The sequence below is a fragment of the Sphingobium sp. Ant17 genome, from assembly GCF_000588875.1.
GTDB lineage: Bacteria > Pseudomonadota > Alphaproteobacteria > Sphingomonadales > Sphingomonadaceae > Sphingobium.
This window is the reverse complement of record NZ_JEMV01000032.1, coordinates 1-57,671: the sequence shown is the minus strand read 5'-3', so window position 1 is coordinate 57,671 and position 57,671 is coordinate 1. Positions and strand designations below refer to the sequence as shown.

Here is a 57,671-nt window from a genome sequence, read left to right as displayed (position 1 = left end):
CCAATGGATCCAGGCGAACGGACCGTAAGCCCCCCCTGGGCCGCAACAGCCGTCTGAAAAGAATCGGTCCCGTTCCTCCTCGAGCCCTGCCCCGGAATCGGCGGGATTATGGTGCTGCCGATCTCGAACGCGACCGGATGTGAGGTTGTACAGGCGAGGCGTGTTCGCCGGTACTCGTAACTCGGCTCAGCTGGATATCATTGGCAATTGGACGGACTGCTAAAATGCTTTGTCACCCCATTGACCGGAGAAACATCATGTGAGGGGGCTTTGCAACCCAGCTGGCAAAGATCAAAGCCGCTCTCCCGCGGGTCGTGTCCCGGCGCGTTCTCTAATCGCCACTGTCAACAGCTGACCTCTTTGCGGTTCGTCACGCGCGCTGGGCTCCAGGGTTCTCTCCGCGGTCGTCGCGCTGGACGCCGCATGTTAGCGTTCAAAGTAGGGTGAATCTAAGTGGTGTGCGCGGTCCGTGCCGCACTCGCGGGAACGATCTCACCCTCGCTAAGCGTCCCAGCGGGACGCGTTCTGTCGCGCTTGAGTTCAGCGTATTGCTTCGGATTTGGATCAGCCATGGCCGCCTCCCGGAAGGTCGTGTTGGTACGCCACATTGCGTGCAATGTTACCGCCAGCTTCCTGGCCAGGGCGACTTTCGCTTTGCGAGGCCCGGTTCGGCCTGCGATCGCCTGTGCCCACTCACGCAGGCGAGGGACGCCAAGCTTTCGAGACAAGATCGCATTTGCTGCTTCGTACAGGCATTTTCGAGCGAACCTGTCACCGCTTTTCGAGATGCGCCCGTTCCGGCTGATTTCGCCAGATTCGTAGCGCCTTGGCGTCAGACCGAGATAAGCGCCCGCGCTGGAAGATCGGTTGAAGCGTTCGGCGTCGTCGAATGCTGCAGTTACCGCCATCGCGGTGATCGGTCCGACTCCCGGCGCTGTCATCAAAAGACGTACCGTACCATGCTGTTTGGCTACCGCCCGGATTTTGCCATCGAGAGCGGCAATACGGGCTAGAATTTCACTCCGGGCGTGCATCAACGCTTCAAAGATAGGTATGAGCTCCGGTGCGACTGCCAGCTCGCCTGTGATGATCTCCGTCGCACGGCGTTTGAAGCCCCCAACCCGTTTTCCGAACATCACGCCAAACGTTTTTCAGCAACCCTCTGATCTCATTTTCAAGCTTCACACGCATGCCAACCAGCGTATCGCGCGCTGTCAGCATCGCCCGGTTAACATAGGCCTCATGACTCTTTATCCGGGCAGCCTTGAACCAACCTGTGCGGACAATCTGAGCCAAGCCGCGAGCATCATGTCTGTCGGTTTTATTTGGCATCATTTTGAGGACCGCATTAGCGTGACGCGCATCCAGGCAAATGATCGGGACACGCCGCTTCGTCAGCGCGTTCCAGAGCCAGACGGCAAGGGGACCTGTCTCCATTCCCACCCGTTCGACATCCGCGGCGCGCTTCGCTAGCCAGTCGGCTATCGCGTCAGGGCAGGTCGGCACCTTCGCCTCCGCGAGAATCTCACCTTCCGCCCCAACCAGGCAAATCGCCGTCTCCTCCTGTGACACATCCAGTGCTGCAAAAACTCCCATAACGTCCTCCACGTTCGACTCCGGCCGAGCGCCGAAGCGGCAATGACATCCTACCGCAACAAAGCGGAGGTCGAGTGTGGCGATTACGTTAAGTGGTGTAGGTTTTGAGGGTAGCGAAGCTGACCGGACGCGCGCTCATCGATAAAGCGCTGTAGCGGCCGGTCAGTTTCGCGGGTGGTCACCGGCGAACTTCGGATAAGTTTGGGTTGCAAGACTCAACTTACGGAGACCWCCGATGACCAATGACAAGATGGACCTGCACGCYCTGGTTGGGAAGACAGCCGACGGCGATTTTCTACGCGAYATGATCGGCTTTGCCGCGCAGCGGCTGATGGARCTGGAAGTGGGCGRYSTKACSGGCGCKGCCTATGGYGATAARGATCCYGAGCGCCTCGCGCAGCGCAACGGCTATCGGGATCGGGACTGGGAGACGCGAGCAGGBACGGTCGAGCTGCGGATCCCCCACTGCGCAAGGGAACATATTTTCCAGGGTTTCTGGAGCCCCGCCGTATGGCAGAGAAGGCACTGACGGCCGTCATCCAGGAAGCTTATATCCAGGGGATCTCGACCCGCTCTGTGGACGATCTGGTCAAAGCCATGGGCATGAGTGGGATCTCAAAGAGCCAGGTCAGCCGACTGTGCGTGGAGATCGACGAGCGGGTGAAGGCCTTTCTCGATCGTCCGATCGAAGGCGACTGGCCCTATCTCTGGATGGACGCGACCTACATCAAAGTGCGGCGAGCCGGTCGCATCGTCTCTGTCGCGGTCATCATTGCCGTTGGCGTTAACAGCGATGGCCGGCGCGAAGTGCTCGGCATGGCGATCGGTCATTCCGAAGCGGAGGTCTTCTGGACCGAGTTTCTACGCAGCCTTGCYCGTCGCGGTCTGCGCGGCGTGAAGCTGGTGATCTCAGATTCCCATGAAGGCATAAAAGCCTCCGTCGCCAAAGTGTTCAGCGCCACCTGGCAGCGATGCCGGGTTCATTTTATGCGCAATGCGCTGGCCCATGCCGGCAAGAGCGGACGCCGGGTCGTGTCGGCATTCATCGCCACCGCTTTCGCCCAGGAAACTCCAGAGGCCGCAAAGGCCCAATGGCGTAGCGTCGCCGATCAATTGCGCCCTACCGTGCCAAAACTCGCTGCCCTGATGGACAGCGCCGAGGAGGATGTGCTGGCCTACATGACCTTCCCAGCCCAACACCGCACGAAGTTGCACAGCAACAATCCGATCGAGCGGCTCAATGGCGAGATCAAGCGGCGTACTGATGTTGTCGGCATCTTCCCCAACGAAGAGGCGATTACCCGTCTCGTCGGCGCTATCCTTCTGGAACAGAACGACGAATGGGCCGTCCAACGCTGCCGCTACATGACACTTGAGAGCGTCTCAGGTTTAAGCGATAATCCCATCATCACGTTGCCTGCCATGGCAGCATGATCAATCCGGCTTAGCCGGAGGTCGCTGTGGCTATCCCAGCGAACCTACACCACGCTGTGGGACACGATCGTGTGGTCGAAGCGCTGAACCTGCCAGACTGCTGGATCGGAGCGGGCTTTGTGAGAAACGCGGTATGGGATCACCTTCATCAGCGTTCTATCGCGCCGCCGGATGCAGACGTTGATGTGATCTGGTATGACCCGCATCGCACCGACGCGGCCGAAGATCAGAAATTCGAGGCCCAGTTGCAGGCTCTGGAGCCTTCGATCACCTGGTCAGTAAAGAATCAAGCTCGGATGCACGGTCGGAACGGTGATGCTCCCTACACTTCCGCCACCGACGCCATGCGCTACTGGCCGGAAACCGCGACGGCGGTTGCTGCCCGGCGACGCGGATCGGATGGTTGCGATATCGCAGCCCCTTTCGGATCGGACGATCTGCTTAATCTTGTTTTACGCCCAACCTCGCGCTTTCGCGTCGAAAGGCGCACGATTTATGAGGATCGGATACGCACCAAAGGATGGTTTGGCTCTTGGCCGCTTCTCACAAGGGCCGAGGGCTAATTCCGCAATCCACTAGATATCGCCGCTACGGCATACCGAACACCCGAAATGATGTGATTGTCAATCAAACAGAAGGTGGCGGTCGCGGGGCGTTTCGGTGTTTTCAGACGACTGAACGGCGATCAAAAATTGCCATACACTCTCGCATTTCTCTTCATGTTTGGTAATATGGCGACCCGCTACCCAACAACTGCTGAGAAGAGAGTGAGTAGACCAAGCTACCGTGCAGCGATTAAGGATTTAAGCATTCTTACGGCGCTTTCTCATTATGACCCTCACGTTGCAGGAACACTGCCTTTGGGCCTCGATGTTTCAACCAGCGATATAGACATCCTCTGTTACGCGCCTGACCCCAACCTCTTCACTTCGCACGTATGGGCAGCTTTCAGTTCATTTCATGATTTTCGCATTTGGCAATGGTGTGAGGGCGACCAAACCGTGATCGCCGCTTTCACAGCGCAAGGATGGCAATTTGAACTTTTCGGCCAAGCTAAGCCTGTTAAGCAACAGAGAGGCTGGCGTCATTTTCTCGTGGAGCAGCGTCTGATCACATTGGGCGGCGAGGGCTTTGTCAAAGCCGTGATGGCGCTTCGGAGAGACGGTATGAAAACCGAACCGGCTTTTGCTGTCGCACTGGATATACAGGGCGACCCTTATGAATCCTTGCTCGATATTGGGTCATTGGATGAACACGCTCTCGTCGGCCTTCTCCATGAGGCAGGCTACAGGTGATATATGGACGAAGCCCGGACATTTGATTTTCAGAATGCGCGGGCTGCTTCTCCCATGTCCGCTATCTGCGCTCGATGCCTGACAATCAGGTGTTTCTCAGGCTCTTTGTGAGAAAAGATGATCGAAAAGGAGCGGATTTCGTCCCGTGAGGTTCCGACTCATACCATCAAACCCCACAGAAAATGTGGGAACAGTTGTGGTATCAGTTTCAGTGTTCTCTCAAATTATTACGCCAAATCAAAACGATAAATCGCTTGACTGGTGACCCCTACGTGTATCCGGCAGTCATGGCTACGCATTGATTTTGCATCGTAAATTACATTACACATGATTAGCATGTCGTTCCCTCGCTCGAGCGCCTTGTCGTGCGATTGGATTTCTTCGTGCAGGAGCCGCCAAGGCTCGTAAGGCGGTTTTGGCCGATGCCATCGTCGAGGTCATTGCGCCGGGCCTGAATGCAGCAATGTATCGGATCAGCGCGTTTTTCCGCTTATCTGATCGAGCGTGTCGTGCAGCGCTGCCGGTGCGATGATGATCAGGGTTTCCATCGTCACCATGGCCTGCGACCTGCATTTGACCACTGTGCCGCGTGCGATTTTGAGATGTCGCATCATCGACCTGCATGATCGCGTTCGAGTGCAATCGCTATAGCGTTCCTGCCTCCTCTGCGAATCCTCGGCTACGGATTCGATCGCGTAACTGCCTCGCTATTTCACGCCAGTGGTACTCGTATCAGGATATGCGATACCCAACTGCTCAAGGTAGCTGCCATATTTTGCGGGGTCGTAATAATATTGCTCCATCTTAGGGCGCAACTGCTCCATCACTTCCTTGTTCAGATGGATGGCGGGTTTGTCCTGCGCGGTGACGACGGGATCATATTTCATATCCTTGGTCTGAACATTGGTGAAATAGGCCTTTGCCGCGCTGACCAGCGTGGGCGTGGTCATGATGTCCAGCACAGTCATGGCCACCGCTTTTGCGCCTGCGACAGCGCCCTTATGCGCAATAGGGGTCGCCATCGCCATGGCAGCGGTCACATGATGTCCGATCGTATTGGGAATGTTGGATGGATAGCCAATGGTGATGGTGGGTACTGTCCACATGATGTCGCCGATATCGTCGGACCCACCAAAGCTCGCACCGCCGCGTGTTTCAGGGGTCGACAGGGGGGCGACCTTGCTGTCCAGGGGCTTGGGCGTGAAGCCGTTAGCCTGTTGTACCGCGTTCGCGAAGGCTGATCAGCTTCGCTCCACTGGGGCATCCCCACCATTTCGATATTGGCATAGGCGGCTTCGGCCAGCGGCTTGTTACCGAAATTGGGCGCGGCATAGCCCAGCAGGCGGCGGGTGACGGTGGTGCCGGTTGCCTTGGCCGCAGCCTCCGAAATCTCGTTGCCGGTTTCGTACAGCGTGCGGACTGAAGCGAAATCCTTGTCACGGAAATAATACCAGACGCTCGCTTCGCCCGGCACGATGTTGGGCTGGCCCCCGCCGTTGGTGATTACATGATGCGACCGCTGGGTTAGCGGCAGATGCTCGCGCCGGAAATTCCATGCAGCGTTCATCCATTCGACCCCATCGAGCGCGCTGCGGCCATTCCATGGCGCGGCACCATGGGCCGTCTTGCCATGGAAATCATATTGAACCGAAACCATGCCGGTCAGGCCCAGATCGCCCCAACCGGTGCCGAAGCCCGCATTGACATGCGTGAAGATGGAGGCGTCGACATCCTTGAACAGCCCTTCGCGTACATAGAAGGCCTTGGTCGCCAACAATTCCTCCGCAACTCCGGGCCACAGCATCAGCCGTCCCTTTATCCCGTACTTTTCCATCACATTCTTGGTGGCGATGGCGGCGGCGATGATGAGCGGCATACCCGAATTATGCCCTTCGCCATGTCCCGGTGCGCCTGCAACCATCGGCTTGATGACCGGCGAACCAGGTGTCTGGGACAGTCCAAGCAGCCCGTCAATGTCCGATCCCAGTGCCACCAGCGGGCCGCCCGTCCCCCAGGTTGCGGTCCACGCCGTCGGAATGCCCGCGACGCCGCGCGTAACATTGAAACCGTTCCGTTCGAGGATGGCGGTCAAATATGCCGAAGTCTTCACCTCCTGAAAGCCCGGTTCGGCGAAGCTGAAGACGCTATCGACCATTTCCTGCACTAGCTTGGCCTCCCCGTCGATCGCTGTCGCCACCTCTGTTTTCAGCGCGCCGGGCGCCTTGGCTAGCGCCGGAATGCTCAGGGACAGGCTGGATGCGGCAAGCAACTGGCTGATCGTGGACATGATATTATGACGTGATGGGGCGGGCATGGGCGCTCCGAAGATGAGGATGGACGCAGGGTTTCAGGCAGGGCAGCTATCTCGTGACGCCAATATCCGTATGGGGATAGGCGATGCCCAACTGTTCCAGATAGCTGCTATATTTTGCGGGATCATAATAATATTTCTCCAGCTCCGGCCGCATCCGATCCATGATCTCCTTGTTCAGATGGATAGCCGGCTTGTCGTCTGCGGTCAGCACCGGGTCATATTTCTGGTCCTTGGTCTGGACATTGGTGAAATAGGCCTTGGCCTCGCTGACCAGTGCGGGGGTTGTCATGATGTCGAGGACGGTCATGGCTACCGCCTTGGCCCCCGCGACCGCGCCCTTGTGCGCGATCGGCGTCGCCATCGCGATCGCCGACGTGACATTATGGCCGATCATACTGGGAATGTTGGACGGAAAGCGGATGGTGATGGTCGGCACCGTCCACATGATATCGCCAATGTCATCGGACCCGCCGCCGTTCGACTTGCCCCGCGACTCGGGGGTGGAAAGTGCGCTGACCTTGTCCTCCAGCGGCTTGATCTCCAACTTGTTGGCCTGCTGCGCCGCCTTGGCGAAGGCTTGGTCCTGCGCGGTCCATTTGGGCATCCCGACCATCTGGATGTTGGCATAGGCCGCCTCGGCCAAAGGCTTGTTGCCGAAATTGGGCGCGGCATAGCCGAGAATGCGGCGGGTGACGGTGGTGCCGGTCGCCTTGGCCGCCGCGTCCGCGATCTCGCTGCCGGTTTCGTAGAGCTTGTGGATCGAATCGAAGGTCTGTTCGCGGAAATAATACCATACGGTCGCTTCGCCCGGCACGATGTTGGGCTGGCCGCCGCCATTGGTGATGACATAGTGCGACCGCTGAGTGATGGGCAGGTGTTCGCGGCGCATGTTCCATGCGATGTCCATCAGTTCCACGCCGTCCAGTGCGCTGCGCCCGGCCCAGGGTGCGCCGGCGGCGTGCGATGTCTTTCCGTGGAAATTATACTCCACCGACACCATCCCGTTATTGCCCATTTCGCCATAGCCGGTGCCAAATCCCGAACCGACATGCGTGAAGATCGATGCGTCGACATCCTTGAACAGGCCGGCGCGTACATAGAATGCCTTGGTCGCCAGCAATTCTTCTGCAACGCCCGGCCACAGCATCAGGCGGCCCTTCATCCCCCGCTTTTCCATGACATTCTTGGTCGCGATGGCGGCGGCCACGATCAGCGGCATACCCGAATTATGCCCTTCGCCATGCCCCGGTGCGCCTGCGACCATAGGCTTTAGCGTGGGCGATCCGGGATATTGGGACAGGCCCAGCAGCCCGTCCACGTCCGAACCGAGCGCGACAAGCGGGCCGCCCGTGCCCCATGTCGCGGTCCATGCGGTCGGTATGCCCGCAACGCCCCTGGTGATGGTGAAACCATTTTTCTCCAAAATGCCGGTCAGATAATCGGCAGTCTTGAATTCCTGAAAACCCGGTTCGGCGAAGCTGAAAAGGCTGTCGACCATTTCCTGCACCAGCTTGGCCTCGCCGTCGATCGCGGTTGCTACCTCCTGCTTCAACGCGGCGGGCGCCTTGGCAGCGGCGGGAAGCGGGACAGTGGCGAACGTGGTCGAAACCAGCAACAGGGCGGCAAGCGACTTGCCAGGCAGCGATCGGGCGGATTTCAGCATCACGAATGTCTCCAGAACGGACGAATCACGGATAGGGAGCGGGTCGGCGACACGGGTCGCCGACCGCCAAAGTCAGGTCAGATGGACAGGCGCACGCCCATGCGGAATACGCGGCCCAGAACGTCGTAGAGGGCGCGGTTGGTCTGCGGATAAGCGGGCGTGTTGTTGCCCGTCGGGCCAATGCCGACCAGCACCGGATCCTTGTCGAATATGTTGCGGACCGAAAGGAACAATTGTGTCTTCGATCCGCCCATGTCGAAATTATAGCTTGCGTTGAGGTCGAAGTAGAACGCGCCCTTGATCTTGTTCAGGTTGATCGTGCGATTGTCGGCGGTCGAAAGCGGGCAGGCGGTGTCGCAGACGATATAATTATTGTTGTAGACGCCGCTGGACACGCCGCGCGCTACGCCCTGGATGCTAAAGCCTGCGTCCATGTCGTATCCGGCGGTGAAGCGATAGGTCCAGTCGGGCAGGCCGCCGGTATTCTGGCCGGCCGCATCGGTCGTGGCGGTGACGCCATTGTCCAGTTTCAGTTCGAACGCCTTGCTGACCAGCGCGCGCAGCGTCATGTTGCCGGGACCGACCTGCCTGCGATAGCTGGCTTCGATGTCGATGCCGCTGGTCTTCTCGGTCACGAAGTTGGTCGGCTTGATTTCGATGCTGGTGATGGCCAGCCCCGGCGTGACGATGCCACGGCCGCCGCTGGTAGATATGGCGGTACAGGCCAGCGCGATATTTTGCAGATAGCATTGATCGACCAGCGTCTGCGCCGCCAGGGATGAGATCGACCCGTCGATTTTGATATTATAATAATCCACCGACATGGCGAAGCCCGGCAGGAAGGTGGGCGTCAATACAACGCCCGCGCCATAGGTCTTGGCGATTTCGGGTTGCAGGGTCGGGTTGCCCACGGTGGATTCGTTGAACTGGTCCGCGCGCACCGTCGCGCCACTGGGGACGTTGACGGTGTTGGTACGCCCGGTGCCTGGCGCGAACAATTCGCTCAGGTTCGGCGCGCGGATGTCGCGGGACACGGTGCCCCGGAACTTGATGTCGTCCATCGCCTGCCAGGTCAGGCCAGCCTTCCAGGTGTTGACGCTGCCCGATGTCGAATAGTCGGTCACGCGGAACGCGCCATTGAAATCCATACCCCGGAAGATCGGGACGATCGTTTCGAGATAGGCTTCCTTCACATTATAGCGACCGATGGTGGGCAGATAGTTGCCATAGATCCAGGTGCCGGTCGTGACCCCGTTGGCGACGATCGGCCGGAACAGGCTGTCGACCGATCCGGTCACCGATTCCTTGCGATATTCGCCGCCGAACGCGATCGAGATCGGTCCGGCCCACAGGTCGAACAGATTATTGGTCGAAAAATTGATCGCTGCCACTTCCTGCTTGAGGTCCTGCTTACGCAGCGGCTGGAGACCATTGTACAGTACATAGCCGATCGCCGCCGCCGATGCGCCGTTGGTGCCGATGCGGTTCAGCGGAACGCAGCTTCGATCGTTGTTATTGGGGTTGGCATCCACATTGATGCGGCAGACGATCGTTCCGGGGGCATAGCCGCCGACATTGCCCGCAGCCGCGACGACCGCGTCGGTGGCACTTGCCATGCGCGAAATATTCCATGCGTTTGTCAGCAGTTCGCTCGTCTTGGTCTTGCCGAGCTGATAATAGGCGTCCCACGTCCAGTCGCTCGATGCGACTGAAAATTCGCCGCGTCCGCCCGCGACATAGCGGAACACCTGCCGCGTATTGTCGCTGCCCTGCGGCGGCAGGAAGATGTTGCTGGTGCCGATCTGGACCGACGTCAGGTTGTTGGCGACCATCGCCGCCCGTACGCTGTCGGGCAGGAAGGCATTGTCGCGCTGGATCGTGACGCCCACTGTCGGGGTCTGCTGATAAAAGCTTTGGCCGTTATAACGGCTGTAGGAAAACTGGCCGAATATCTCGATCAACGGCGAAAATTCATAGCTCAGGCGGCCAAAGGCGCTCTGACGCTTTTCCGAAGGCAGCAGGGTCGCGCTGCCGCGATGTCCCTTGGTAGTGATGTCGGTGTCGCCGCCGATCATCCACTGGCCGTTGGTCGCGCCGAAATTGAGCTGGTTGACCGATGCCTTGCCGGTTGCCGGATTGATCGACCCGAAATAGGTGCCGCGCAACGAGCCGGTGCTGATGAGGCCGCCCGGCGTGAACTGGCCGGTGCCGATGCCCGCCTGGACGATATATTCGGGGACGCAGGGTGTATTGAGCGATGCTGCGTCGGTGCAGCGGGCCGCGCTGTAGGCCGGGTTGTTGGCCAGGAAATAGCCGCTGTCGTTCCAGTCGCGGTCGATCGACTGGATACCCGCCTGCGTGAAATATTCGCCTGATACCAGGATATGACCCTTGCCATCGGCAAAGGATTTCCCGCCGGTCGCATTGAACTTGTAGTTTTTGCCGTCGTCGCGAGTGGTGACGCCATATTCATATTCGGTCTTGAAGCCGGTAAAGTCACGGTCGAGGATGAAGTTGACCACGCCCGACACGGCGTCCGAACCATAAGCGGACGAAGCGCCGCCGGTCACCACCTCGACCCGTTCGATCAGCGCCTGCGGAAAGGTGTTGACGTCGACCTGGCCGGTCGTGGTGGAGGTGACGGAGCGCTGGCCGTCGAACAGCACCAGCGTGCGGTTGGCGCCCAGGTTGCGCAGGTTGACGCTGTTGATACCTGCCGCGCCGTTGCTGAGCGAACCGTTGGAGGACGCCGCCGTGCCGCTGCCGCGAACCGCCGGCAGGGTGTTGACGAAGTCGGAAATATTGGCCGGCGCTTCCGCCTTCAACTCCTTGGTGCTGATGATGCTGACGGGCGTCGGCGCGTCATATCCGTCGCGGACGATGCGCGACCCGGTGACTGTGATGTCGCTCGAACTGTCGGGCGCGGTCGCCTGCTCGTCGGGCAGGGACGCGACGGTCTGCGCCGTGGCGATTGCCGACGCTGCGCACAGGGCCGCAGCGCAGGCCGTTCCCAGCAGCCGGTGCGCGCGTCGGCTGGATGCGTGACCGATATGGTCGGATTGCGTGATGTTCATGTGTGACCCCCTGTTGCTACTGCTCCCAGGCCTCCACGCACCCCTCTACATACTATTGTTTTTATTATATTTTATCCGTCTTCATTACCTCATTTGCGACCCGGAGACCCTTGTTCGTAATCCCTCGCAGACCGAAACGAAGCGGGTTTTGCCAATCCGCTATCGCCCCTTCGCCCACCTCTTGCGTAGGAACGAGACTAACAGAAATTCTGTTGCGATTTCTGCTAATTTGCCGCAATTTCTACTGATATAATTTTAATATTCATCAAAACGGGAACGATTCTTGATGTATTCCAACAATCTTTCCCTCGATGCCGTTGATTATCGAATCCTCAAGGCGCTGTCGGAAGATGGGCGGGCGTCCGATGTGTCGGTGGGTGAACAGATCAACCTGTCCAGCACGGCGGTCGCGCGGCGGCGACGAATCATGGAGGATGCTGGGGTGATTGATGGCTATACCGCCCGCCTCAACTTGCGCGCGCTGGGTTTCAGCGGGGTGGTGATGGTGATGATCGAATTGGTGTCGCAGGCCGAAAATGTCCTGAACGAATTTGAAAAGGAGGTGGTCAAATGTCCCTCCGTCTCCTTTTGCGGCTTCGTGTCGGGGGACACAGATTTCATGCTGATGATTCATGTCAGCTCGCTCGACGAATATGATTCCATCTATCGCAAGGAATTGTCGATCTTGCCCCATGTCGCAAAGATCAGGAGCAGCATCATCCTGCGGGAAGTTGCGCGCCGCGCCAATGTGCCGATCCTGTTCGAACGGCCCACGGCAGGATCGCGATAGCGGATTGCCGCGCGTCGCGCGTTTGACGGGTGCGGGGGATCATACCGGTCGCCCATCGCGGGGAGTCGCACATGGCTGAACGGGGTCCATATTCAGTTTCACGCGCACGTCGCCGGGCAGTCCATGCCGCGACCGGGGCGCTGGCGCTGATCGCGCTTGGTGACATGGCGGGCGCGGCACCGGCTGGACCGGCGTTGGCGGGCAGCGCCGCCGCGACAACCCGGATGGACGGCTTCATTCCGCTGCGCTGGGACGCGGCGAAGGGTCGGGTGTTGATGGAAATTCCCGCCTTCGACCAGGATATTCTCTATTATGTCTCGGCGGCGACGGGCGGCGGATCGGTCGAACTGCCGCTGGACCGGGGCGTCATGTACAGCGCGGTCATCCGTTTCCAGCAGGCCGGAGCGAAGGTGCTCGTGACGGAAATCAATCAGGATTACCGCTCGCTGGGCGGCGATGGCGCGCACGCGCAGGGCGTTGCGGACTCCTTCCCCACCTCGGTACTGGCGGCGTTGCCGATCGAATCCAACGCGGGTGGCAAGGTGGTGGTGGACGCCACAGCCCTATTCATGCGTGACGCGGCCAATATCGAATCTACGCTCAAGCGCGCCAATCAGGGGACATATAAGTTCGACGCCGCGCGCAGCAGCTTCTACCCCGCCCGGATCAAGGCTTTCCCCGACAATAGCGAGATCGAGACGGTCTCCACCTTCGCTGGCGACGCCCCCGGCGCGCTGGTCCGCAACACCACGCCCGATCCGCGCGCCATGACGATGCGGATACATCACAGCTTCCTGCGCGCGCCGGTCGGCTATACCCCGCGCGCGGGCGATCCGCGCATCGGCGTCAGCACGATGAAGTTCCACGATTATTCCAGGCCGTTCAGCGAAGGCCCGGAAACCGAATGGATCACGCGCTGGCGACTGGAAAAGAAGCATCCGTCCGCCGCGATGAGCGAGCCGGTCAAGCCCATCACCTTCTATTTCGACCCTGCCATTCCCGGCCCGATCCGCCATGCGATGAAGGCTGGCCTGCTATGGTGGAACAAGGCGTTCGAAGCGGCAGGGTTCGTTAATGCGATCCGTGCGGAGGATGCGCCGGTCGACATGGACCCGATGGACATACGCTATGCCTATGTCCTGTGGATCAACCGTGACGAGCGGGGTTTCTCGAGCGGCGGCACCTATCGCGATCCACGCACGGGAGAGATCATCGGGTCAAAAACGCGGATGGACACGCACCGCATCCGCACGATAGGCAATTATTGGGACGCCTATATGGGCGGATTGCCCGCCGACGGCAGCGGCGTGACGGTGGCCGATCCCAGCCTGCTGACGCCCGGCGCCATGGCCGACATGCCTGCGGGACAACGTGACATGGTGCTGCTGCGCCAGGCGCTGCTGACCGCGCATGAATTGGGGCACGCATTCGGTTTCGGGCATAATTTCGCCTCCAGCCTGAACGACCGGGCGTCGGTGATGGAATATCCCACGCCCCGCGTGAAGGTCGTGGACGGCAGGCTGGACCTCAGCGAATCCTTCCAGAAGCAGATCGGCGCCTATGACATGGCGATGGCGCGCTATGCCTACAGCGTCTTTCCGGCAGCGCAGGAAAAGGCGGGCCTGAACGGCGTGATCGCGGACATGCGCGGTCAGGGGCTTCTCTATGTGCCGGATACTGATCCGCGCTGGACCTGGTATGACGACCGGGCGACGCCGACCGAAAATCTGGCCGAAGCGATGGCGGCGCGCAAGATAATGATCGACCATTATGGTCCCGACATGCTGCTGCCCGGCGAACCGATCGGGTCGCTGCGCAACACGCGGCTGTGGATGGCCTATCTGCACCATCGCTATGCGATCGAATCCGGTCTCAAATATGTCGGCGGCCTGTATGAGAATATCGTCGTGAAGGGCGAGACGATCCCGCCGACGGAGTTCGTGCCCGCAACCCTGCAGCGCGATGTGCTGGCTTTGCTGATGGACGCGATCGAACCGGCCAACATGACCCTGCCCGAAACGCTGCTGGCGCAATTGACGCCCGATCCGGGCAATAATCTGGAAGACCTGTCCAGCGACGACGCCTTCGACCAGCTCAAGGCCGCCCGGATATTGTCGGCGCTGGTGCTGGAACCTCTGTTCGAAGGCAAGCGGGCGACGCGGATGATTGCCTTGGCCGCGCGCACGCCCGACACACTGACGCTGCCCGAAATGGTGGATGCGGTGATGGCGCATAGCTGGCGTGCGCCGCGCGACGCCGATGCGCAGGGACGGGCGTTTCGTCGGGTGACGCAGCGGGTGGCGCTGGAATCGATGATGATCCTGAGTGCAGACACGACCGCTTCGGCCGAGGCACGCGCCTATATTACCGAACGACTTGTCCAGCTTGCGGACGACCTAAAGACGCGCAAGGATACTGACCCGATCACGACGGCCCATTACCGGCAAGCCGCCCGCGACATCGGGCTTTATCTGGAAGACCCGGTCGCCCATACGCCCAAATCCTCTTCCTCGCCCTGGGGCAAGGGGCCGCGCTCGCGCTTCCCGATGCCGCCAGGCCCCCCGCTCGGCGGCTGAGGCTCAGGTCGCGCGGGCAGTTGCGATGCGTTTGTCCAGATCGCTTCGGGCGCTGTCCATCGCTGGATCGTAGCACGCCTTATAGTCGCGTTTTTTCGTAGAGTTCGCGCGCGCTGTTGATCTCACAAACCTGCTTGAGAGCATAGCGTATGCGGCTCGCGGCGCGGTCCACGGCGCGATCGTGACGCAGGTTCAGGTCCGCTAGCGCTACGGTGACGCTGCGCGTTACGCCGCGATATTCGCCCGTCACCAGCATGACGTTGCCGCCTGACCGCGCAGGTGCGGCCATTGGCAGCAGGAGCGCGACCAGAGCCGCGCCCATCAGGGGTTTCTTCAACATCCTCTCATCCTCTTTTGATCGCCTCTTCGGGCCTCATTTAGATAGGCTTTCCGGTGAACAAAGGGAAGGAGTAAACCCCGAAAGTAGAGGATTCTGCCTAGCGTTCGAACCGACTGACCGTGAAGAGGCCAATCGACCAGACTTGGCCGTACCCATCCTGGCTATCCGGCTTCCTTAGCGGCGATGGCTTTCAAAGGATGCGTGCCGACCTTCGCAAAAACTGCGATGAAATATGGGTGGTTGATTATTCCCCCTACGGTCGCCAGCCATGTTTCATTGGATCAGATCGCAATTGCCAGTGAGTTACAACATTGCTGGTCCCGTGAAGGCGGGAGAGGGCTAAGGGGGGCGGCGCTCGATAGTTTTCCGATCGCCCACGCCGCCGCCTCCGCCACCACGGGATCATCATCCGCGACCAGCGCTTCCAGCCGCCCTCGCAACCGCGCGTCCCCGCTATTGCCCGCTGCGATGGCGGCGTTGCGGACCAGGCGGTTGCGGCCGATGCGTTTGATGGGGGAGCCGGAGAAGAGTTCGCGGAAGTCGGCATCGTCGAGCGCGAGCAGATCGGCGAGTTCGGGCGCGGCGAGTTCGGCGCGGCCGAGGAAGGCGCGGTTGGCGGCGGCGGCGTCGGCGAATTTGTTCCAGGGGCAGACCGCCAGGCAATCGTCGCAGCCATAGATGCGGTTGCCCATCCCGGCGCGCAGATCGTGCGGAATCGGCCCTTTATGTTCGATCGTCAGATAGGAGATGCAGCGGCGCGCATCGACGACATAGGGCGAGGGGAAGGCGTCGGTCGGACAGGCGGTCAGGCAGGCGGTGCAACTGCCGCAATGGTCGCGTTCCGCGCTGTCGGGAGCCAGCGTAAGTTCGGTGTAGATGGCGCCCAGGAACAGCCAACTGCCATGGTCGCGGCTGACGAGATTGCTATGCTTGCCCTGCCAGCCGAGCCCTGCGCCCTGGGCCAGCGGCTTTTCCATGACCGGCGCTGTATCCACGAACACCTTGAGGGCGCCTGGCTGTTGATCGACCAGCCAGCGGGCCAACGCTTTCAGCGCCTTTTTGACGACGTCGTGATAATCCTTGCCCTGCGCATAGACCGAAATGCGGGCGCGGTCGGGCACATCGGCGAGCGCCAGCGGATCGCGCCCCGGCGCATAGCTCATGCCCAGCATGATGACGCTGCGCACGTCCGGCCACAGCCCCTGGGGCGAGCCGCGTTGTTCGGCCCGTTCCTCCATCCACAACATGTCGCCATGATGGCCAGCGTCGAGCCATTGGCGCAGCCGCTCGGCACTTTGCGGGGCGGCATCGGCGGGCGCTATGCGGCAGATGGCGAAGCCCAATTGCGCGGCCTGACCCTTTAGCCGGTCTTCCAAGGTTTCGGTTTGCACGGCCACGGGTCCAGACTATCACAAGGGCATGAACGGCGACACTCCGGGCCTTGCTCCCGCTCCAGCCTATGCCCTGGAAGGCCATGGCCTTGTCAAGACATTCGGCAGCTTCCGCGCGGTCGACGGGGTCGACATCGCCGTGCCTGCGGGCACCATCTATGGCGTGCTTGGCCCCAATGGCGCGGGCAAGACGACGCTGTTGCGCACCTTGCTCGGCATCATCGATCCCGATGAGGGGCATCGTCGCCTGCTGGGCGCGGACCAGCCACTGCGCATGGCGCGGCAGGTCGGCTATCTGCCCGAAGAACGCGGGCTCTATCCCTCGATGAAGGCCTATGAGGCGATCGCCTTCATGGGGGCGCTGCGCGGGCTGCCGTTGCGGCAGGGGCGGGTGCGGGCGCGCGATATGCTGGAGGGTCATGGCATGGGCGCGGCGATCAACAAGCCGATCCGGCAATTGTCCAAGGGGATGGCGCAGACGGTGCAATTGTTCGGCACCATCATCCACGAGCCGCGGCTGATCGTGCTGGACGAGCCCTTTTCCGGGCTGGATGCGATCAACCAGGAGAAGTTGGAGCGGCTGATCCGGGAGCAGGCGCAGCAGGGTGTCACCGTGCTGTTTTCCACCCATGTCATCGCCCATGCCGAACGATTGTGCGAGCGGGTTGCGATCGTCGCGGGCGGGCGCATCCGGTTCGAGGGCACGGTGGACGATGCGCGCGCGCAGTTGCGGTCGCAGGTGCGGTTGCGCACGCGGGCGCGCGAAGGCGCGTGGCGGGCGGCATTGCCCGGCGATGCGACTCAGGAGGAAGGGGCGTGGCATTTCGCGCTGCCCGATGGCGGGATCGAGCCGTTGCTCCGCGCGCTGCTGGATGGCGATGCAGGCATCGAGAGCCTGTCGATCGAACGGCCGGGGCTGCATGATGCGTTCGTGGCGATTGCGGGTGCGGCGGCGGCGCAACAGATGCGCGATGATGCCGAGCGGGAGGCTTTAGTATGAAGAAGGTTGGGGCATGAGGGAGATGTGGCGCGCTGCTCTGGTGATCGCGCGGCGGGATTTCACCGCTGTCGTCCTGTCCCGCACCTTCATCCTGTTTCTGTTGGGACCGTTGCTGCCGATCCTGATCGGCATGGTGTTTGCCGGGTTCACCGACAAGATTTCGAGTACCGATTTGCGTCCTGTGGTCGGCATTGCCATGCCCGCGAGCGAGGCGGCGCGGCTGGAACGCGCGCATGATCGGCTGACCGAGCGGATGGGGGATCAGGCGCTGGTGCGGGTGCGGCGGGTGCCGATGACGCCTGCGCCGCGCGTGCAACTGGCGCGGGCGGATTCGGCGGTGGTGGCGATCCTGTCGGGCACGGTCGCGCGGCCGGTGCTGACCGGCAAGGCGGAAGATCTGGACCGGTTGCAGGGCGACCTCAGCCTGATCGCGAGTGCGGCGCAGGCGGAAAATACGCTGCGCATGGTGCAGGTGCAGCGCGAGGAAGTCGCCACGAGCAATGGCGCGCAGGCGCAGGGGCGGTTGCAGATCGGCCGCGTGGCGCAGATCGTGATGTTTTTCCTGACGATCCTGCTGGCGGGGATGATCCTGTCCAATCTGGTCGAGGAAAAGACCAACAAGATCATCGAGATATTGGCGGCGGCCGTGCCGATCGACGCGATTTTCTTAGGGAAGCTGATGGCGATGCTGGCGATGAGCTTCGTCGGTATCGCCTTCTGGGGCGGGACGGCCTTTGCGATCTTCCTCGCGCTGGGCGGCAATGGCGCCGCGGTGCCGGTGCCGGCGGTCGGCTGGCCGGTGTTCCTGGCTCTGGCGGTCATTTATTTCGCGATGGCCTATACGCTGCTCGGCTCGCTGTTCTTAGGCATCGGTGCGCAGGCGGCGACGGTGCGCGAGGTGCAGACGCTCAACATGCCCGTCACCATGGGGCAGATGATGATCTTCTTCTTCGCCAGCTACGCCATCGACCATATGGGCAAGGCACCGGAAATTGCCGCCGCGATTTTCCCGTTCAGCTCCCCCTTCACCATGATCGCGCGCGCGGCGCAGGATGATGCGCTGTGGCCGCATCTGTTGGCGATCGTCTGGCAGGCCCTGTTCGTAGCGCTGATCATCCGGGTCGGCGTGCTGCTGTTCCGCCGCCATGTGATGCAGTCGGGCGGGCGCTGGTGGAAACAGTTGTTCAGCTTCGACAGGCTAGGGTGGATAGGATTGCGGGATGAACAGACGACATCTTCTTGCCGGAATGGCGACCGGCGCGGTGGCCTTGGGCTTTTGGCGATTGGGCCTTGATGAGGCCGAAGCGGCCTATCCCTTTGCGCTGACCGATGCGCAATGGCGCCAGCGCCTGTCGCCTCTCGCCTATAATGTCCTGCGCAAACAGGCGACGGAGCACCCCTTCACCAGTCCGTTGGACAAGGAAAAGCGCGCGGGCGTCTTTGCCTGTGCGGGTTGCGACCAGAAACTGTTCAGTTCCAAGACTAAGTTCGACAGCCGCACGGGCTGGCCGAGCTTCTACGCGCCCCTGCCCAAGGCGGTGGGCACGAGTCGCGACTTCGACTTGGGCTATCCGCGCACCGAGGTTCATTGCGCGCGCTGCGGCGGGCATCTGGGCCATGTGTTCGATGACGGGCCAAGGCCGACGGGCAAACGTTATTGCATGAACGGCGTGGCGATGCGCTTCATTCCGGCCTGATGCGGTAGAGGCGCACCGGTCCGGTCATGGGGATCGGTTCCAGCCAGGCGGGCGGCGCGTCCTTTGCCAGCAGGGCGGCGAGGCCTGCAGGGTTCGTCCTGGCATAGACCCGAAATTCGCTCAGGCTTTCACAGGCGATCAGATAGGTGGCGCGGGTGCGGGTTATGATCGCGCGGGCCTGATCGGGCGGATCGACGAAACCTGCAATGACGGTGGTGATCCCGACGGCATTGCGATGATGCGCGGTGCCGATGACGCTGTGGCCGGTCCGGGCGAGAATGTCCGGGCCAAGGTCGAGCGGCGCGAACAGGGTGGCTGGCGGCAGCGCGCGGAGGGGAAGGAGACTGGCGGCGGCGCGGCAATCGGCACCCGCCGTCTCGGGCGGCTTGGGGCTGGACGCGACGCTGGCCCACAAGGCAGACAGGCCTGCGGGGGTCAACACCACCAGCGCCACCGATCCGGCGACGCGCGCCAGCATGTGGCGCGAAGCCTGGATGCGCCGGAGCAGGGCGATCAACAGCCAGGCAATGCCGGGCAGGGCAAAGACATGGGCGACCGACAAGGCGCGCATCACGAGCATCGCGACGCCCATCGTGCCGAGCAATAGCAAGGCGAGGGTGAACCAGCGCATCCGCGCTTCGCCCTGCGCCGCGCGCGCCGCCAGCAGCGCGGCACCGACGCCGAGCAGAGGGGGGAGCAGGATGACGCCGCCCATCGACAGGCTCTGTTCCCAGATCGGGCGGCCCTCCATCACCTGAAGATACCATAGCTTATAGGCGAGCGGCCCGAGCGCCGCGAAGGGATCGCCCGACAGGCAGGGGCCGCCGGTCAGGGCAAAGGTCGCCAGCGCCGCGCCGCCGCCGATCGCAGCGATGGCGAAGCGGCGGGGCGCGGTGGCCGCGCCGATCAGCCGGGCGGCCGCGAGCGTGGTGATCGCCAGCGCGACCAGTGGCCAGACATAGACGGAGGACAGCGCGTCGCAATGGCGGGCGAAAGCGGCGTTCGGCCCGCGTAACAGGCCTAGCAGGGGCAGCGCTGCGAAGCCCAGGGTGAGGGCGAAGGCGAAGAAGCGGGGCGCCTGATCGCGGGCGATCCAGTGGCGCAGTGCGAAGGTGGCACCGAACAGCGCGACATAGGGGAGGCTTTCGCTCGAAATCTGGAGCCAGAGCGCCAGCGCCAGAGCGGCGATGATGCCGCCGCGCATGGGCCTGTCATCGACCGCGCCGCACAGGGCGAGCGTGGCGAGCAGGATCTGCCAACCATGATGGTCGATCCGCAAGGGGCTGAACTGCACCAATATGCTGGGCGCGGTCAGCAGCAGGGCGACGGCGAGCAGGGCGGGAATGACCCCGGCCATCCGCCGCGTCGCGACGAATGTCGCTGCGGTCAAGCCACCGAGCAGCAACAGCGGCACGATGGCGCAGGCCCATATTTCCGCCTGAAGGGTGCCGAAAAGGGGCGTGAAGAGCAGGATCAGCGCGGCGACCGGCAGATCGACGATGCGCGACCAGTGCATCGGGCCGCCGAGCGGCGGGTTCACCCGATGCTGGGACACGTCCCAAAAGGCCTGCCCGCCGATCCAGTCGCGGATCTGCACCAGCCGCATGGCATCGTCGGGATCGCGGAAGCCGAGCGTGGCGATGTTGCTGCGGTACAGCCACAGCATCGCCGCGCTGCACAGCAGCCAGCCGAGCAACGCCAGCAGCGCCGCCCGGTGGCGATCAGGCGCGGCCGAAGACGGCATAGCTGCGGATCGCATAGACGGTGAGGAAGCTGACCGGGATGGAAACGAGCTTGGCGAGCGCCGGGGCGAGGCCGAGCGCGCTGAGGCCACCGACAAGGAGCAGGGTGAGGCCCATGCCGAGCAGCGCGCTCGCGACGAAGCCTGCGCGCTGGGCATGGGTCGGCCCCGTGCCGGTGTCGAAGACGAAGCGGATGCTGATGATCCAGTGGACCAGCAGCCCCCCGGCATAGCCGCCAAAGGCCGCGAACAAAGGCGGTGCCCCCCAGTGGTCCAGCGCCAGGAACAGCACCATGTCGCTCGCCAGCGCGCAGATACTGGCGAGCAGATAGCGGGCAAAGGTGACGCGCGCGACCAGCAGGGCCAAGGCGCGCAGCCGGTCGATCACGGAATCAGGCGGCCTTGAGCCGTGATGGTACGGCGCGGGTGCTGGCGAGTGCGGCCTGCGCGTCCGCATCAGCTCCACCGATCTGGCCCTCATCGCCCGCCTCATGATATTCGGCGTCTTCATTGACCGACCAGACGTCATGGACGCGCGCGCCCGCGACGATATTGCGGACGGTGAGCATCGCCGTCATCATCGCATGATCCTGATTATTATAGCGGTGCATGCCGTTGCGGCCGACCATGTGCAGCGTGGGATAGCGCGTTTCGAGTTCGCTGCGCATCGCCAGCACATTGGCGGCATAGGCGTCGTCATAGACGGGATAGGCCTTTTCCTGCCGCACCACCGCGCCGCCCACGACATCGTCGGGGTTACAAAGGCCCAGCAGCGCCATTTCCTTTGTCGCCAGCGCGATCAGATCGGTGTCGGTCGAGGACCACAGGCCGTCGCCTTCGAAACAGAAATATTCAAGGCCGACGCAGGCGAGCGTCGGGTCGGGCACCATTTCCGGCGACCAGCTGCGGAAATTCTGGATGCGGCCGACCTGCACCTTGCTGTCGTGGATGTAGATCCAGTTGTCGGGGAAGATATCCTCGCCCTTCACCATCAAAGCGACGGTCAGGAAATCGCGATATTTGAGGTCCATCGCTTGCGGTAGCGTCGCGGGCAGCGGATGGATGCGGGCCGCCAGTTCGCGCATCGGTGCGGAGGAAATGACATGGGCGGCGGTGATGACGACATCGCCCTGCGGCCCTTCGGCCACCAGTCGCCAGCCGTCGGTGCCCGGTTCCTGTTCCAGCCGCTTGAAGCTGTGCGCCATCAACACCTGATTGCCGCCTTTGACCACACGGTCGCGCGCGGCGTCCCACATCATGCCGGGGCCAAGGCGCGGATAGCGGAAGGTTTCGAGCAGCGTCTTGGTCGCCATGCCGTCATTGGGCTTTTTGTTGAGGCCGAGCGAGCGTTTGAGGCCATCGACCACCGCGCCCCACAGCGACAGGCCCTTGATGCGTTGCGCCGCCCAGTCGGCCGACATTTCGTCGCACGGCATGCCCCATACTTTTTCGGTGTAGGTCTTGAAGAAGATGGAGAAGAGCTTGTGGCCAAAGGCGTTGACGGTCCAATCCTGAAAGGAGCGGACGTTGCGGTTGGGGAAGAGCCGCGCCTTGGCGAAGCTCGCCATGCACAGGGTCGATCGCCAGATGCCCAGATTCCACAGCGCCTCGAACGCGCGGAGCGGATAGCTGTAGAATTTGCCCTCATAATAGATGCGGCTCATCCGGGGACGCTGGATGAAGTCGTCGGGCAATATCTCGTTCCACAGGTCGACCACCTGCTGCGATTTGGAAAAGAAGCGATGGCCGCCAATGTCGAAGCGGAAGCCGTCCAGTTCGACCGTGCGGCTGATGCCGCCGACATAGACGGGGTCTTTTTCGATCACCGTCACGCTATAGCCCTGCTTGGTCAGCAGATAGGCGGCGGTCAGGCCCGCCGGGCCAGCGCCGATGATGGCGACGTCCACGCTTTGGTCGATACGCGGCATGACAGGCAATTCCCCCGATGGTCTTTCGTCGTATCGGGAGTGAAGGAAATCCTCTAAGGACTGGTTAACAGGCGGTAATCATCGCACCGGGATGATGGCCTCATGACAAAGGGCCGCCCCGCTGGTGCGGAACGGCCCTTTGCAGTCCCCTTCGTGCGGGGGGAAGCGACAAGCGGCACTCAGATCTGGCGCTGGGCCATGTTGCTGAGGTCGCTGCGCGCACCGTCCATGGCCTGGCCAAAGCAGGTGCGATAATCGTCGGTCACGGGCAGGATCGACCCGTTCACGAAGCCGCACACCTGCTTGGCCGCGCGGGTCACCCGCGAATCGGCACGACGCATGTCGCGGCTCTTGGCCAGATTGAGATCCGCCACCGATACGGCTACCGAACGGGTTTCCGTGCCCGCATGGCCGTCGACGATCACATCCATGTCGTTGCTGCCCGCGCTGGCCACACCGGGCAGCGCAAGGGCGATCGTGGCGGCGAATGCCACCAGTGTTTTCTTATTCATCCTAATCTCCTGTCGAACATTATTTTTTCAGCCCCACATCTGCATGGATATAGGGTCACGCTGTAAATAAGCCTCGCCGGTGCGGTTGAAAAGGGGCCAGTTGACAAAAAGTGGCGGAAAACCGTTATTTTGCGGGTGCGAAGGCTTTGTCTTCGCACCCGTGTCATGGCTTTGTGAACAGGCTTCGCCTATTCGTGCATTTTTCGACGCTTAATGCCGGAAGTGGCGCATGCCGGTGAAGACCATGGCGAGGCCCGCTTCGTTGGCGGCGGCGATGACCTCGTCGTCGCGGATCGATCCGCCCGGCTGGATGACGGCGGTCGCCCCCGCCTCGACCGCGGCCAGCAGGCCATCGGCGAAGGGGAAGAAGGCGTCGGACGCCACCGCCGAGCCGATCGTGCGCGCTTCGGCCCAGCCTGCCTTTTCGGCGGCATCCCGGGCCTTCCAGGCGGCGATACGCGCGGATTCGAGGCGGTTCATCTGGCCAGCGCCGACGCCTGCGGTGCTGCCGTCCTTGGCATAGACGATGGCGTTGGACTTCACATGCTTGGCCACGGTCCAGGCGAACAGGCAGTCGGCCAGTTCCTGGTCGGTCGGGGCGCGCTTGGTCACGACCTTGAGCGCGTCGCGCGTCACCTGGCCATTATCGCGGCTCTGCACCAACAGGCCGCCCGCGATGCTCTTGAGCTGCAGGCCCGGCCGCGCCGGATCGGGCAGGTCGCCGGTCAGCAGCAAGCGCAGGTTCTTCTTCTTGGCGAAGATCGCGCGCGCGGCATCATCGGCATCGGGCGCGGCGACGACTTCAGTGAAGATGCCGCTGATCGCTTCGGCGGTGGGGCCATCGAGCGGGCGGTTGACGGCGATGATGCCGCCAAAGGCCGACACGCTGTCGCAGGCCAGCGCCGCTTCATAGGCTTCGATCAGGGTCGCGCCGGTGGCGACGCCGCAGGGGTTGGCATGCTTGACGATGACCACGGTCGGCGGGCCGTCGCGAAATTCGCTGACCAGCTCCAGCGCGGCGTCGGCGTCGTTATAATTATTGTAGGACAGTTCCTTGCCCTGAATCTGGGTCGCCTGGGCAATGCCGTTCGCCGATGGGCTGGTCGGCAGATAGAGGGCGGCGGACTGGTGCGGGTTTTCGCCGTAGCGCAGCGTGGTGCCAAGCGTGCTGGCAACAGCGAGTGTTTCGGGGAAAGTGACGCCCTGATCGGCGAAGGCGAACCAGCTGGCGATCATCGAATCATAGGCCGCAGTTGCGGCATAGGCCTTGGCCGCCAGCATACGGCGGAAATCATAGCTGGTCGCGCCGCCCTTTTCGTCCATTTCGGTGATCAGGCGGGCATAGTCGGCGGGATCAGTGACGATCGCCACGCTTTCATGATTCTTCGCGGCGGAGCGGACCATCGAGGGGCCGCCAATGTCGATATTCTCGATGATCTCATCGCGCGCGGCCCCCTTGGCCACGGTCGCGGCGAAGGGGTAGAGATTGACGACGACGAGGTCGATCGCACCGATTGCATGTTCGTCCATCGACGCGACATGCTCTGGATTGTTGCGCACCGCGAGCAGGCCGCCATGCACCTTGGGGTGCAGCGTCTTGACGCGGCCGTCCATCATTTCGGGAAAGCCGGTCAGGTCGGAAATGTCCATGACGGTCAGGCCCGCGTCGCGCAGCGCCTTGGCGGTGCCGCCGGTCGACACCAGCTCGACGCCATGCTTGCCCAGCGCCTGCCCCAGTTCGATGAGCCCCGCTTTGTCCGATACGGACAGGAGGGCGCGCTTGATGGGATAGTCGGTCATGGCGGGGCTTTCTGGGTTGCGGGTCGGACGGATGCGTTCGGGCAGGCCTTTAGGCGCGTAGGCCACAAAAATACAGGGCTTAGTCGGCGGTCAGGGCCCGCACCCGATCGCCGATCATCGCCAGGTCCGCGACGAAGCGCGCTTGCTCTTCCGCCCGTCGGTCTTCGTCGGGCAGGCGCAGCACATAGCTGGGGTGGACCGTCACCCAGCCTTCCGCGCCGTCTTCCAGCGGGATGGCGGCACCGCGCGTCCCGCTGATCGTCACTGCCTTGCCCAGCATCGCGCGCGCGGCGGTCGCGCCCAGCGCGACGATGATGCGGGGGCGCAGGATTGCGCGCTCCTGATCCAGCCACCAGCGGCAGGCCTGCACCTCGCCCGCGACCGGGGTCTGGTGGATGCGGCGCTTGCCGCGCTGTTCATATTTGAAATGTTTGACGGCATTGGTGACATAGGCCTGGGCGCGATCGACGCCCGCCTGTGCCAGCGCATCATCGAACAATTGCCCGGCGGGGCCGACGAAGGGGCGACCGGCCAGATCCTCCTGATCGCCCGGCTGTTCGCCGATGAACATCAGCGGCGCGGTGAGCGGGCCTTCGCCGAATACCGTCTGGGTCGCATGTTGATGCAACGGGCAGCGAGTGCAGGCCATGGCTTCGGCGCGCAAGGCATCCCAAGCGGTCGCGCTGTTGCTTGCGCGCTTGGGCGGGGTCGGGACGGTGGCGATCATCGCGGCCTCGCGCTGCTGCGCCCCGGCGATCAGGTCGGGAATCAGCGCGGCTTCGGGCAGGTTGCGCCAATATTTCTTGGGCATTTCCGACAGCATCGCGCCGGTCTTCAGCCGGGCCGGGTTGAAGATGGCGGCATAATAGCCCTTCCACAGCGCCTCGACCGGGTCGCCCTGCGGCGCGTCGGCGCGGCTGGCGCCGGGGCCTTCGCGCAATGTCGTGCCGTCCCAATGAATGCTGACATCGGGCGTCAGGATCGACCAGTGCATGGTGGCGAAGCGGCGCATGAAGAAACCGGCATTGGCGCGCACGATATGATGATCCGGCTCGAACCAGGCGACGAAGCGGGGGCCGTCGGCATCCGCCATCTCGCGGAAGCGGACGAAGGCGCGCATCTTGTGAATGTCGCGCCGCACCGACTTGGCGAGTGCCTGCACCCGCCCCAGCATCGGGTCGGCGCTGTCCTCCATCGTCCCCGGCCGCGCGCGCACGCGGCACAGCAGGGCGTAGAGAAAGGCGAAGCGGCTGGGGTCGCTGTGCAGGATCGCGCTCTCGGCCAGCGAGACGAAGCTGCGCGGGACGGAAAAAGCGCTGCTTTTGTTGTCGGGCGGGAGCGGGGCGTCGCCGAACAGGTCGCCCGGCGCATCCCCGACCTGCCACACGACATCGGCGGGATCGACGCCCGCCATCGCCAGCCGCCGCGCCGCCGACCGCCAACCGTCCATATCATCGGGCGCGGTCAGGGCGACGCGGTGCATGGTGTCTCGCTTATTCCTCTGCCTGGGCGCGTTCCAGTTCGGCGGGCTTGCGCTTGGCGAACAGCGCGCCGAGCTTCTCTTCCTCTTCCGCCGTCAGATCCTTGGCGGCGGTCGGGAACATCTCTTCCTCTTCCTCCTCGATATGATGGAGGTAGCGCTTCTTCATGTCGCGAATGTCTTGCGCCAGGCTTCGCCGTTGAATTTCAGCCCGTCCAGTTCTTCGAGATAATCGTCGATTTCCTTATGTTCGGACACGCTATGCTGCGCATCTTCGCGCAGGTCCGGGCGCGACAACATGGTGGCGTAGAGGGTTTCTTCCTCGGCCGCAGCGTGGGCGGTCACTTCGACGGCAAATTGCGCGAATAATTTTTCGAGCTGGTCGTCGCTCTCCGCCTTGGCCATCTTCTCGAAAAGCTGGCGATGCGCGTCATGATCCTGTTTCAGGCGATCGAAAATATTGGTGTCGGCCATGCTGATTCCTCCCTGGTTCGAAGGATCACAACGACGCGAACGGCAATTGGCTCCCGCCGATCCGCCTTCAGCCGAACAGGGCGCGGAAAATGATGGCGACGGGCACCCACAAAGCGGCACCGACAAGGCTGGCGGCCCATAATTGCATCACATCGCGGCGAAAGCGGAGGGCAAGGCCGCTGCGCGACAGGCTGCTGTGGTCGAGCATCTGCCAGCGCCGCTCCAGCCCGCGCGCGGCGATCGCATAGCCGCCGATCGCGATGATGACGCCCAGGTGCAGGACGAGCGACCCGCCCATCTTCGCGACGATGAAAATCTGCAACAGGCAGAAGACCACCAGCGCCGCCGCCAGATGGCTGCTGATCCGCTTCGCAAAGCCGCCGCTGCGGCCCATTGCCTGATTGTCGAACATCGTCGCCAAGACCCGACCCCCTGAATGACGGAAAGCTGAAGAATTCCACGATCGCGACTCGGAAGCAACCGGAAAAGTCGCGGTTAGACAAAGAGTTCGAGCTGGCTGGCGGGTGGCGTCATGCGGGCGCGCAGATCGGCGCGGTCAATGAGCGCCACCGGACGCCAATCCGCCGTCACCAGAAAGGGCCGCAGCTTCTTGATCGAGGTCGTCATCCGCGCAACATCATCAAGCCGCAGGCGGCGATGGCGGCGGCTGGCGAGGATGCGATCGACCGCCTTGACCCCCAGCCCCGGCACCCGCAGCAGCGCCTCACGCGGGGCGCGATTAACATCGACCGGAAAGATGGCGCGATGGTTGAGCGCCCAGGCGAGCTTGGGATCGATGTCGAGCGGCAGGCAACCGGTTGCCGCGTCGGTCGCCGCCGCCACTTCGCTCGCGTCATAGCCATAGAAGCGCATCATCCAGTCGGACTGGTAGAGCCGATGTTCGCGCATCAGCGGCGGGCGTTTGAGCGGCAGCACGGCGCTGGGCGAGGGGATGGGCGAAAAGGCGCTATAATAGACGCGGCGCAACCGGTGGCGGTCATAGAGGCTGCTCGCCCGCGTGATGATCGCCCGATCGTCGGCGGCGTCCGCGCCGACGATCATCTGGGTGGACTGGCCCGCAGGCGCGAAGCGCGGGGCATGGCGATATTTGCGGCGCGCGTCGCCGCTGTCCTCCATTTCGGTGCGCATCTGGCCCATCGCGCCTTCGATCCGGGCACCGTCCTTTTCCGGCGCAAGCCGCTTGAGCCCGCTTTCGGTCGGCAGCTCGACATTGATCGACAGCCGGTCGGCATGCAGCCCCGCCTGCCGCATCAAGCCGGGGTCGGCATCGGGGATGGTCTTCAAATGGATATAGCCGCGAAAATCATGATCCTCGCGCAGCGATCGGGCCACCTCGACCATCTGCTCCATCGTATAGTCGGACGAGCGGATGATGCCGGAGGAGAGGAACAGCCCCTCGATATAATTGCGGCGGTAGAAGCTGAGCGTCAGGTCCACCACCTCCTTGGCGGTGAAGCGGGCGCGGCGCACATCGCTCGACTTGCGGTTGATGCAATAATGGCAGTCGAAGATGCAGCTGTTGGTCAGCAATATCTTGAGCAGCGAGATGCAGCGGCCATCGGGCGCATAGGCGTGGCAAATGCCCATGCCCTCGGTCGAGCCGATGCCCTTGCCCCCGCGCGAATCCCGTTTCGATGTGCCGGACGAGGCGCAGGAGGCGTCATATTTGGCCGCGTCGGCGAGGATTTCGAGCTTCTGACGGGTGGACATCTGGACCATAGTGTTCGTGCTATGTTCCTTTTAGGGACAAGTCCAGCGTTTCAGAGGCTTATGCCCTTTAGACCAAGCCCAGCTTCGCCAGTTCGTGCAGCATTGCAGGGGGCATGGCATCGCGGGCATCGACTTCGCCATCGGCCAAGTCCGGCGGCGCGTCCTTGTCCTCCAGATAGCGCCAGCCTGATGCGCGCGTTTGGGGGCGGCGCGCACCGGGATCAGCCGGGGTTCGAGCCGGACCCAGTGGCGACCCTGTCCCGTTTCCTCGAAGCCCAGGATCGGGCTGCGGCCGACGAGCATATGCGCGTGGATCCAGTAGAGCGATCCGCCCGCCATTTCCTCGACCCGCTTGGGCAGATAGCGGGTGGTGATCCGCGCTTCGCCGGGCTGGCTTTCCAGCCAGGCGCGCAAGGTAGCGGGGCTTTCGCTGCGAAAAGCGATCTTGGTGATGTGCAGCGGCATGGTCGCGATCTGGGGACGGTGCGCCGCGGCGTCAACGCAGGAAGAGCGTGGCGAGCCCAAGGAAGGTGAAAAAGCCCAGCGAATCCGTCATCATCGTCACGAACACGGCGGAGGATACCGCCGGATCGACATTGTTGCGTTCCAGCGTGACCGGCACCAGCACGCCGGCAAGCCCCGCGACCATATTGTTAGTCAGGATCGCCGCGCCGAAGACGAGCGACAGGTCGAGCCGTCCATAAATCACATAGGAGCCGATCGCGATCAGCGTGCCGAGCGTCGCGCCATTGGTGGCGGCAATGCGGAATTCCCGGCCGATCATGCGCGCGGTGTTGGAACTGGTCAGCTGATTGGTGGCGAGTGCGCGGACGACCACGGCCAGCGTCTGCGTCCCCGCATTGCCGCCCATGCCCGACACGATGCCCATCAGCGCGGCGAGCATGGCGAAGCGTTCGATCGTCCCTTCGAACAGGCCGACGACCGACGCGGCCAGCATTGCCGTGCCCAGATTGACGACCAGCCAGATCAGGCGCGCGCGCACCGTCATCAGGATCGGTTCGTTGATGTCGCCTTCGCCCGCGCCCGACAGGCGCAATATATCCTCGCCCGCTTCTTCGGAAATGATGTGGACGACGTCATCGACCGTGATCATGCCGACCAGCCGCCCGCCGGAATCGACAACGGCGGCCGAGATCAGCGCATATTTCTGGAAGCGAAGCGCGACTTCCTCCTGGTCCATGTCGACCGTGATCAGCGTCTGTTCGCGCTTCATCAGGTCGGCCATCGCGACCGAACGGGGGCAGGTGAGGATCCAGCTCAACTGGCAATAGCCGACCGGCCGATGCATCGCATCGACGACGTAGATTTCCCAGAAATCGGTGGTCAGGTCGCCATGATCGCGCAGATAGTCGATCACCTGGCCGACGGTCATATGTTCGGGCACGGCGACCAGGTCGCGCTGCATCAGGCGCCCGGCGGATTCTTCCGGGTAGGACAGCGCGCTTTCGATCGCGGCGCGGTCTTCGGGGTCGAGTGCGTCGAGGACGGCCTGCTGGTCGGCATCGTCCATATCCTCGATCATCGCGACGGCATCGTCGGTGTCGAGTTCGGCCGCGAACCCTGCCACCTGTTCAGGCGCAAGATCGCCGATCAGGTCGTCGCGGACATAGTCGTTCAGCTCGGACAGCACTTCCGCACCGACCAGATCGCCCAGCGCTGCCGCCACCGCGCCGCGCCGGTCGGCGGGCGTGAGTTCGAGCAGATCGGCAATATCGGCGGGGTGCAGCGGCGAGACGAGATCGCGCGCCCGCTCGGCATCGCCATCCTCCACCGCGTCCAGCACGGCGGTCACATATTCGGGTCTCAGCCGGTCATCCTCGTCATGACGGGATTCGGCCTGATCGATCGCGGTCGCGTCGATCAGTTCTTCATCGGGCCGGGCATTGGCCATATCGCCGCGATCGCTCATGGCGCGCGCTACTGTCCGGTTCCTGTAACATGGGGGTGCTTTCGCTTATGCTCGGCACAATTGCAATGGGGCGGCGGCAATGAACGGCTTCTCCACAACAATCTTCCATCCCCTTTGATAGCCTCTATATGGGGGCCACTACCCCTTCCCCGGCAAGAGAGGATCATCATGGCCGAAGAAACACTTACCCTCGCCCTCGACAGTGGCGGCGACGTCGTCATCAAGCTGCGGCCCGACCTGGCCCCTGGCCATGTCGAGCGCATCACCACGCTGGCCAAGGACGGCTTTTACGATGGCGTCGTGTTCCACCGCGTCATCGCCGGCTTCATGGCGCAGGGCGGCGATCCGACCGGCACCGGCATGGGCGGGTCCAAGCTGCCCGACATCAAGGCCGAATTCAGCCGTCAGCCGCACGTGCGTGGCGTCTGCTCGATGGCGCGCTCGTCCAACCCCAACAGCGCCAACAGCCAGTTCTTCATCTGCTTCGACGACGCGACCTTCCTCGACGGCCAATATACCGTCTGGGGCGAAGTGACGTCGGGCATGGAGCATGTCGACGCCCTGCCCAAGGGCGAGCCGCCGCGCACGCCGGGCAAGATCGTCACGGCGACCGTCGCCTGACTTGACCTGCCGTTCGCTTCGGGAAGGTCGAAAGGCCCGCCTTCTGGCGGCTTTCGACCTGCTCGAAGCGAATGGTGGTTATTTTTTGGCTTTACCGGCCAGGCCGTCGGTCATGGAAATCGCCTGCATCGCGTTGCTGGCATCCACGGCTTCGATGGGCGGGGCATAGGCGCGGATCGCTTCGATATGCCAGCGCCGCTGTTCTTCGGTCGATCCGGGCACGTCATTGACCCGGTGCAAGGCCACCTGCCGTAGCGCGTAGAAGGGTTTGCCGTTCGCGGCGATCCGGCCATAAAGCTGGACCGGCACAGTGATATAGAGCGAACCTGCCGCCCCCTCCGGTTCCGACGGGGCGCCGACATTGGCGTGGATTTCACTGAAACCACGGAAACGGGCGGCAAAATGCGCGCCATCCTGCGTACCTATCTTGCCGCGTGGGTTCCACAGCGCCTGCGCGTCTTCGAAGCGCTTTTCCTCCAGCAGGCCATAATAGCCCTGAACGACCTGGGCCGCGCCCTGGGCGCTGTCGGGGTCGATCGAGCCTTCCGATCCTTCGGCGAGGGGGACGGTATCGATCGGCAGGCCACCAGGCGTGCCCGGCGCTGGCGGATCGAGCGGTTCCATCACCGCCATCGCCTCGGCCCGGACGGCGTTTTCGACCTGCGCCACATTTGCGCCATTGGCGAGATTGTCGATTGCGCTCTCCTCCCGCCCGTCGCAGGCGGCGACGAGCAGGAGGGGTGTCAGAAAGAAAGTCTTCATCGATATCCGCATTAGTTGGGCTGTGTCCGCACGGCCGGACCACGGCTATTGGTGCGCGAAGGCCGATCGGCGCGGATGCTGGGTGCAGGCCGCGTGCTCATGTTCCGCTGTGGGCGCGGTTGGCTGGCTTGCGGCCGGGCGGGGCGTGTCGGTCGAGCCTGCGGCGTGGGGCGAACGGCGTTATTGCCCTGCCAGCGGCCCCGGCCTCGATCGCCCTCGACCCCCGGCTGTGGGCGCGGACGCGTGTAGGTGCCATTGCCCGGGCGGCCATCATTGCCGCGCCCGCGCCATTCGCCGCGCCCGTCATTGTCCCGGCCGCGCCAGTCGCGCCGACCGTCGGCCCGCCTATCTCGATCCCGGCCCCGCCAGCGATCATCCCTACGTTCCACACGGCGTCCTTCCCAATAGCGGCGCTGACCATCGTTCCAGCGGTGGCGGCGGCCGCCCCTGTCGTAAACATAATAGCCGTTACCGGGGTAATAAAAATTATTGTACCAGCCACCAAAGGCGCCGGGCTGATAATAGCCGGTCTGGCCATAATAGCCGTCGCCATAATAACCACCGCCGCCATAATAGCCGGTGCCGACGTTGACGCCGCCATAGCCATAGCCGTCATCATAGGCGCAACCACCCAATGCCAATGCACCAATCAGGCCGATCGTCGCCAGTAACCGATGTCGGAAGCCCGTCATCGCCTTTCTCCTCATCTTTATCTGCTGCTGATGTAACGCAGGCCGCTTGAATTGGTTGTGAATGAAAATGGGATGGACCGTCCGGCGTTTATCTGCCGTTCAGAAAAGCCGGGTTTCGTTCATCTGGCTGACAGAAACCGTGTTTTTTCCGTCACATAATCGTCATTTATCCGGTTTTCGTCTTTCGTTCAGGAAACCTTCGGGCGGGTCTGATCATTTTGTGTCGTGTCTGGTGCAGCAGCTTGAAGCGCTCGCGCCGACCCGGCGGGTCCACACCGCCGCTTATCCTCAACAATAGAAAAAGGGTTACCCCCATGAAGACACTGCTTTTCACAGCGGCCGCCGCTGCGTCCTTCCTTCCCGCCGTCGCGATGGCGCAGGACGATGGCAGTTCCACTCGTCGCATCGAGCCCTATGTCGGCGTGATGGGCGGCGTGCATAATTTCGACAGCGAAACCGGCAAGGAAGGCATTCCCCCCGTCGGCTACAAGGGCCGCATGGTCGAAGGCGTCGCTGGCGTGAACTATAATGTCGCAGGGCCGCTGGTTCTCGGCGTCGAAGGCGGCGCGTCCAAGGGCGTGTCGGGCGATATCGACTGGGAATATAATGCCGCTGGCCGTGTTGGCGTGAAGGCCGGCAAGGACAGCCTGATCTTCGGCAAGGTCGGTTACAAGTGGGTCAATTTCGACGCGCTCGGCCCCGATAGCCAGGATTTCCATGGCACCACCTATGGCGCTGGCGTCGAACTCTCGCCCGCCGACATGGGCAGCTCGGCCATGAGCAGCAACATCCGTTTCCGGGTGCAGGCCGACACGATGGGCAATTTCCGTTCGATCCGCCCGATGGCGGGTGTCGTCGCGAAATTCTGATCTAGCCTCTAAAGGTTCGGGCGGGCCGTGACGGCTCGCCCCACCAGCCAATCCTTGCTGCAGCAAGGACTGGGGGTCCGGGGCGGTGCATTGGACTGCCTCCGTCCCGGATTCTCCCTCAATAGACGCCGATCATCTTGGCTCCCGCCACGATCAGCACCAGCGCCAAGGCGCGCACGATCATGGTCGAGGGTAGGCGAATGCCCAATGTCGTGCCCACCAGCGCGCCGGCGAGCGCAGCCCCGGCAAAAAGCGGCAGCGCCGCGGGAAGCTGTTGCACGGACGCCAGATTGCCGAGCAGCCCGGAAATGGAATTGACGAGGATGAACACCGCCGCGATGCCCGATGCGGCGCGCGGTGTTGCCCAGCCCAGGAACAGCAGTAGCGGCGAGAGGAAAATGCCGCCACCCGTACCCGTCAGGCCCGACAGCAGGCCGATGCCCGCCCCAGCCGCGATCGCCGCGATAATGGGCGGGTCTTTGACAGTTTCTGCCGTGCCGAGCGGCTTTGGCCACAGCAATCGTGCCGCCGACAGCCATAGAACCACCCCCACCAGCGGACGATAGAAATGCGTTGGCAGGATGATGCCTCCCCCGACGAAGGCCATGGGGATGGCCCCGATCAAAAAGGGCCAGAGCGTGCGCCAGCGGAACAGCCCGGCATGCACGAAACGAGCGGAGGTAAAGGTCGCCACGATGACGTTGAGAACCAGCGCCGTGGGACGCATGACCTGCGCAGGCAGGCCGAACAACGCCATCAACGCGATATAGGCCGATGCCCCGCCATGGCCGACGCTGGAATAGAGCGCTGCGCCGAAGAAGATGCAGGCGGCAAGGGCATAGGTGGCGTCAATCATGACAAGGGCGCTCGCACTCCGGTCCCGCCCCTGTCAATCCCCGCCCCCGGATGGGCTCACCCGCTGTTGCGCAACGCCGTCGCAATCGCGTTGATCGACAGTTCAATGCCTTCCTTGATGCGCGGATCATCTTCGCCCGCGCGGTGGCGTTTGAGCAGTTCGACCTGCAGCAGGTTGAGCGGTTCGATATAGGGCAGGCGCAGCCGGATCGAGGTTTCCAGCGCCGCATTCTTCTCCAGCAATCGCGATTGCCCCGTGGCCGCGAGCAGCCCGTCATGCGTCTGGTTCCACCCCTCGCGGATGCGGCCGAACAAGGTGTCGGCCATCCCCTGATCCTCGACCAGCGGCAGATATTGCGCGGCGATGCCCAGGTCCGACTTGGCCAGCACCATTTCCAGATTGGCGAGCGCGGATTTGAGGAAGGACCAATGCTGCGCCATATCGGCGAGCAGCGCCTTGTCCTCGAACCCCGCGAGCGCCTGGCCCACGCCATACCAGCCCGGCAGCATCACCCGCGCCTGCGCCCAGCTGAACACCCAGGGAATGGCGCGCAGATCCTCGATCGCGTTGCTCTTGGTACGGCTCGCCGGGCGCGATCCGATCTTGAGGCCGGAAATTTCCTGGATCGGGGTCAATTGCCGGAAAAATTCCTTGAACCCCTCCGTGCCGTAAACCAGGTCGCGATAGGCCGCGAAGGCATTTTTCGACAGTTCATCCATCGCCGCGGTAAAGCGCGCGGCGTCCCGCTCCGAAATCCCCTCCGGCTCCAGGCTGGCGAGCAGGGTCGCGCTGGTCATCGCCTCCAAATTGGTCATGGCGACATCGCGCGACCCGAATTTGGCGGCGATCATCTCGCCCTGTTCGGTGATGCGGATGCGCCCCTGCACGGTCCCCCGCGGCTGCGCCTGGATCGCAGCGAAGGCCGACCCGCCTCCACGCCCCACCGCCCCGCCGCGGCCGTGGAACAACTGCATCGCCGCGCCCGCATCGGCAAAGACGGGAGCAAGCGCCTGGCTCGCCTTGTAGAGGCTCCAGGTCGATGTGATATAGCCACCATCCTTGTTGCTGTCCGAATAGCCGATCATCACTTCCTGATGCCCGCGCGCCTGCACCACGCCCGCAATTTCGGGCAGGCCGAAATAGGCGGACATGATCGCGGGCGCGGCCTCCAGATCGCCGATCGTCTCGAACAGCGGGATCGCCATGATCGCGGCCTGTGGCGGCGCGCCATCCACGCCCGCCTGCCACAGCCCGGCCTCTTTCAGCAGGATATTGACCTCCAGCATGTCGGACACGCTTTCGGCCTTGGAAATGATATAATGAGTGATGCATTGCGGCCCATAGACGCGATGCGCCTCCGCCGCCGCATGGACGATCGCCAGTTCCGAGGCGGTTTCCTCGCCATAAGCCGAAAAGCGCGACCCCAGCGGCCGGTTGCTCGCCAATTCCTTGCGCAGCAGCGCGATGCGCGCATATTCGTCGAGCGCGGCATAGTCCGGCTCGACCCCGGCGACCTTGAGCAATTCACCCACCACCCGCTCATGCACGTCGCTATTCTGCCGCATGTCGAGCGTGGCGAGGTGAAAGCCGAACGTCTCGACCGCGCGGATCAGGCGGCCCAGCGCCCCGCCGCTCGACAGCGCGCCATTGCCCTCGCTCGCCAGCCCCTGCGCCACCGTCACCAGATCGCGGCGGAAATCCTGCGGCATGGCATAGGCCTCGCCCTTGAGCGCGGAGGGGCGGGCAGGCTGCGTGCCGGTCAGCGCGGTACAGGTCGCGGCCAGCCTAGCATAGATGCCGGATATGGCGCGGCGATAGGGCTCGTCACCCCGGCTGGGCGAAGCATCGCCGCTGCCTTCGGCCAGGTCCAGCACGGCTTGCGACACATGCGCCAGTTCGGTCGACAGCGAGAGTTCCGCGCCCAGAGCGTGCAACGCATCGAGATAATAAGCGATCGCCGCCTGACATCCGCGCTGCAAGGCATGGCGCAATTGCGGTGCCTGAACGAAGGGATTGCCATCGCGGTCGCCGCCGATCCAGCTGCCCACCCGCAGGAAACTTTGCGGCCGCGCGCCCAGCACCCGCTCCCACCGGGCATAGAGCGCTGGCAGCACCGGCAGGAAGGTGTCGCGGAAATAGGCCAGCACATTGTCGATCTCATCCGCGACGAACAATTTTTCGCGGCGCAGCGGGCGGGTCTGCCACAACAAGGCGATCTGGCGGAAAATCGCCTCGTCCAGATTTTCGCCATCCTCCGTCTCGTCGCGGCCCGCATCCTTGAGCAGCATCAGGTCGGCGATGCGGTTCTTGTGATCGATCATGCTCTTGCGCCGCACCTCGGTCGGGTGGGCGGTCAGCACCGGCACGATCAGGCTGTGCGACAGCAGGTCCAGCACCGCGTCGCGGCCAATGCCATGCGACTCCAGCCGCGCCAGCACCGACGCGACATCCGCGCCCGGCTCGGCGGCGATGCCCTGCCGGTCCTCGGCCAGGTTGGCGAGCATCGAAAACAGCATGAACCCGCGCACGAAATTGAGCGTATCATCCAGCGTCAGCGCATCCAGCCCGGTATCCGTCAGGTCCGCCCCCTGCACCCCGCGCGCCCGATCGACCGACGCCGACCGGATATATTCGGTCTGCTTGTAGAGGCTCTCCCCCCCATAAGCCCGGATCACGTCGCCCAGCAGGCGCCCCAGAAAGCGGATGTCGGGATTCTGCGTGATCGCAGGGGCGGAGGGGGAGGGGGAAAGAGTCGCCATGGGACGCGATGCTGCATTGCAACAGGGAATGGGTCAAGCGGAGGATGTAGGGGCGGGGGCAATTGGCAAAGCGAATGTCGTGCCTTGCCCTCTCCCGCCTCCGCGGGAGAGGCTACGGAGACTTGGCAGCGTGCTGCCTAGTCGCAGTCGGTGAGGGTCTTTCTTGCCGACTTCCAAGGGCGTCAGAACAGGCGATCCAGATCGCGCATCCCCTCGACCACGGTAACGATCGTCACCACGCCCTGCGCCGCATCATATTCTTAGAGGATCAGGTAGGCGCCGTGGACCAACCCCCGCGCGCCGGGCCGGAGGTCGTCCCGCGCGCGCCCGATTTCCGGGAAGATGCGAAGGCGCTCGATCTTGACGTTGATGGCACGCAACAGGCGATCGGCGGCATCGTCATTGTCGAGCGCAATGGTGCGCCATAGTCGTTCAAAATCGTCATCCGCCTGCTGCGAGACGATGATGTCAGCCATTGTCGGATGCAGCCGCCTTCTTGCCCTTCGCGCGCGTGATGATGGCTTCCATGTCGAGCGGGCCAGCCACACCGCTGGCCTTGCCACGATCCCACGCGTCCCGCAGCGCCAGCAATTCCTCCTGGCGGAACGCGCGCCGCTCGCTCCACAACCGCATCGCATCGCGCACGACTTCGCTGGCCGAAGCATATTCGCCAGCCTCGACGGCCGCATGGATTTTCGCCGCCATCTGATCGGGTACCACGACGGTCATCCGTTCATAAGCGCCCATAGGTCGGCCTCTCGTGTCGGTATGATATATTCATACTATCTCACAAGGCGCGGCTGTTCAATCGGGAGTCCGAACATGCCCGCCTCGACGAGGCGGATATAGATGCTTTGCTGGCAAGTGCAGCCACTTGTGTTACAATGCGTGCGACCAGCGAAAAGGAATGCGCCATGGCTGCCAGAACGACGATGACGATCCGGGTCACGCCCGATCTCAAGGAAAAGCTCGGCCGCCTTGCCCACAATACCCGCCGCACCAAGTCCTACCTCGCCGCCGAAGCGGTCGAAGCCTATGTGAATCGCGAATTGCAGATCATCGAGGGTATAGAGCGGGGGCTTGCCGACAGGGAGGCGGGCCGGGTGACGCCGCATGACGCCGCGATGGACCGGATCGACGCCGCGATTGCCGCAGCCGACAAAAATGCTGCATGAGGCATGTGCAATGGTCGGATGACGCGCTTGACGATCTGGAACGGCAAATCGTCCCTATCGCCAGAGACAATCCGGCGGCTGCGCGGCGGGTCGCCAAGCGGATACGCGAGACAGGCGACGCCTTGGCCGACTATGCGACCGGCCACCCCGGCCGTGTCGGCGGCACCTACGAAAAATCCGTCAACCGGCTCCCCTATATCCTCGCCTACGCGCTAAGCCGCGACGACACGGTGCTGACGATCCTGCATGTCATCCACACGTCGCGCAACTGGCACCCCGGCGATTGGCCAGAATGACAGGAATTGCCTGATTGTTGTGCGATGGCCGATAGGCGAATGTCCCGTTCGGAGCCAGGTTGCGGGAATAGCTGTCATTCACGCGGCGGCCTGCTTACCAACTGTCCGCTGATGTCGGGCCCGGCCTTTCGCAAGCGCGACCGCGGCTGGTCTGCAACGGACATCATCAGTAGTCGTTCGGACTGAAAATCAAAACAACGAAAAGCTGACGCTCGCTCAAGGATGCGGCCGCATTGGCGAACACCCGTTTATTCTTTACCGCTTCGAAATTTAAGCGTTCTATGCGTATGCAAGCGAAGGATGTGGTGCGACCAGCATGGCAACGACCGTTGAGATCAGCATAGCGGGCCGCGGCGAAGCGGATGCACCGCTCTTGGGAGACCTGATCGAACAGATTCAGGATTTCTTCGCCATGCTAAACGGCGTCGCTGAGACGATTGCAGGCGATACGACGGAGCGTTTTGATTGGAAGGTCGTCGGCCTCAGTAAGAATAGCCCTGCGCGTATCATCGTTGAGGCAGTCGCCTTGCCCGGCCATGCTGACGGGCCCGATCTGGCGGCGAGAGCTCGTGACGTCACCGTTGGCGGTCTCCGACAAATCATCTCGCAGGGCGAGCGGCCTCTGTATTGGAATGACAACGTCATCGAGTCGGCCGATCGCTTCCTGCGGCGGATTTCCGGAAGCCTTGCGGCAACTAGCGTCGGCTCGCTTGACCCCAACAGCCCTGAGTTGACGGTGGGCACGGCAGCCGCGGTGCAGGCGCTGAAGAACGTCGAACTGGTCAGGGAGGCCGAGCCGGTTCATCCTTACCGCGAACTCGGCAGCTTCGAGGGCTACATTCAGAATGTGGGCACTGACGGCTGGGGCCGGCCGTTCATCATCGTCAAAAGTCGCCTAACTGGCGGAGACGTTAAGTGCTTCCTTTCCGGCGAGGCGCTACGCGCTCTAGAGGGCGAGCCTGTCGCGCAGGTTGTGTGGCGGAACCGGCGCGTGACCGCGATCGGTGTGCTTAAATATAGATCCGTCGGCCGCCTGAGCCAAGCCGAAGTGTCCCGGCTTGACTTCGCCGATCCGGAGAAACTCCTTCCCCAGCTCAAGGACATTATTGATCCCGACTTTACGCATGGGCTCTCGTCCCATGATCACTTAGAGAGGGTACGGAATGGCGAAGCCTAGACGCGTCGCATGGGATGCGTGCACGTGGATCGCCACGATTATCCAAGAGAAGGCGCCGCTCAAAGGAGGGGGCGTCGAGGATCGCGCGATTCTCTGCAATCATGTGATCGACCTGGCTACGCGCAAGCAGGTGGAAATTGCCACGTCGGGACTGTCGCTCGCGGAAGTCTGCAAGGACGATCAGGTGAAACGAGAAGATGGCGACGTGCTTGCTGACTTTTTCCGGAACGAGTACATCCTGATCGTGCCAGTCGACCGATATGTCGGCACATTGGCGCGCGAACTGATGCAAGCCGGGCACCCTGGGCTTCGACCTCCTGACGCCGTTCATTTGGCGACAGCGGTGATCGCGGACGCCTCTGAATTTCACACCTTCGATTCCGCCCTGCTCAAGCTTGACGACAAGATTGTGAAGCCAGCGGGTGGGACACTGAGAATCAGAAAGCCGCCGCCACCGCCGCCAAGTCTCTTAGACGGAATGTGATGGTCCGCCGGGTCAAAAAATTGTCCCAGAACCGGTTAAATTCGGATGTCCGCTTTCAGGTACGGTGGAATCGCTGCCAAACGACGGCAAGTGGCGCATAACTGCCCGCCACAAAATCCCCTTTCCTACTCGCACATCCTCTGATTTATCCTTTCCGATGGACCAGCACCTCACACCGTCGCCGCCACCCCCGGCCAGCCGCACCCACTGGACGCCCGCCAAGCAGCGGCGCTTCCTGGTTGCCCTGCTCGAAACCGGCACCGTCGCCACCGCCGCGCGCAGCTTGGGATGTCGCCCACCAGCGCGCATCGCCTGCGTCGGCGGCTGGCGGGGACGATGTTCGACCAGAGCTGGGACTGGGCGCTGGCCCACTATGCGCAGGGCTTGGCGGATCCCTTCGCGCCGGACCCGCCGCCGCCCGCCGCGCCGCCAGCACCCCGCTGATGGCGATGCCCGCGCCTGTGGCCTCCCCTTGGTGTGAAGAAAAAATTTTCCGTTCGCCCTGAGCCTGTCGAAGGGACGCTTTTTCTTCGTTCTAAACTTCCGCGCGAAGAAAAGGACAGTCCTTCGACAGGCTCAGGACGAACGGCGTTTTCATATGCGATAGCCCTGTTGTCGCATCATAGTGACCCTGGCGTGACTTCACCGTGACCCAACACGAACCTCACCGGGTCTTCGCAGCGCCCTCACCCTTACTATTGGCGCCATTTTCCCGACGACGGTGTGAACTTCGGCCGATGCTCGACAGACGCGCCGCTGTCGCCGCCGCACCCCTCTTGCGCTCCCCCGCCCCCATGGGCCATGGGGTGGGCGTGACCGCCAGCATCAGCATAGGAACCGACAGCCACGGCAAGCCCGTGCTGGTCGACGTGGAGGAATTGCTCGCCACCCGGCTGCTCGTTCAGGGCAATTCGGGGTCGGGCAAGTCGCATCTGCTGCGCCGCCTGCTGGAGGAAAGCGCGCCGATGGTGCAGCAGGTGGTGATCGACCCGGAGGGGGATTTCGTAACGCTGGCCGACCGCTATGGCCATGTGGTGATTGATGCTGGCGACTATAATGAGCGTGAGATCGTCACCATGGCGACGCGGATTCGCGAACATCGCGCCTCGGTGGTGCTGAGCCTGGAGGCGCTGGAGATCGACGCGCAGATGAAATGCGCCGCCTCCTTCCTCAACGCCCTGTTCGATGCGCCCCGCGACCATTGGTATCCCGCTCTGGTGGTGGTGGATGAGGCGCAGATGTTCGCCCCCGCCGCCGCGGGCGACGTGTCCGACGAAGCGCGGCGGGTATCGCTGGCGGCGATGACCAATTTGATGTGCCGGGGGCGCAAGCGCGGGCTAGCGGGCGTGATCGCGACGCAGCGGCTGGCGAAGCTCGCCAAGAATGTCGCCGCCGAAGCCTCCAACTTCCTGATGGGGCGTACCTTCCTCGACATCGACATGGCGCGCGCCGCCGACCTGCTGGGCATGGAACGGCGGCAGGCGGAGCAGATCCGCGACCTGGAGCGCGGGCGCTTCCTGGCGCTGGGTCCGGCCATCTGCCGCCGCCCGGTGTCGGTGAAGATCGGCGCGGTCCACACCAGCACGCGCGGCGGCACGCACAAGCTGATGGCCCCGCCGGTGACCAGCGGCGAGGATTTTCAGGAATTGCTGTTCGCCCCCGAACCGCAGGATGCGGCCCCCGTCGCCCCGCCGCGCGCTGATCCGCCGCCGCGCCCCGCCGAGGAGATTATCCGAGCGCTGGCCGATTCGCCCTCGGCCAAGCCCGCCGCGCCCGAACTGGATTTCGGCCAGAATGAGCCGGTGGTGATGGCGGTGCTGGAAGAAATCGTCGCTGATCTGGGCGATGCGGCCCCCAGCGTGTCGACTTTGTACCAGGATTTCGGTGTGCGCTGCCGGATGAAGGGGCTGCGCACCCCGCCGCTGGACCTGCCCGCTTTCCGCAAGCGCTTCGCCATGGCGCAGGCTGGGATGATGGACGCGGCCGATCCGCGCTGGGAACCGGCGATGCGCGCCGCCGACACGCTGCCCGAAGACATGCTCGCCCCCTTCCTGCTGATCGCGCGCGCCGCGATGCAGGGGCTTCAATGCCCGGACGATGCCGCCCTGGCCCGCGCCTATGGCACCAGCTCGCCGGGGCGCGTCCGCCGCCTGATCGACTATATGGAAAAACTGGGCGTCATCGTCGCCCGCACCGATTTTTCGGGCAAACGCTCCATCGGCGTGCCGGGACTGGGCCTGTCGACGGCGGTGGCGGAGGGCTGAGCGGCGGCTTGCTCCCCTTTCGGGAGCGGCCTATAGCGCGGCCCATGACCGCCGAACCCTTCGCCAGACAGCTTGCCGCTTTGGACGCGCGCGGGCGGTTGCGTCGCCTGATGCCCCGGTCGGGCCATGATTTCGCGTCGAACGATTATCTCGGCCTCGCCGCCGATCCGATCATCGCCGGGGCGGTGGCCGATGCGATCGCGCGGGGGGTGCCGGTGGGGTCGGGTGGATCGCGGCTGCTGCGCGGCAATGCGCCCGAACATGAAGGGCTGGAGGCCAAGGCGGCGGACTTCTTCCGCACCCAGGCGTCGCTGTTCGTCGCCAATGGCTATGTCGCAATCTCGCTCTGTTCGGCACGCTGCCGCAGCGCGGCGACCTGATCGTCGCGGACGAACTGATCCACGCGAGCGCGCATGACGGCATCCGCATGAGCAAGGCCGCCGCCGTCTTCGCCCGCCATAATGACGTGCAAAGCTTTTCCGACCTGATCACCGCCTTCCGCGCCGAAGGGGGCAAGGGCCGCATCTGGATCGCAGTCGAAACGCTCTATTCGATGGATGGCGACCTCGCCCCGCTCGCCGATCTCGCCAAGCTGGCGGCCAAACATCATGGCATGCTGCTGCTCGACGAAGCCCATGGCACCGGCGTCTTCGGGCCGGGTGGACGCGGGCTTTCGGCGGGGCTGGACGGGCTGCACAATGTCGTCACGCTCCACACCTGCGGCAAGGCGATGGGGGTGGAAGGCGCGCTGATCTGTGGACCGCGCCTGCATATCGACTATCTCATCAACCGCGCCCGCGCCTTCATCTTCTCGACGGCACCCTCGCCGCTGATGGCGGTCGCGGTATCCGCCGCGCTCGACCGGATCGAGGAAGCGAGCGACCTGCGCGATCGGTTGAAGACGTTGCGGCAGGATGCAGCCGAAGCCATCTGCGCGCCGCTCGGTCTGCCCGCGCCGCGCAGCCAGATCGTGCCGGTCATCCTGGGCACGGACGCGCGCACCATGGCGGCGGCGGCGGCCTTGCAGGACGCCGGGTTCGACGTGCGCGGCATCCGCCCGCCGACCGTGCCGCCGGGCACTAGTCGCCTGCGTATATCGCTGACGCTCAATGTCGGGCGCGCCGACATCGCCGCGCTCGGCCGTGAATTGCAAAGGATCATGCGATGAGCGTGCTTGTCGTCACCGGCACCGATACCGGCATCGGCAAGACGGTTTTTGCCGCTGGCCTCGCCGCTGCGTTGGGCGCGCATTATTGGAAGCCGATCCAGGCCGGGGTCGATCCCGATGGCGACAAGGAAGAGGTGGCCCGCCTGTCCGGCCTGCCCGCCGCGCATATTCTGCCCGAAGCCTATAGGCTGGCGACGCCCGCCTCGCCGCATCTCGCCGCGCGGATCGACGGGGTGACGATCGAATTGGACCGGCTGGCGCTGCCGCAAGTCGACGGACCGCTGGTGGTCGAAGGCGCAGGCGGCGTCCTCGTGCCGATCAGCGAGACGCTGTCGATGGCGGACCTGTTCGCCCATTGGGGCCAGCCCGTCATCCTGTGCGCGCGCACCGCGCTCGGCACGATCAACCATAGTCTGCTCAGCGTCGAGGCACTGCAGTCGCGTGGCGTGCCGATCGCGGGCATCGCTTTCATCGGTGAGGCGCATGCGGAGAATGAGCGGATCATCCCGCTGCTGGCGGCTATCCCCAGCCTTGGCCGCCTGCCACTGCTCGATCCGCTGAACCCGGTCGCTCTGGCCGAGGCGTTCGCGGCGCATATACGGCTTTCCGATCCTTTCAACGGCTGATAATATTCGACCAACGACATGGACAGGCTTGTTGGACAGGCGTTCAAGTCCCCGTCATGCCGGGCGCGTCCGATGCGCCCACTTCAAGCAAGGGATGCTTTGATGAAACACCTCCTCCTGGGCGCTGCCGCCTCCGCACTGGCGCTGACCGCTGGTATCGCCCACGCGCAACAGCCCGCCCCAGCCATCACCACCGCCCCGGCTTCGGCCAAGCCCACTTATGGCAGCTATGGCTTCGACGCGGCGGGCATGGACCTGTCAGTGAAGCCCGGCGATGATTTCTACGACCATGCCAATGGCACCTGGGCGAAAAACACGCCGATCCCCGCCGACAAGTCCAATTATGGCGCGTTCAACACGCTCGACGAATTGTCGCGCACCCGCACCCGCGCGATCCTGGACGCGGCGAAGGAGGATCCGGCGAGCAAGATCGGCGCGGCCTATGCCAGCTATCTCGACACCGCTGCGGTCGAAGCCAAGGGGTTGGCTCCGATCAAGCCCTGGCTCGCCGAGATCAAGGGCGTGAAGGACAAGGCGGGCTATGCCACGCTCGCCGCCAAGGCCGCCCGCGCCGGGATCAGTGGGCCGTTCCGCTTCTATGTTGGGCAGGACGATAAAGACCCCGAAACCTATATCCTGTCGATGAGCCAGGGTGGCCTGGGCCTGCCCGATCGCGACTATTATCTGGATGAAAAGCCGGAAATGGCCAAGATCCGCGCGGCCTATGTCGCGCATCTTGAGGCGATGCTGACGCTGGCGGGCGAAAGCGACGCCAAGGCGCGCGCCGCCGCCTTGATGGCGTTCGAGACGGACGTGGCCAAGGTTCACTGGACCCAGATCGACAGCCGCGACGCGGACAAGACTTACAACAAGTTGACGCTCGCTGGCCTGCAAAAGGCCGCGCCGGGCTTCGATTTCGCTGCCTATTTCAAGGCCAATGGCCTGACGCCGACCGACCTGCTCGTCGCCCAACCCTCGGCCATCACCGGCGAGGCGGCGCTGATCGCCAAGACGCCGATCGCCGTGCTGAAGGACGCGCTGATGCTGCGCAGCCTGCACGCCTATGCCGACAAACTGCCCGACAGCATCGCCAATGCCGACTTCGCCTTTTACGGCACCACCCTGTCGGGGACGCCGGAGCGCGAGGCACGGTGGAAGCGGGGGGTCGATTTCCTCAAGGACTCGCTCGGCGAAGAAGTCGGCAAAGTCTATGTCGCGCAATATTTCCCGCCCGAAACCAAGGCGGCAATGGATGTGCTGGTCAAGAATGTGATCGCCGCCATGGGGCGTCGCATCGACGGCCTGCCGTGGATGAGCGATACCGCCAAGGCGCGCGCGCACAAGAAGCTGGCTGCCTTCACCCCTAAGATCGGCTATCCCGACAAATGGCGCGACTATGACGGGCTGGCCATCCAGCGCGACGATCTGCTGGGCAATGCGATGCGCGCCAGCCAGTTCGATTTCGACTATAATATCGGCAAGCTCGGCAAGCCCATCTATCGCTGGGAATGGGGCATGACGCCGATGGAGATCAACGCCTATGCCAATTTCGGCATGGTCGAGATCGTGTTCCCCGCCGCGATCCTGCAACCGCCCTTCTTTGATCCCAATGCCGACCCGGCGGTCAATTATGGCGGCATCGGCGCGGTCATCGGCCATGAATTGAGCCATCATTTCGACGATCAAGGCGCAAAATATGACGAGACCGGCAAGCTCAACCAATGGTGGACCGACGCCGATGTCGCCAATTTCAAGGCGCTGACCGACAAGCTGGTCACCCAATATGACGCCTATGAGCCCTTCCCCGGCGCGCATGTGAAGGGGGCGTTCACGCTCGGCGAAAATATCGGTGATCTGGGCGGGTTGGCCGTGGCGCTCGACGCCTATCATGCGTCGCTGGGCGGCAAGCCTGCGCCGGTGATCGACGGCATGACCGGCGACCAGCGCTTCTTCTTGGGCTGGGCGCAAGTGTGGCGGCGCAATTATCGCGAGGCCAATCTGCGCCGGCGGCTGGTGACCGATCCGCATGCGCCGTCGCAATATCGCGCCGATATCGTGCGGAATTTCGATAGCTGGTATGAGGCGTTCAAGCCTGCGCCGGGCGGCAAGCTCTATCTGAAGCCTGAAGAGCGCGTCAAAATCTGGTGATAACGAGTGTGCGCCGACCCCGATTTTCAGAGTCGGCGCATACTTGTTGTGAGAGCGCAACGATAAGGGCTGCTGACGGCCCGTTTCGCAAAAAAGACGAGCCGTCGGGAACCCGAACGTCGTCCGCCTTATGCCACGGCTCGACGGAACGGGCCTTCCCATGCCGATGCGTTGTCCACAGCTTCTGACGGGTCATCAGTTCAAGGAGACGCATTTTGAAGAGCTTCACCCTTTCCCACGCCCTCAAGGCTGGCATTGCATCGGCCGCTCTTTTCGCGGTTGCCCCGCTCGCGGCGCAGACCGCGCAGACTGCCCCTGCGGCACCCGCTTCGCCGACAGCACCCGCCGCCGGTGCCAGCAATTTCAGCGATAGCGATATCCAGCAATTTGCCGCTGCGGCCACCGAGGTGACGAAGATCCAAGCGGATGCATCGATCCCGGCGGCCGAGAAGCAGCCCAAGATGCTGGCAGCGTTGCAGGCGTCCGGTTTGCCGCCCGAAAAGTTCAACCAGATTGGCCAAGCAGCCGCGAGCGATCCCGCGCTTCAGCAGCGTATTCAGGCGGCTGCGCCCGCTGCGTCCGCTCCGTCGCAGCCCTGATGAAAGAATGATGGGTCGGTCCTGGATCGGCCCATCGTTCGCCCGGCCCTCCGGTAGTTCCCGACCGGTTAAAAATATCAGGGGGTGACGGCGACCGCGCTGTCTGTCTATCGTGCCCGCCATGCACGAACTCGCCCTATCCATCGCGCTTATCGGCATTTTGGGAATTGGCGCGCAATGGATCGCCTGGCGCACAGGCTGGCCCGCCATCGCGCTGATGCTGGCGGCAGGCGTCGTTGGCGGTCCCGTCCTTCATGTCATCAACCCCGAACATGTGTTCGGCGAACTGCTCGAACCGATGGTGTCGATCGCGGTTGCGCTGATCCTGTTCGAAGGGGGCCTCAGCCTCAATTTCCGGGAATTGCGCAAGACCGATGGCGCGGTGATCCGCCTTGTCGTCCTGGGCGCGCCGATCGGTTGGGTATTAGGCGCAATCGCCTGCTACTATGTCGCCGGGCTGGTTTGGCCGGTCGCGATCCTGTTCGCCGGGATATTGGTGGTCACTGGCCCGACCGTGGTGTTGCCGCTGCTGCGTCAATCCAACGTCGCTGCGCGCCCCCGCGCCATCCTGAAATGGGAAGCGATCGTCAATGATCCGGTCGGGGCGTTGCTGGGCGTCGTGACCTACGAATATCTGCGGCGAGCGGGCGAGGGCGGGACGCTGGCGTCGGTCATTCTCTCGCTGCTGGGCGCCGCGGTCATCGCCGGACTGATCGGCTGGCTTGCCGCCCGCCTGATCGGCTGGGCCTTTCCGCGCGGCCATGTGCCCGAATATCTCAAGGCACCGATATTGCTGGTCGCGGTGATCGGCGTCTTCGTCGGATCGAACATGATCCAACAGGAAACCGGATTGCTGGCGGTCACGGTGATGGGCGTGGCGTTGGCCAATATGCGCTTCGATTCGCTGCGCGACATTCAGCCGTTCAAGGAGAATGTCACTGTTCTCCTGATTTCGGGCGTGTTCGTCATCCTGTCGGCCTCGCTTAACATCGAAGTGCTGCGCCAGTTCGAATGGCGCTTCATCGGCTTCCTGCTGGCGCTGCTGTTCCTGGTCCGGCCCGCAACGGTCCTGCTCAGCCTTGCCTTCTCCCCCGTCCCCTGGAACGAGCGGCTGCTGCTCGCGTGGATCGCGCCGCGCGGCATCGTCGCGGTAGCGATTTCCGGTCTGTTCGCGCTGCGGCTCGACCGGCTGGGCTATGGCGACGGCTCCATCCTCGTCACCCTGTCCTTCGCTGTGGTCATCGCGACGATCCTTTTCCACGGCTTTTCGATCAAGGCCGTCGCGCGGTGGCTCAAGGTGACGGGCGCGTCGGAGCAGGGGCTGCTGATCGTCGGCGCGACGCCCTTTACCCTGGGTCTGGCCGACCAGTTGCGGCAGCTCGACATACCGGTAACGATTGCCGACAATAGCTGGCAGCGGCTCGCCCCGGCCCGGCACAAGGGCATTCCCACCTATCATGGCGAAATCCTGTCCGAAGCCACCGAGGAACGGCTGGACCTGACCCAGTTTCAGGTGTTGGCCGCCGCGACCGGCAACGAAGCCTATAACGCCTTGGTCTGCAATGAATTCGCGCCGGAGATCGGGCGCGACAATGTGTATCAGCTGGGCGACGCCAGCGATGACGAAGACCCGCGCACCTTGCCCGAATCGCTGCGTGGGCGAACGCTCTTCACATCGGGGCACGGCGTGGAAGAGATCGTCGAACGCGAGGAGCAGGGCTGGACCTTTCGCAAGACGAAGATCAGCGATCAATTCGATTATGAAGCGGCCCGTGCCGCGCTGCCGCCGGAAGGGGACATGCTGTTGCTGCTCCGCCGGACAGGGGCGCTGCGCTTCTTCTCTCATGCCTCACGCCCCACGCCCCAGCCCGGCGACACCATCCTGTCCTATGTGCCGCCCGTCCCGATCCGATCGAAAGGAAAGGAAGAATGACCAAATTGGCCCCAACCGCGCTATTTTTGTGCGCGAGTCTGGCTGCTTGCCAACCACCCGGCGCGCCAGAGGCTGCCAATGCTGCGGATAATGCCGCAATAGCCGACAATGGTGTGGCGGAAAATGGCGCGGGCAATGTGGTCGAGCCGCAACGCTCCATCCTGCGCCCAGAAGTCGTGCCGACGGTGGAAGAACCCAAGATCGAGCCGGAAGAATTGCTGATCGGCTTTGGCGCTATGTCGCTTCAGTTGGACGATGGGGCTAAGGCGGCGCTCGACGCGCTGATGGCCACCCCGGCAATGCAGGCGGGCGGGACTATCGCGCTGCGCGGGCATAGCGATTCGCTGGGTACCGATGGCGATAATCGTGTTGCCTCGCGCCGCCGCGCCGAGCGGGTGCGCGATTATCTGGTCGAAAAGGGCGTTGCGGCCGAGCGCATCACGCTGGTCGCGCTGGGAGAAACCCGGCCGATCGCGCCCAATGCCAAGGAGGACGGCAGCGACGATCCCGACGGCCGGGCGAAAAATCGTCGCGTCGAGGTCCGCGTGACGCCGCCGCCCGTCGTCATCCCGCCCCCCATGCCGGTCGGCGTGTCGGACACGGAGAAGCCATAGCCTTGCAGGCGGCACTCGCCTAAAGGCAGGCCATGACTTCTCCCGTCTGGCACCCCTTCACCCAGCATGGCCTGAATGAGCCAATCCCCCAGGTCGTGCGCGCCGAGGGCGCACGGCTGCATCTGGCCGATGGCAGCACTTTGATCGACGCGATTTCGAGCTGGTGGGTCACGACGCATGGCCATTGCGACCCGCGCATTGCCGCCGCCATCGCGGCGCAGGCGGGGCAGCTCGATCAACTGATCTTTGCGGGCTATACCCATGCACCGGCCGAAGCCGTGGCGCGCAGTTTGATCGACCTCGCCCCGCACGCGGCCGATCAGCCCAGCCTTGCCCATGTCTTCTATTCCGACAGTGGATCCACCGCGGTCGAGGTCGCGCTGAAAATGGCGCTCGGCTATTGGCATAATCGGGCGCTGGACGGGCTGGGCGAGGCGCGCAGCCGCCTATTGGTGCTGGACCATAGCTATCATGGCGATACGATCGGCACGATGTCGATCGGCGAGCGAGGCGTTTATAATGCCGCCTGGACGCCGTTGCTGTTCGATGTCGGGACCATCCCCTTTCCTGCGCCCGGCGAGGAGCGGGCCTGCCTCGATGCGCTCGACGCCGCATGTCGGGAAAAGCCGGCCGCCTTCATCGTCGAGCCGTTGATCCTGGGCGCAGGCGGCATGCTGATCTATTCCGCCGCGATGTTGCGCGAGATGGCGGCGATCTGCCGCCGCCACGATGTCCTGTTCATTGCGGACGAAGTGATGACCGGCTGGGGCCGCACCGGCACGCTGTTCGCCTGCGAACAGGCAGGGGTCGTGCCCGATATCATGGCGGTGGCAAAGGGGATTACTGGTGGCGCGATCCCGCTTGCCGCGACGCTGGCGACTGCGCCGATCTTCGAAGCGCATTGCTCGACCGACCGGGCGCGGCTCTTCTATCATTCGTCCAGTTATACCGCCAACGCCATTGCTTGCGCGGCGGCGGCGGCCAATCTCGCTATCTGGCGCGAGGAGGATGTGCTCGGCCGGATCGCGAGGCTGAGCGATGGCATTGCGACGAGACTCGCAGAATTGGCGCACCATTCCGCCTTCGCCAATCCGCGGCAATTGGGGACGATCGCGGCGATCGACCTGATCGCGCCGGATGCGGGCTATCTTTCGGACCTGGCGCCTCGGCTGCGCGCTTTCTTCCTGGAACGGGGCATCCTGCTGCGGCCGCTGGGCAACAGCCTCTACTTGATGCCGCCCTATTGCTTGGATGACGGCCAGCTGGATCATATCTTTGCGACGCTCATCGCGGCGGGGGATCATTTCAGCGCGAAAGCTTGACTTCCATTTTGCAGAGTTTGGCGCTATGGCGACGCGATTTTGCGAATTTGGGATATTATGGCGAAAGAAGAACTGCTTGAAATGCGCGGACATGTTGTGGAGCTTCTCCCCAACGCGATGTTCCGTGTCCGGCTTGAAAATGACCACGAAATTCTCGGCCACACCGCTGGCAAGATGCGCAAGAATCGCATCCGCGTGCTGGTGGGTGACGAAGTGCTTGTCGAGCTGACCCCTTACGACCTGACCAAGGGTCGGATCACGTACCGTTTCAAATAAGTCGTATTCGATGCGGCTTATATTGGCTTCGGCATCCCCCCGGCGGCTCGCGCTTTTGGGGCAGATTGGCGTCGTCCCCGACGCGGTCGATCCTGCCGATCTCGACGAAACGCCTCACAAGGCCGAACTGCCTGCGCTCTATGCCGCGCGCATTGCCGCTGAAAAAGCGGTGGTGGTGGCGGCGCGCCATGGCGGGGCGCTAGTCCTGTCGGGCGATACGGTGGTGGCCGCCGGACGGCGCATATTGCCCAAGGCGGAAAGCGAGGCGGAGGCGCGCGCGTGCCTGACGTTGCTGTCGGGCCGCCGCCATCGCGTGCTGAGCGCGATCACGCTGATCGACGGCGCGGGTGTGGCGCGCCATCGCCTGTCGACCAATATCGTGACGTTCAAGCGGCTGGAGGCGGCGGAGATTGACCGCTATATCGCCAGCGACGAATGGCGCGGCAAGGCGGGCGGCTATGCGATCCAGGGCAAGGCCGCCGGGCTGATCCGTGCGATTCAGGGCAGCCATAGCGCGATCATGGGCCTGCCGCTCTACGAAACCCGCACGCTGCTGAAAGCAGCGGGCCATCCCCTCGATTAGGAACCGACATGGCCGAGTGGCTTTATGAAGAAGGCATTGGCGAGGCCCGTGCAGCGCTGATCGAAAAGGGCCAACTGGTCGAGGCGCTGATCGAGCGCGAGGGCGATGCCGCGCGCGCTGGCGCGGTGATGCAGGGCAAGCTCATCACCACGGTCATCCCCAAGAAGCGCGGCATCGTCCGCTTGATCAGCGGCGAGGAGGTGTTGATCGAACCAATCCCGCCCCGTCTGGCGGAGGGCGCGAACCTGCTGGTCGAAATCCTGCGCGAAGCGATCCCCGAAGAAGGCCGCCCCAAGCGCGCCAAGGGTCGTAGCACCCAGCCGGGCATGAAAGCGCAGGCCGGCGCAACCCTGCTCCAGCGCATCCGCGCTACTGGGGTGCCCGTCGTCCCGTGCCCCGCGCATGAGGAAGACCGGTTGGAAGCCCATGGCTGGAGCGAGTTGATGGAAGAAGCCATCAGCGGCGAGGTTGGCACCGAAGCCGCGGCGCTGCGCCTCTATCTGACGCCCGCCATGCTGCTGATCGATATTGACGGGTCGCTGCCACCCGCGCAGCTGGGGCCGAAGGGCGCGAAACTGGCGGCGCAGGCGGTGCGGCGCATGGGACTGGCCGGGTCGATCGGCATCGACCTGCCGACGATGAACAATAAGGATGAGCGGATCATCGCCGCCGCCCAGATTGACAAATATCTGCCGCTCCCATTCGAGCGCACGGCGGTCAACGGGTTCGGCTTTGTCCAGATTATCCGCCGCCGCGAGCGCGCGAACCTGATGGAGTTGCTGCGTGAAGACCCGGTAGCGACCGCTGCGCTGGCGCTGTTGCGCCGGGCCGAACGCCATGGCCAGGGCGGTGCCGCGACGCTGACCGCCGCGCCCGCCATCATCGACTATCTGTACAAGCGGCCGACCTGGATCGAGCAGCTCGCCAAGCGGCGTGGCGGGGCGATCAGCTTGCAGGCGGACGCCACGCTCGCGATCGCGGGTGGCCATGTCGCCTAAAGCCGCCGCCTGCCCCGTCTGCAAGCAGCCCGCCAGCGCGGACGCCCGTCCCTTTTGCAGCACGGCCTGCCGCGACCGCGATCTGCTGCAATGGCTGGGCGAAGGCTATCGCGTGGCCGGGCCACCCGCCGAAGATGACGCGCAAAAAATCGGCGATTATGGGCTAGACAGCGAACAGGATTGACGCCTATAGGCACCCCTCCATCGGGCGGAACCCTCCGCAGTTGGCCGTGCCTGGATAGCTCAGTTGGTAGAGCAAGCGATTGAAAATCGCTGTGTCGGCGGTTCGAATCCGTCTCCGGGCACCATTTCCCTTGTTTTTCCTGTCCATAGCCGTCCGAAATCCATGGTATATTTTGGACGGTTTGTGGTATCTCGTCCGCCGTCGTCCATGTGCCTGCCTTGCCACCCGGATGCACCAACGGTATTTTTCTTGGTATTAAAACCAGGAAAATCGACGTCATGCTCACCGATGCCGCCATCCGTAAAATTGGGCTTCAGGACAAATCGTTTAAAGTCGGCGACATGCACGGGCTCTATCTGCTCGTGAACCCTAACGGCGCTCGCTACTGGCGCTGGAATTTCTCGCATGGCGGAAAGCAGCAGACGCTATCGCTCGGCGTCTATCCGGAAGTCTCACTCAAGGAGGCCCGGGAGAAGCGCCTGGAAGCAAGCAAGCTGCTTGAGCGCGGCACGAACCCATCCACCTACAAAAAGCTAGCCCGCGCCCTCGCGCTGAATGGCGGGACGAGTTTTGGCGAGGTAGCGCAGGAGTGGCTTGCCAAGTTGGAAGCCGAAGGGCGTTCGAAAGCCACGATGGAAAAGATGCGATGGTTGCTGCGCTATGCAGAGCCGATCATTGGCGAGCGGCCGATCGGTGAACTGACCGCGCCGGAAGTGCTTGCTGTCCTGCGAGTTGTAGAGGTGAAGGGGCGCTACGAATCGGCGAGGCGGCTGAGGACCACCTGCGGCAGCATCATGCGTTATGCGATCGCCACTGGACGCGCACAGCGTGACGTCACAGCTGATCTCCAAGGCGCGCTTATCACGCCCAAGGTCACGCATCGCGCTGCCATCACCGATCCCGGCGGGGTCGGAGAGCTGTTACGCGCCCTGTGGGGCTATGAGGGCCAACCTGCGGTCGAGATTGCGCTCAAGGTGGGCATTCACACCTTTGTCCGGCCCGGCGAGCTGCGCCATGCCGAGTGGAGCGAGTTCGACCCGGATCTGGCCATCTGGACGATCCCGGCGGAGAAGATGAAAATGGGGCGTGAGCATCGCGTGCCGCTCTCCACGCAGGTCATGGACCTGCTGGAGGCGCTCTACCCGATCACCGGTCACGCTAAATATCTGTTTCCAAGCATTCGCGATCCGAGGCGGCCGATGTCGGAGAACACCGTAAACGCTGCCCTTCGGAGGCTGGGTTATGACAAGACCCAGATGACCGGGCACGGCTTCCGCGCGACGGCGAGCACGCTGCTTAATGAAAGCCGCAAATGGCATCCTGACGCGATCGAACGGCAATTAGCGCATGTCGAGAGCAACGATGTCCGGCGCGCCTATCTGCGCGGCGAGCATTGGAACGAGCGGGTCAAGATGATGCAATACTGGAGCGACTATCTCGATCAGCTTCGGGCGGCCGAGAAAATTATTAAGGCCAGGTTCGGGCGGCGCTGACGAGGGTTCACCGTTGGTTCCAAAGTCGTGGGCCTATGTGAAAAATCGCATAATCTACTTTTATGTGATCTGGAACATAAGACGGTTTTATGCTGAAAAAAGCATATTGTAGATTTATGCGATATGAGGCATAAGAGTGAGCAGGGAGACTGGCTCATGGCTCATATCGCACGATCGTCCAGGCAGCTCGGCGCCGCCATCCAGCGCGCGCGCAAGCAGAAGGGCATGAGCCAGACAGAACTGGCTGGCCTGGCGGGCCTGCGACAGGAATTGGTCTCGAAAATCGAGACCGGACAGGAGGGCACCCGATTGTCCTCGATCTATGCGCTGTTCGCCGCCCTCGATCTGGAAATGGTCATCGATCAGCGGTCCGGCAAATCGGCGCCTGATATTGAGGATATCTTCTGATGGGCCGGCGCAGAACGCACCCGCCGCTCAACATATTCATCAACAACCGTCTGGCTGGACGTCTCCTCAAGCAATCCAGCGGCGCCATCGAATTCCGCTACGATCAAAGCTGGCTCGGCTGGGAGCATGGATTTCCAATCTCCCTTTCGTTGCCCCTGCGCGAATCGCCGTACACCGGCGAAGCTGTGCTCGCCGTCTTCGATAATCTGCTGCCGGATAATGCGGCCGTGCGTCGCCGTGTCGCCGAGCGGACCGGCGCCCAGGGCAGCGACGCCTATAGTCTGCTGGAGCGTATCGGGCGGGATTGCGTGGGCGCCATGCAATTCCTGCCGGATGATGTCGCCTCCGATGGCATTCAGCCGGTGGATGGAGAGCCCATCAGCGACACCGAGATCGAGCAGATGCTGGCCAATCTCACGCAGGCGCCACTAGGCATCGACATGGAGCATGAGTTCCGGATTTCGGTTGCCGGAGCACAGGAAAAGACAGCCCTGCTTTTCCATGATGGCCAGTGGCTAAGACCGCTCGGAACAACCCCCACAACCCACATCCTCAAGCCGCAACTCGGTAAAATTCCCACGGCGTTCGGGATGGTCGACATGACCGACAGCGTCGAGAATGAACATTATTGCCTCAAGCTGCTGGAAGGCTTTGGCTTGCCCGTCGCAAAGACCGAGATCGCCACATTCGGCGCGCGCAAGGTGCTGGCGGTCGAGCGCTTCGATCGTCGCTGGAGGAGTCCGACCGAACTGATCCGACTGCCCCAGGAAGACCTCTGCCAGGCCTTGGGCATCCCTTCTGTCCAGAAATATCAGAGCCATGGCGGGCCTGGCGCCGTTGCAATCCTCAAGCTGCTCGGAAGCAGCGATAATCCCCTTGAGGATCAGGCCGCTTTCCTGAAAAGCCAGATTATATTCTGGCTCATCGGGGCAACGGACGGTCACGCCAAGAATTTCAGCATCTTCTTGCGCCCTGGCGGACGCTTCGGGCTCACGCCATTCTACGACGTTCTCACGGCTCAGCCTGCGTTCGATGCGCGGCAGATCCAGAACAACAACTATAAGCTCGCGATGTCTGCGGGCAACAGCCGCAAATATCAGATTCTGAACATTGTCGGACGACATTTCGTGGAAACCGCGAAGGGGGCGGGGCTGGGTCCTACTCTCATCGGCAAGGTGTTCCGTGAGGTCATCCATATGGCAGAAAGAGCCCCTGAGCAGGCAATGTCCATGATGCCCGATGGGCTTGCCACAGCCACACATGCAAGCATCATGAATGGCATGGAGGCCAGGCTGAGGGCATTGGAGCTTGGGCTCGCCGAAATCTGAGCCACATCTGAAGGGCAACCGCTTGCTGACGGAGCCATCAAGATGACTGCCCTGGGTGTATCGCAAGTCGGCATCAATTTACCGGGAAGGCCCTGAGCGGCGACCACTGACACATAGTCAATTGCCACTTGGCAGCTTATTGTTTAATTCTGCCATATGGCCATCCTGCAACCTATTGAGACAGCTCCGGCTCCGTTCCGGCAGGAACGTGTCACGCAAGAAGAAGTTAGGCCGATGTTTCGCGCGGCTCTCAATCTGTTTGCCAGATGGGGTATCACCGATGAGTAGGCTGCCGTTCTTACCGATATGCCGGTGCGCAGCTTGGCGCATGTCGAAAGCAACGATGTCCGGCGCGCCTATCTGCGCGGAGAGCATTGGAATGAGCGGGTGAAGATGATGCAATATTGGAGCGATTATCTCGACCAGCTCCGAGCGGCTGAAAAGGTTATCAAAGCGAAATTTGGGCGGCGGTGACGAAGCAAGAGTGAATGGGAATGCCGATTGGCTTATACGCCTTACCCCGTGCGCAGCTCTATGCGAATTAGCACATAGTAGTTTGATATTGCCATTTGGCATTTATTTCATATATGATGCCATACGGAGGCGATTATGAGCATGTTGCAACCCATCGAGACGGTTCCAGCTCCGTTCCGGCCTGAGCCTGTCACGCAGGATGAAGGCGGCGCGATGTTTYCGTGCGGCCCTCAATCTTTTCGCCAAGTGGGGGCGTCAGGACGAGCAAGCTGCTATGCTGACCGATATGCCTTTGCGCAGCTCCGTCGGTGGAAGGCTGAAGGGGCGGGCCGCATCTCGCGTGACGGCCTTGCGCGCTTGTCCAACCTCATGGGCATCCACAAGGCCTTGCGAATCATCTTTGAGGAGCCGCAGCGCGGCTATGACTGGATGAAGGCGCCCAACGCCGTCTTTGATGGCGCAAGCGCGCTGTCCGTCATGCTGGGCGGCGAATTGACCGACATCATGCGGGTGCGGCGCTATTTGGACGCGGAGCGTGGCGGCTGGTGACGGTGACTGATGGTCCGCCGGTCAACAGGGTCCATTGGGAGGGGGCGGTCAGGATCATCCGCAGCATCTATCCTCCGATAGATCTGTTCGAGGACATTGCGGACCTGCAGACTGGCCCCTCCTCATCTCCGCCGAGCAGAAGACAAATCCGCGGATCATGACGTCGGTTGGCGAATATCGATCTTGTCCCTCCCGCGCGCGGTCGGCGGCGTGGTCGGCCGCTCCTATCTCATGGCGTCATTCACTC

51 protein-coding genes, 1 tRNA gene and 7 pseudogenes are annotated in these 57,671 nt (G+C 62.9%); 34 read left to right on the top strand and 25 right to left on the bottom strand.

Going from position 1 to position 57,671, the window contains the following annotated elements; genetic code table 11:
• Positions 1-449 precede the first annotated feature (449 nt).
• A complete protein-coding gene (locus tag BF95_RS29295; protein ID WP_235209771.1) occupies positions 450-1,136 on the bottom strand; it encodes a transposase in 687 nt (228 codons plus the stop codon).
• Entirely contained in the window at positions 1,042-1,608 is a 567-nt protein-coding gene (locus BF95_RS29290) for an IS110 family transposase (RefSeq protein ID WP_235209770.1), read from the bottom strand. The genes BF95_RS29295 and BF95_RS29290 overlap by 95 nt, the downstream gene beginning before the upstream one ends.
• A 223-nt stretch (positions 1,609-1,831) precedes the next feature.
• Between BF95_RS29290 and BF95_RS15020 the strand changes: the two are divergent.
• The 3 genes and pseudogenes from BF95_RS15020 to BF95_RS15010 all read left to right on the top strand — a co-directional run bounded on the left by BF95_RS15020 (position 1,832) and on the right by BF95_RS15010 (position 4,325).
• Positions 1,832-3,030 (top strand): annotated as a pseudogene (locus tag BF95_RS15020) (IS256 family transposase).
• A 71-nt stretch (positions 3,031-3,101) separates the two neighbouring features.
• Complete coding sequence (locus BF95_RS15015) at positions 3,102-3,593, top strand: nucleotidyltransferase family protein (protein ID WP_043152212.1); 492 nt, start codon at positions 3,102-3,104, stop codon at positions 3,591-3,593.
• Positions 3,594-3,650: 57 nt separating this feature from the next.
• A complete protein-coding gene (locus BF95_RS15010) occupies positions 3,651-4,325 on the top strand; it encodes a DUF4269 domain-containing protein (protein ID WP_235209769.1) in 675 nt (224 codons plus the stop codon).
• A gap of 473 nt (positions 4,326-4,798) precedes the next feature.
• Here BF95_RS15010 and BF95_RS27895 read toward each other — a convergent pair whose 3' ends face one another.
• The 4 genes and pseudogenes from BF95_RS27895 to BF95_RS14995 all read right to left on the bottom strand — a co-directional run bounded on the left by BF95_RS27895 (position 4,799) and on the right by BF95_RS14995 (position 11,376).
• The gene (locus BF95_RS27895; protein ID WP_161774303.1) at positions 4,799-4,939 is read right to left on the bottom strand and encodes a hypothetical protein; all 141 of its coding nucleotides are present in this window, start codon (positions 4,937-4,939) and stop codon (positions 4,799-4,801) included.
• A gap of 93 nt (positions 4,940-5,032) precedes the next feature.
• Positions 5,033-6,612: pseudogene (locus BF95_RS15005) on the bottom strand (amidohydrolase).
• A gap of 73 nt (positions 6,613-6,685) precedes the next feature.
• Positions 6,686-8,302 (bottom strand): amidohydrolase, encoded by a 1,617-nt coding sequence (locus BF95_RS15000; protein ID WP_043152211.1) that lies wholly within the window; start codon positions 8,300-8,302, stop codon positions 6,686-6,688.
• Positions 8,303-8,379: 77 nt separating this feature from the next.
• Positions 8,380-11,376, bottom strand: coding sequence for a TonB-dependent receptor domain-containing protein (locus BF95_RS14995; RefSeq protein ID WP_051520041.1), 2,997 nt, complete (start codon positions 11,374-11,376; stop codon positions 8,380-8,382).
• 286 nt (positions 11,377-11,662) lie between these two features.
• Here BF95_RS14995 and BF95_RS14990 point away from each other — a divergent pair, with 286 nt between their 5' ends.
• Both BF95_RS14990 and BF95_RS14985 read left to right on the top strand, forming a co-directional pair.
• Complete coding sequence (locus BF95_RS14990) at positions 11,663-12,166, top strand: Lrp/AsnC family transcriptional regulator (protein WP_043152210.1); 504 nt, start codon at positions 11,663-11,665, stop codon at positions 12,164-12,166.
• A gap of 71 nt (positions 12,167-12,237) precedes the next feature.
• On the top strand, positions 12,238-14,742 hold the full coding sequence (locus BF95_RS14985; protein WP_043152209.1) for a zinc-dependent metalloprotease: 2,505 nt from the start codon (positions 12,238-12,240) through the stop codon (positions 14,740-14,742).
• 79 nt (positions 14,743-14,821) lie between these two features.
• Here BF95_RS14985 and BF95_RS14980 read toward each other — a convergent pair whose 3' ends face one another.
• Entirely contained in the window at positions 14,822-15,082 is a 261-nt protein-coding gene (locus BF95_RS14980) for a UrcA family protein (protein WP_051520040.1), read from the bottom strand.
• A 281-nt stretch (positions 15,083-15,363) separates the two neighbouring features.
• Entirely contained in the window at positions 15,364-16,458 is a 1,095-nt protein-coding gene (queG, locus tag BF95_RS14975) for a tRNA epoxyqueuosine(34) reductase QueG (protein WP_081764177.1), read from the bottom strand.
• Between the two features lie 43 nt (positions 16,459-16,501).
• On the opposite strand from queG, the gene BF95_RS14970 reads away from it, so the two are divergent.
• Genes BF95_RS14970 through msrB form a run of 3 tightly spaced genes read left to right on the top strand, consistent with a single transcriptional unit; the run spans position 16,502 to position 19,170 of the window.
• The gene (locus BF95_RS14970; protein WP_043152208.1) at positions 16,502-17,473 is read left to right on the top strand and encodes an ABC transporter ATP-binding protein; all 972 of its coding nucleotides are present in this window, start codon (positions 16,502-16,504) and stop codon (positions 17,471-17,473) included.
• Positions 17,474-17,486: 13 nt separating this feature from the next.
• On the top strand, positions 17,487-18,767 hold the full coding sequence (locus BF95_RS14965; protein WP_200866975.1) for an ABC transporter permease: 1,281 nt from the start codon (positions 17,487-17,489) through the stop codon (positions 18,765-18,767).
• Positions 18,694-19,170: a peptide-methionine (R)-S-oxide reductase MsrB gene (msrB, locus tag BF95_RS14960; RefSeq protein ID WP_043152207.1), complete on the top strand. Its 477-nt coding sequence runs from the start codon at positions 18,694-18,696 to the stop codon at positions 19,168-19,170. The genes BF95_RS14965 and msrB overlap by 74 nt, the downstream gene beginning before the upstream one ends.
• Here msrB and BF95_RS14955 read toward each other — a convergent pair.
• The 11 genes and pseudogenes from BF95_RS14955 to mgtE all read right to left on the bottom strand — a co-directional run bounded on the left by BF95_RS14955 (position 19,157) and on the right by mgtE (position 30,766).
• Positions 19,157-20,914, bottom strand: a complete 1,758-nt coding sequence (locus tag BF95_RS14955) for a hypothetical protein (RefSeq protein ID WP_043152206.1) — start codon at positions 20,912-20,914, stop codon at positions 19,157-19,159. The two genes, msrB and BF95_RS14955, sit on opposite strands and share 14 nt — an antisense overlap.
• Positions 20,892-21,299, bottom strand: coding sequence for a GtrA family protein (locus tag BF95_RS14950; protein WP_235209768.1), 408 nt, complete (start codon positions 21,297-21,299; stop codon positions 20,892-20,894). The genes BF95_RS14955 and BF95_RS14950 overlap by 23 nt, the downstream gene beginning before the upstream one ends.
• 4 nt (positions 21,300-21,303) lie before the next feature.
• Entirely contained in the window at positions 21,304-22,839 is a 1,536-nt protein-coding gene (locus BF95_RS14945; RefSeq protein WP_043152205.1) for an NAD(P)/FAD-dependent oxidoreductase, read from the bottom strand.
• A gap of 179 nt (positions 22,840-23,018) precedes the next feature.
• Positions 23,019-23,351 carry a UrcA family protein gene (locus tag BF95_RS14940; protein ID WP_043152204.1) on the bottom strand — a complete coding sequence of 111 codons (333 nt, stop codon included), beginning with the start codon at positions 23,349-23,351 and terminating at the stop codon, positions 23,019-23,021.
• Between the two features lie 210 nt (positions 23,352-23,561).
• The gene (gene purH / locus BF95_RS14935; protein WP_043152203.1) at positions 23,562-25,151 is read right to left on the bottom strand and encodes a bifunctional phosphoribosylaminoimidazolecarboxamide formyltransferase/IMP cyclohydrolase; all 1,590 of its coding nucleotides are present in this window, start codon (positions 25,149-25,151) and stop codon (positions 23,562-23,564) included.
• Positions 25,152-25,230: 79 nt separating this feature from the next.
• Positions 25,231-26,634, bottom strand: a complete 1,404-nt coding sequence (locus BF95_RS14930; protein WP_043152201.1) for a UdgX family uracil-DNA binding protein — start codon at positions 26,632-26,634, stop codon at positions 25,231-25,233.
• 10 nt (positions 26,635-26,644) lie between these two features.
• A pseudogene (locus BF95_RS14925) lies at positions 26,645-27,105 on the bottom strand (hemerythrin domain-containing protein).
• 67 nt (positions 27,106-27,172) lie between these two features.
• Positions 27,173-27,526, bottom strand: coding sequence for a hypothetical protein (locus BF95_RS14920; protein WP_043152200.1), 354 nt, complete (start codon positions 27,524-27,526; stop codon positions 27,173-27,175).
• Between the two features lie 74 nt (positions 27,527-27,600).
• Complete coding sequence (locus BF95_RS14915) at positions 27,601-28,845, bottom strand: putative DNA modification/repair radical SAM protein (protein ID WP_043152199.1); 1,245 nt, start codon at positions 28,843-28,845, stop codon at positions 27,601-27,603.
• 121 nt (positions 28,846-28,966) lie between these two features.
• A pseudogene (locus tag BF95_RS14910) lies at positions 28,967-29,301 on the bottom strand (DUF1489 family protein); the annotation flags it as partial.
• A 31-nt stretch (positions 29,302-29,332) separates the two neighbouring features.
• A complete protein-coding gene (gene mgtE / locus BF95_RS14905; RefSeq protein WP_043152198.1) occupies positions 29,333-30,766 on the bottom strand; it encodes a magnesium transporter in 1,434 nt (477 codons plus the stop codon).
• A gap of 168 nt (positions 30,767-30,934) precedes the next feature.
• On the opposite strand from mgtE, the gene BF95_RS14900 reads away from it, so the two are divergent.
• Positions 30,935-31,387 carry a peptidylprolyl isomerase gene (locus BF95_RS14900; RefSeq protein WP_043152197.1) on the top strand — a complete coding sequence of 151 codons (453 nt, stop codon included), beginning with the start codon at positions 30,935-30,937 and terminating at the stop codon, positions 31,385-31,387.
• Positions 31,388-31,465: 78 nt separating this feature from the next.
• Here the strand turns inward: BF95_RS14900 and BF95_RS14895 are convergent, their stop codons facing one another.
• Both BF95_RS14895 and BF95_RS14890 read right to left on the bottom strand, forming a co-directional pair.
• Entirely contained in the window at positions 31,466-32,149 is a 684-nt protein-coding gene (locus tag BF95_RS14895) for a hypothetical protein (protein WP_043152196.1), read from the bottom strand.
• Positions 32,150-32,160: 11 nt separating this feature from the next.
• Complete coding sequence (locus BF95_RS14890) at positions 32,161-32,841, bottom strand: hypothetical protein (protein WP_043152195.1); 681 nt, start codon at positions 32,839-32,841, stop codon at positions 32,161-32,163.
• 314 nt (positions 32,842-33,155) lie between these two features.
• Between BF95_RS14890 and BF95_RS14885 the strand changes: the two genes are divergently transcribed.
• A complete protein-coding gene (locus BF95_RS14885) occupies positions 33,156-33,710 on the top strand; it encodes an outer membrane protein (protein ID WP_043152194.1) in 555 nt (184 codons plus the stop codon).
• A 118-nt stretch (positions 33,711-33,828) separates the two neighbouring features.
• Here BF95_RS14885 and BF95_RS14880 read toward each other — a convergent pair whose 3' ends face one another.
• The 4 genes from BF95_RS14880 to BF95_RS14865 all read right to left on the bottom strand — a co-directional run bounded on the left by BF95_RS14880 (position 33,829) and on the right by BF95_RS14865 (position 38,054).
• Positions 33,829-34,566 carry a sulfite exporter TauE/SafE family protein gene (locus BF95_RS14880; protein WP_043152193.1) on the bottom strand — a complete coding sequence of 246 codons (738 nt, stop codon included), beginning with the start codon at positions 34,564-34,566 and terminating at the stop codon, positions 33,829-33,831.
• A gap of 56 nt (positions 34,567-34,622) precedes the next feature.
• Entirely contained in the window at positions 34,623-37,325 is a 2,703-nt protein-coding gene (gene ppc / locus BF95_RS14875; RefSeq protein WP_043152192.1) for a phosphoenolpyruvate carboxylase, read from the bottom strand.
• A gap of 260 nt (positions 37,326-37,585) precedes the next feature.
• On the bottom strand, positions 37,586-37,801 hold the full coding sequence (locus tag BF95_RS14870) for a type II toxin-antitoxin system RelE/ParE family toxin (protein WP_081764174.1): 216 nt from the start codon (positions 37,799-37,801) through the stop codon (positions 37,586-37,588).
• Positions 37,794-38,054: a type II toxin-antitoxin system ParD family antitoxin gene (locus BF95_RS14865; RefSeq protein ID WP_235209767.1), complete on the bottom strand. Its 261-nt coding sequence runs from the start codon at positions 38,052-38,054 to the stop codon at positions 37,794-37,796. The genes BF95_RS14870 and BF95_RS14865 overlap by 8 nt, the downstream gene beginning before the upstream one ends.
• Before the next feature lie 185 nt (positions 38,055-38,239).
• Here BF95_RS14865 and BF95_RS14860 point away from each other — a divergent pair, with 185 nt between their 5' ends.
• The 24 genes and pseudogenes from BF95_RS14860 to BF95_RS29285 all read left to right on the top strand — a co-directional run.
• Entirely contained in the window at positions 38,240-38,500 is a 261-nt protein-coding gene (locus BF95_RS14860; protein ID WP_043152214.1) for a CopG family ribbon-helix-helix protein, read from the top strand.
• Positions 38,501-38,505: 5 nt separating this feature from the next.
• Positions 38,506-38,796: a type II toxin-antitoxin system RelE/ParE family toxin gene (locus BF95_RS14855; RefSeq protein WP_443018373.1), complete on the top strand. Its 291-nt coding sequence runs from the start codon at positions 38,506-38,508 to the stop codon at positions 38,794-38,796.
• Positions 38,797-39,112: 316 nt separating this feature from the next.
• A complete protein-coding gene (locus BF95_RS14850; RefSeq protein WP_043152188.1) occupies positions 39,113-39,973 on the top strand; it encodes a hypothetical protein in 861 nt (286 codons plus the stop codon).
• A complete protein-coding gene (locus BF95_RS14845; RefSeq protein WP_043152187.1) occupies positions 39,960-40,457 on the top strand; it encodes a type II toxin-antitoxin system VapC family toxin in 498 nt (165 codons plus the stop codon). Before BF95_RS14850 ends, BF95_RS14845 begins: the two co-directional genes overlap by 14 nt.
• A gap of 288 nt (positions 40,458-40,745) precedes the next feature.
• Positions 40,746-40,901 (top strand): hypothetical protein, encoded by a 156-nt coding sequence (locus BF95_RS30735; RefSeq protein WP_327195469.1) that lies wholly within the window; start codon positions 40,746-40,748, stop codon positions 40,899-40,901.
• A gap of 368 nt (positions 40,902-41,269) precedes the next feature.
• Positions 41,270-42,721, top strand: coding sequence for an ATP-binding protein (locus BF95_RS14835; protein WP_043152213.1), 1,452 nt, complete (start codon positions 41,270-41,272; stop codon positions 42,719-42,721).
• Between the two features lie 44 nt (positions 42,722-42,765).
• Positions 42,766-43,889: pseudogene (locus BF95_RS14830) on the top strand (8-amino-7-oxononanoate synthase).
• Positions 43,886-44,515: a dethiobiotin synthase gene (gene bioD / locus BF95_RS14825; RefSeq protein WP_043152186.1), complete on the top strand. Its 630-nt coding sequence runs from the start codon at positions 43,886-43,888 to the stop codon at positions 44,513-44,515. The pseudogene BF95_RS14830 and the gene bioD overlap by 4 nt, the downstream one beginning before the upstream one ends.
• Before the next feature lie 102 nt (positions 44,516-44,617).
• Positions 44,618-46,663 carry a M13 family metallopeptidase gene (locus tag BF95_RS14820; RefSeq protein ID WP_043152185.1) on the top strand — a complete coding sequence of 682 codons (2,046 nt, stop codon included), beginning with the start codon at positions 44,618-44,620 and terminating at the stop codon, positions 46,661-46,663.
• 215 nt (positions 46,664-46,878) lie between these two features.
• A complete protein-coding gene (locus tag BF95_RS14815; protein WP_043152184.1) occupies positions 46,879-47,262 on the top strand; it encodes a DUF4168 domain-containing protein in 384 nt (127 codons plus the stop codon).
• 121 nt (positions 47,263-47,383) lie between these two features.
• Positions 47,384-49,195, top strand: a complete 1,812-nt coding sequence (locus BF95_RS14810) for a cation:proton antiporter (RefSeq protein ID WP_043152183.1) — start codon at positions 47,384-47,386, stop codon at positions 49,193-49,195.
• Positions 49,192-49,809 (top strand): OmpA family protein, encoded by a 618-nt coding sequence (locus BF95_RS14805; protein WP_043152182.1) that lies wholly within the window; start codon positions 49,192-49,194, stop codon positions 49,807-49,809. Before BF95_RS14810 ends, BF95_RS14805 begins: the two co-directional genes overlap by 4 nt.
• A 32-nt stretch (positions 49,810-49,841) precedes the next feature.
• Positions 49,842-51,131: an adenosylmethionine--8-amino-7-oxononanoate transaminase gene (locus BF95_RS14800; protein WP_043152181.1), complete on the top strand. Its 1,290-nt coding sequence runs from the start codon at positions 49,842-49,844 to the stop codon at positions 51,129-51,131.
• A gap of 57 nt (positions 51,132-51,188) precedes the next feature.
• Positions 51,189-51,407: a translation initiation factor IF-1 gene (gene infA / locus BF95_RS14795; RefSeq protein ID WP_043152179.1), complete on the top strand. Its 219-nt coding sequence runs from the start codon at positions 51,189-51,191 to the stop codon at positions 51,405-51,407.
• 10 nt (positions 51,408-51,417) lie between these two features.
• Complete coding sequence (locus BF95_RS14790; RefSeq protein WP_043152178.1) at positions 51,418-51,990, top strand: Maf family protein; 573 nt, start codon at positions 51,418-51,420, stop codon at positions 51,988-51,990.
• Positions 51,991-51,998: 8 nt separating this feature from the next.
• Entirely contained in the window at positions 51,999-52,988 is a 990-nt protein-coding gene (locus tag BF95_RS14785; RefSeq protein WP_043152177.1) for a hypothetical protein, read from the top strand.
• Entirely contained in the window at positions 52,978-53,172 is a 195-nt protein-coding gene (locus BF95_RS14780) for a DNA gyrase inhibitor YacG (protein WP_043152175.1), read from the top strand. Before BF95_RS14785 ends, BF95_RS14780 begins: the two co-directional genes overlap by 11 nt.
• 48 nt (positions 53,173-53,220) lie before the next feature.
• Positions 53,221-53,296, top strand: a tRNA-Phe gene (locus BF95_RS14775).
• A gap of 154 nt (positions 53,297-53,450) precedes the next feature.
• Positions 53,451-54,665, top strand: coding sequence for a tyrosine-type recombinase/integrase (locus tag BF95_RS14770; RefSeq protein ID WP_043152173.1), 1,215 nt, complete (start codon positions 53,451-53,453; stop codon positions 54,663-54,665).
• Positions 54,666-54,821: 156 nt separating this feature from the next.
• Entirely contained in the window at positions 54,822-55,073 is a 252-nt protein-coding gene (locus tag BF95_RS14765) for a helix-turn-helix domain-containing protein (RefSeq protein ID WP_043152171.1), read from the top strand.
• Positions 55,073-56,401, top strand: coding sequence for a type II toxin-antitoxin system HipA family toxin (locus BF95_RS14760; protein WP_043152170.1), 1,329 nt, complete (start codon positions 55,073-55,075; stop codon positions 56,399-56,401). Before BF95_RS14765 ends, BF95_RS14760 begins: the two co-directional genes overlap by 1 nt.
• Before the next feature lie 315 nt (positions 56,402-56,716).
• Positions 56,717-56,875 (top strand): annotated as a pseudogene (locus tag BF95_RS26480) (integrase); the annotation flags it as partial.
• Between the two features lie 141 nt (positions 56,876-57,016).
• Positions 57,017-57,424 carry an MbcA/ParS/Xre antitoxin family protein gene (locus tag BF95_RS14755; protein WP_235209766.1) on the top strand — a complete coding sequence of 136 codons (408 nt, stop codon included), beginning with the start codon at positions 57,017-57,019 and terminating at the stop codon, positions 57,422-57,424.
• Positions 57,421-57,671, top strand: a pseudogene (locus tag BF95_RS29285) (RES domain-containing protein); the annotation flags it as partial. The gene BF95_RS14755 and the pseudogene BF95_RS29285, both read left to right, overlap by 4 nt.

Coding starts and splice junctions, on each gene's coding strand:
- msrB (WP_043152207.1), top strand. CDS start 18,694: ATGAACAGACGACATCTTCTTGCCGGAATGGCGACCGGCGCGGTGGCC.
- BF95_RS14970 (WP_043152208.1), top strand. CDS start 16,502: ATGAACGGCGACACTCCGGGCCTTGCTCCCGCTCCAGCCTATGCCCTG.
- BF95_RS14965 (WP_200866975.1), top strand. CDS start 17,487: ATGAGGGAGATGTGGCGCGCTGCTCTGGTGATCGCGCGGCGGGATTTC.
- BF95_RS14800 (WP_043152181.1), top strand. CDS start 49,842: ATGACTTCTCCCGTCTGGCACCCCTTCACCCAGCATGGCCTGAATGAG.
- BF95_RS14945 (WP_043152205.1), bottom strand. CDS start 22,839: ATGCCGCGTATCGACCAAAGCGTGGACGTCGCCATCATCGGCGCTGGC.
- BF95_RS14985 (WP_043152209.1), top strand. CDS start 12,238: ATGGCTGAACGGGGTCCATATTCAGTTTCACGCGCACGTCGCCGGGCA.
- BF95_RS14930 (WP_043152201.1), bottom strand. CDS start 26,634: ATGCACCGCGTCGCCCTGACCGCGCCCGATGATATGGACGGTTGGCGG.
- BF95_RS30735 (WP_327195469.1), top strand. CDS start 40,746: ATGTCGCCCACCAGCGCGCATCGCCTGCGTCGGCGGCTGGCGGGGACG.
- BF95_RS15000 (WP_043152211.1), bottom strand. CDS start 8,302: ATGCTGAAATCCGCCCGATCGCTGCCTGGCAAGTCGCTTGCCGCCCTG.
- BF95_RS14860 (WP_043152214.1), top strand. CDS start 38,240: ATGGCTGCCAGAACGACGATGACGATCCGGGTCACGCCCGATCTCAAG.
- BF95_RS14890 (WP_043152195.1), bottom strand. CDS start 32,841: ATGACGGGCTTCCGACATCGGTTACTGGCGACGATCGGCCTGATTGGT.
- BF95_RS14870 (WP_081764174.1), bottom strand. CDS start 37,801: ATGGCTGACATCATCGTCTCGCAGCAGGCGGATGACGATTTTGAACGA.
- BF95_RS14820 (WP_043152185.1), top strand. CDS start 44,618: ATGAAACACCTCCTCCTGGGCGCTGCCGCCTCCGCACTGGCGCTGACC.
- BF95_RS14895 (WP_043152196.1), bottom strand. CDS start 32,149: ATGAAGACTTTCTTTCTGACACCCCTCCTGCTCGTCGCCGCCTGCGAC.
- BF95_RS14865 (WP_235209767.1), bottom strand. CDS start 38,054: ATGACCGTCGTGGTACCCGATCAGATGGCGGCGAAAATCCATGCGGCC.
- BF95_RS14915 (WP_043152199.1), bottom strand. CDS start 28,845: ATGGTCCAGATGTCCACCCGTCAGAAGCTCGAAATCCTCGCCGACGCG.
- BF95_RS14810 (WP_043152183.1), top strand. CDS start 47,384: ATGCACGAACTCGCCCTATCCATCGCGCTTATCGGCATTTTGGGAATT.
- purH (WP_043152203.1), bottom strand. CDS start 25,151: ATGACCGACTATCCCATCAAGCGCGCCCTCCTGTCCGTATCGGACAAA.
- BF95_RS14995 (WP_051520041.1), bottom strand. CDS start 11,376: ATGAACATCACGCAATCCGACCATATCGGTCACGCATCCAGCCGACGC.
- BF95_RS14805 (WP_043152182.1), top strand. CDS start 49,192: ATGACCAAATTGGCCCCAACCGCGCTATTTTTGTGCGCGAGTCTGGCT.
- BF95_RS14780 (WP_043152175.1), top strand. CDS start 52,978: ATGTCGCCTAAAGCCGCCGCCTGCCCCGTCTGCAAGCAGCCCGCCAGC.
- BF95_RS14885 (WP_043152194.1), top strand. CDS start 33,156: ATGAAGACACTGCTTTTCACAGCGGCCGCCGCTGCGTCCTTCCTTCCC.
- BF95_RS14980 (WP_051520040.1), bottom strand. CDS start 15,082: ATGTTGAAGAAACCCCTGATGGGCGCGGCTCTGGTCGCGCTCCTGCTG.
- BF95_RS14785 (WP_043152177.1), top strand. CDS start 51,999: ATGGCCGAGTGGCTTTATGAAGAAGGCATTGGCGAGGCCCGTGCAGCG.
- BF95_RS29295 (WP_235209771.1), bottom strand. CDS start 1,136: ATGTTCGGAAAACGGGTTGGGGGCTTCAAACGCCGTGCGACGGAGATC.
- BF95_RS14880 (WP_043152193.1), bottom strand. CDS start 34,566: ATGATTGACGCCACCTATGCCCTTGCCGCCTGCATCTTCTTCGGCGCA.
- BF95_RS14790 (WP_043152178.1), top strand. CDS start 51,418: ATGCGGCTTATATTGGCTTCGGCATCCCCCCGGCGGCTCGCGCTTTTG.
- BF95_RS14770 (WP_043152173.1), top strand. CDS start 53,451: ATGCTCACCGATGCCGCCATCCGTAAAATTGGGCTTCAGGACAAATCG.
- BF95_RS27895 (WP_161774303.1), bottom strand. CDS start 4,939: ATGATGCGACATCTCAAAATCGCACGCGGCACAGTGGTCAAATGCAGG.
- BF95_RS14940 (WP_043152204.1), bottom strand. CDS start 23,351: ATGAATAAGAAAACACTGGTGGCATTCGCCGCCACGATCGCCCTTGCG.
- BF95_RS14900 (WP_043152197.1), top strand. CDS start 30,935: ATGGCCGAAGAAACACTTACCCTCGCCCTCGACAGTGGCGGCGACGTC.
- infA (WP_043152179.1), top strand. CDS start 51,189: ATGGCGAAAGAAGAACTGCTTGAAATGCGCGGACATGTTGTGGAGCTT.
- BF95_RS14845 (WP_043152187.1), top strand. CDS start 39,960: ATGGCGAAGCCTAGACGCGTCGCATGGGATGCGTGCACGTGGATCGCC.
- BF95_RS14850 (WP_043152188.1), top strand. CDS start 39,113: ATGGCAACGACCGTTGAGATCAGCATAGCGGGCCGCGGCGAAGCGGAT.
- ppc (WP_043152192.1), bottom strand. CDS start 37,325: ATGGCGACTCTTTCCCCCTCCCCCTCCGCCCCTGCGATCACGCAGAAT.
- BF95_RS14760 (WP_043152170.1), top strand. CDS start 55,073: ATGGGCCGGCGCAGAACGCACCCGCCGCTCAACATATTCATCAACAAC.
- BF95_RS14955 (WP_043152206.1), bottom strand. CDS start 20,914: ATGCCGTCTTCGGCCGCGCCTGATCGCCACCGGGCGGCGCTGCTGGCG.
- mgtE (WP_043152198.1), bottom strand. CDS start 30,766: ATGAGCGATCGCGGCGATATGGCCAATGCCCGGCCCGATGAAGAACTG.
- bioD (WP_043152186.1), top strand. CDS start 43,886: ATGAGCGTGCTTGTCGTCACCGGCACCGATACCGGCATCGGCAAGACG.
- BF95_RS14990 (WP_043152210.1), top strand. CDS start 11,663: ATGTATTCCAACAATCTTTCCCTCGATGCCGTTGATTATCGAATCCTC.
- BF95_RS14765 (WP_043152171.1), top strand. CDS start 54,822: ATGGCTCATATCGCACGATCGTCCAGGCAGCTCGGCGCCGCCATCCAG.